62 protein-coding genes, 1 tRNA gene and 1 other RNA gene (1 of these 64 cut by a window edge) are annotated in these 54,373 nt (G+C 63.8%); 23 read left to right on the top strand and 41 right to left on the bottom strand.

Annotated features, from left to right (window positions below; all coding sequences use genetic code 11):
• The first annotated feature begins 1 nt into the window (after window position 1).
• The 5 genes from AC1DPF_RS10185 to AC1DPF_RS10205 all read left to right on the top strand — a co-directional run bounded on the left by AC1DPF_RS10185 (window position 2) and on the right by AC1DPF_RS10205 (window position 3,067).
• Entirely contained in the window at window positions 2-292 is a 291-nt protein-coding gene (locus AC1DPF_RS10185) for a MarR family transcriptional regulator (RefSeq protein WP_477961098.1), read from the top strand.
• Complete coding sequence (locus tag AC1DPF_RS10190; protein ID WP_477867365.1) at window positions 249-1,184, top strand: NlpC/P60 family protein; 936 nt, start codon at window positions 249-251, stop codon at window positions 1,182-1,184. The genes AC1DPF_RS10185 and AC1DPF_RS10190 overlap by 44 nt, the downstream gene beginning before the upstream one ends.
• Window positions 1,181-2,122, top strand: coding sequence for an N-acetyl-gamma-glutamyl-phosphate reductase (argC, locus tag AC1DPF_RS10195; protein WP_477961100.1), 942 nt, complete (start codon window positions 1,181-1,183; stop codon window positions 2,120-2,122). The genes AC1DPF_RS10190 and argC overlap by 4 nt, the downstream gene beginning before the upstream one ends.
• A gap of 66 nt (window positions 2,123-2,188) precedes the next feature.
• Window positions 2,189-2,605: a hypothetical protein gene (locus AC1DPF_RS10200; RefSeq protein ID WP_477867369.1), complete on the top strand. Its 417-nt coding sequence runs from the start codon at window positions 2,189-2,191 to the stop codon at window positions 2,603-2,605.
• A gap of 27 nt (window positions 2,606-2,632) precedes the next feature.
• The gene (locus AC1DPF_RS10205; protein ID WP_477867371.1) at window positions 2,633-3,067 is read left to right on the top strand and encodes a hypothetical protein; all 435 of its coding nucleotides are present in this window, start codon (window positions 2,633-2,635) and stop codon (window positions 3,065-3,067) included.
• 30 nt (window positions 3,068-3,097) lie between these two features.
• On the opposite strand, the gene mltG is transcribed toward AC1DPF_RS10205, so the two are convergent.
• From mltG to AC1DPF_RS10235, 6 genes are all read right to left on the bottom strand, one after another.
• On the bottom strand, window positions 3,098-4,069 hold the full coding sequence (gene mltG / locus AC1DPF_RS10210; protein WP_477867373.1) for an endolytic transglycosylase MltG: 972 nt from the start codon (window positions 4,067-4,069) through the stop codon (window positions 3,098-3,100).
• 20 nt (window positions 4,070-4,089) lie between these two features.
• Window positions 4,090-5,355, bottom strand: coding sequence for a beta-ketoacyl-ACP synthase II (fabF, locus tag AC1DPF_RS10215; RefSeq protein ID WP_477867375.1), 1,266 nt, complete (start codon window positions 5,353-5,355; stop codon window positions 4,090-4,092).
• A gap of 134 nt (window positions 5,356-5,489) precedes the next feature.
• Window positions 5,490-5,726: an acyl carrier protein gene (locus tag AC1DPF_RS10220; protein ID WP_477867377.1), complete on the bottom strand. Its 237-nt coding sequence runs from the start codon at window positions 5,724-5,726 to the stop codon at window positions 5,490-5,492.
• Window positions 5,727-5,854: 128 nt separating this feature from the next.
• Complete coding sequence (gene fabG, locus AC1DPF_RS10225) at window positions 5,855-6,592, bottom strand: 3-oxoacyl-[acyl-carrier-protein] reductase (RefSeq protein WP_477867379.1); 738 nt, start codon at window positions 6,590-6,592, stop codon at window positions 5,855-5,857.
• A gap of 54 nt (window positions 6,593-6,646) precedes the next feature.
• The gene (gene fabD, locus AC1DPF_RS10230) at window positions 6,647-7,582 is read right to left on the bottom strand and encodes an ACP S-malonyltransferase (protein ID WP_477867381.1); all 936 of its coding nucleotides are present in this window, start codon (window positions 7,580-7,582) and stop codon (window positions 6,647-6,649) included.
• Between the two features lie 74 nt (window positions 7,583-7,656).
• A complete protein-coding gene (locus tag AC1DPF_RS10235) occupies window positions 7,657-8,343 on the bottom strand; it encodes a hypothetical protein (protein ID WP_477867383.1) in 687 nt (228 codons plus the stop codon).
• Window positions 8,344-8,574: 231 nt separating this feature from the next.
• On the opposite strand from AC1DPF_RS10235, the gene rpsF reads away from it, so the two are divergent.
• The 3 genes from rpsF to rplI are packed head-to-tail and all read left to right on the top strand — an operon-like array spanning window position 8,575 to window position 9,860.
• The gene (rpsF, locus tag AC1DPF_RS10240) at window positions 8,575-9,006 is read left to right on the top strand and encodes a 30S ribosomal protein S6 (RefSeq protein WP_477867385.1); all 432 of its coding nucleotides are present in this window, start codon (window positions 8,575-8,577) and stop codon (window positions 9,004-9,006) included.
• 14 nt (window positions 9,007-9,020) lie between these two features.
• Window positions 9,021-9,245, top strand: a complete 225-nt coding sequence (gene rpsR / locus AC1DPF_RS10245; protein ID WP_037527061.1) for a 30S ribosomal protein S18 — start codon at window positions 9,021-9,023, stop codon at window positions 9,243-9,245.
• An 18-nt stretch (window positions 9,246-9,263) separates the two neighbouring features.
• Window positions 9,264-9,860: a 50S ribosomal protein L9 gene (rplI, locus tag AC1DPF_RS10250; RefSeq protein WP_477961102.1), complete on the top strand. Its 597-nt coding sequence runs from the start codon at window positions 9,264-9,266 to the stop codon at window positions 9,858-9,860.
• Between the two features lie 95 nt (window positions 9,861-9,955).
• Here rplI and AC1DPF_RS10255 read toward each other — a convergent pair whose 3' ends face one another.
• Complete coding sequence (locus AC1DPF_RS10255) at window positions 9,956-10,399, bottom strand: globin domain-containing protein (RefSeq protein ID WP_477961104.1); 444 nt, start codon at window positions 10,397-10,399, stop codon at window positions 9,956-9,958.
• A gap of 94 nt (window positions 10,400-10,493) precedes the next feature.
• Between AC1DPF_RS10255 and AC1DPF_RS10260 the strand changes: the two genes are divergently transcribed.
• On the top strand, window positions 10,494-10,928 hold the full coding sequence (locus AC1DPF_RS10260) for an RrF2 family transcriptional regulator (protein ID WP_477867391.1): 435 nt from the start codon (window positions 10,494-10,496) through the stop codon (window positions 10,926-10,928).
• Between the two features lie 29 nt (window positions 10,929-10,957).
• On the opposite strand, the gene thiD is transcribed toward AC1DPF_RS10260, so the two are convergent.
• From thiD to AC1DPF_RS10275, 3 genes are all read right to left on the bottom strand, one after another.
• A complete protein-coding gene (thiD, locus tag AC1DPF_RS10265) occupies window positions 10,958-11,767 on the bottom strand; it encodes a bifunctional hydroxymethylpyrimidine kinase/phosphomethylpyrimidine kinase (protein ID WP_477961106.1) in 810 nt (269 codons plus the stop codon).
• A gap of 4 nt (window positions 11,768-11,771) precedes the next feature.
• Window positions 11,772-13,109, bottom strand: coding sequence for a phosphoglucosamine mutase (gene glmM, locus AC1DPF_RS10270; protein WP_477961108.1), 1,338 nt, complete (start codon window positions 13,107-13,109; stop codon window positions 11,772-11,774).
• Window positions 13,110-13,267: 158 nt separating this feature from the next.
• The gene (locus AC1DPF_RS10275; protein WP_477961110.1) at window positions 13,268-15,049 is read right to left on the bottom strand and encodes a peptide MFS transporter; all 1,782 of its coding nucleotides are present in this window, start codon (window positions 15,047-15,049) and stop codon (window positions 13,268-13,270) included.
• Between the two features lie 128 nt (window positions 15,050-15,177).
• Here AC1DPF_RS10275 and AC1DPF_RS10280 point away from each other — a divergent pair, with 128 nt between their 5' ends.
• From AC1DPF_RS10280 to AC1DPF_RS10290, 3 genes are read left to right on the top strand one after another with little or no spacing between them, the layout of a single operon-like run.
• Window positions 15,178-15,759: a nitroreductase family protein gene (locus AC1DPF_RS10280; RefSeq protein WP_477961112.1), complete on the top strand. Its 582-nt coding sequence runs from the start codon at window positions 15,178-15,180 to the stop codon at window positions 15,757-15,759.
• Between the two features lie 42 nt (window positions 15,760-15,801).
• On the top strand, window positions 15,802-16,149 hold the full coding sequence (locus AC1DPF_RS10285) for a GntR family transcriptional regulator (protein WP_477961114.1): 348 nt from the start codon (window positions 15,802-15,804) through the stop codon (window positions 16,147-16,149).
• Between the two features lie 39 nt (window positions 16,150-16,188).
• Window positions 16,189-17,163, top strand: a complete 975-nt coding sequence (locus tag AC1DPF_RS10290; RefSeq protein WP_477961116.1) for an L-threonylcarbamoyladenylate synthase — start codon at window positions 16,189-16,191, stop codon at window positions 17,161-17,163.
• 6 nt (window positions 17,164-17,169) lie between these two features.
• Here AC1DPF_RS10290 and msrA read toward each other — a convergent pair whose 3' ends face one another.
• The 11 genes from msrA to AC1DPF_RS10345 form a co-directional block, all read right to left on the bottom strand.
• Entirely contained in the window at window positions 17,170-17,715 is a 546-nt protein-coding gene (msrA, locus tag AC1DPF_RS10295) for a peptide-methionine (S)-S-oxide reductase MsrA (RefSeq protein WP_477867405.1), read from the bottom strand.
• 127 nt (window positions 17,716-17,842) lie between these two features.
• Window positions 17,843-18,222, bottom strand: an RNA gene (gene rnpB / locus AC1DPF_RS10300) — RNase P RNA component class A.
• Between the two features lie 10 nt (window positions 18,223-18,232).
• The gene (locus AC1DPF_RS10305) at window positions 18,233-18,949 is read right to left on the bottom strand and encodes an N-acetylmuramoyl-L-alanine amidase (protein WP_477867407.1); all 717 of its coding nucleotides are present in this window, start codon (window positions 18,947-18,949) and stop codon (window positions 18,233-18,235) included.
• A gap of 39 nt (window positions 18,950-18,988) precedes the next feature.
• Complete coding sequence (locus AC1DPF_RS10310) at window positions 18,989-19,834, bottom strand: CheR family methyltransferase (RefSeq protein WP_477961118.1); 846 nt, start codon at window positions 19,832-19,834, stop codon at window positions 18,989-18,991.
• A complete protein-coding gene (cheB, locus tag AC1DPF_RS10315) occupies window positions 19,825-20,967 on the bottom strand; it encodes a chemotaxis-specific protein-glutamate methyltransferase CheB (protein WP_477961120.1) in 1,143 nt (380 codons plus the stop codon). Before cheB ends, AC1DPF_RS10310 begins: the two co-directional genes overlap by 10 nt.
• Before the next feature lie 3 nt (window positions 20,968-20,970).
• Window positions 20,971-21,339 carry a response regulator gene (locus AC1DPF_RS10320; RefSeq protein ID WP_477867413.1) on the bottom strand — a complete coding sequence of 123 codons (369 nt, stop codon included), beginning with the start codon at window positions 21,337-21,339 and terminating at the stop codon, window positions 20,971-20,973.
• Between the two features lie 74 nt (window positions 21,340-21,413).
• Window positions 21,414-21,851 carry a chemotaxis protein CheW gene (locus AC1DPF_RS10325; RefSeq protein ID WP_477867415.1) on the bottom strand — a complete coding sequence of 146 codons (438 nt, stop codon included), beginning with the start codon at window positions 21,849-21,851 and terminating at the stop codon, window positions 21,414-21,416.
• Complete coding sequence (locus AC1DPF_RS10330; protein WP_477867417.1) at window positions 21,848-24,208, bottom strand: chemotaxis protein CheA; 2,361 nt, start codon at window positions 24,206-24,208, stop codon at window positions 21,848-21,850. Before AC1DPF_RS10330 ends, AC1DPF_RS10325 begins: the two co-directional genes overlap by 4 nt.
• Before the next feature lie 95 nt (window positions 24,209-24,303).
• The gene (locus AC1DPF_RS10335) at window positions 24,304-26,715 is read right to left on the bottom strand and encodes a beta strand repeat-containing protein (protein WP_477961122.1); all 2,412 of its coding nucleotides are present in this window, start codon (window positions 26,713-26,715) and stop codon (window positions 24,304-24,306) included.
• Between the two features lie 206 nt (window positions 26,716-26,921).
• A complete protein-coding gene (locus AC1DPF_RS10340) occupies window positions 26,922-27,551 on the bottom strand; it encodes a histidine phosphotransferase family protein (protein ID WP_477961124.1) in 630 nt (209 codons plus the stop codon).
• 82 nt (window positions 27,552-27,633) lie between these two features.
• A complete protein-coding gene (locus AC1DPF_RS10345) occupies window positions 27,634-28,029 on the bottom strand; it encodes a M67 family metallopeptidase (protein WP_477961126.1) in 396 nt (131 codons plus the stop codon).
• A gap of 17 nt (window positions 28,030-28,046) precedes the next feature.
• Here AC1DPF_RS10345 and AC1DPF_RS10350 point away from each other — a divergent pair, with 17 nt between their 5' ends.
• Together AC1DPF_RS10350 and rpoH are read left to right on the top strand one after the other, a co-directional pair.
• Window positions 28,047-29,012: an RluA family pseudouridine synthase gene (locus tag AC1DPF_RS10350; protein ID WP_477867425.1), complete on the top strand. Its 966-nt coding sequence runs from the start codon at window positions 28,047-28,049 to the stop codon at window positions 29,010-29,012.
• A 108-nt stretch (window positions 29,013-29,120) separates the two neighbouring features.
• Entirely contained in the window at window positions 29,121-30,026 is a 906-nt protein-coding gene (gene rpoH, locus AC1DPF_RS10355) for an RNA polymerase sigma factor RpoH (RefSeq protein WP_340315296.1), read from the top strand.
• Between the two features lie 78 nt (window positions 30,027-30,104).
• On the opposite strand, the gene cysK is transcribed toward rpoH, so the two are convergent.
• The 7 genes from cysK to folK all read right to left on the bottom strand — a co-directional run bounded on the left by cysK (window position 30,105) and on the right by folK (window position 36,429).
• Entirely contained in the window at window positions 30,105-31,022 is a 918-nt protein-coding gene (gene cysK, locus AC1DPF_RS10360; RefSeq protein WP_477961128.1) for a cysteine synthase A, read from the bottom strand.
• Window positions 31,019-32,305 (bottom strand): MFS transporter, encoded by a 1,287-nt coding sequence (locus tag AC1DPF_RS10365; RefSeq protein WP_477867429.1) that lies wholly within the window; start codon window positions 32,303-32,305, stop codon window positions 31,019-31,021. The genes cysK and AC1DPF_RS10365 overlap by 4 nt, the downstream gene beginning before the upstream one ends.
• Before the next feature lie 90 nt (window positions 32,306-32,395).
• Window positions 32,396-34,675 (bottom strand): ATP-dependent helicase, encoded by a 2,280-nt coding sequence (locus tag AC1DPF_RS10370; protein ID WP_477961131.1) that lies wholly within the window; start codon window positions 34,673-34,675, stop codon window positions 32,396-32,398.
• 60 nt (window positions 34,676-34,735) lie between these two features.
• Complete coding sequence (locus AC1DPF_RS10375) at window positions 34,736-35,236, bottom strand: outer membrane protein (RefSeq protein WP_477867433.1); 501 nt, start codon at window positions 35,234-35,236, stop codon at window positions 34,736-34,738.
• Window positions 35,237-35,437: 201 nt separating this feature from the next.
• On the bottom strand, window positions 35,438-35,605 hold the full coding sequence (locus AC1DPF_RS10380; RefSeq protein WP_477867435.1) for a Flp family type IVb pilin: 168 nt from the start codon (window positions 35,603-35,605) through the stop codon (window positions 35,438-35,440).
• Window positions 35,606-35,821: 216 nt separating this feature from the next.
• A tRNA-Lys gene (locus AC1DPF_RS10385) sits at window positions 35,822-35,897 on the bottom strand.
• Between the two features lie 37 nt (window positions 35,898-35,934).
• Window positions 35,935-36,429: a 2-amino-4-hydroxy-6-hydroxymethyldihydropteridine diphosphokinase gene (folK, locus tag AC1DPF_RS10390; protein WP_477867437.1), complete on the bottom strand. Its 495-nt coding sequence runs from the start codon at window positions 36,427-36,429 to the stop codon at window positions 35,935-35,937.
• A gap of 371 nt (window positions 36,430-36,800) precedes the next feature.
• Here folK and AC1DPF_RS10395 point away from each other — a divergent pair, with 371 nt between their 5' ends.
• From AC1DPF_RS10395 to AC1DPF_RS10425, 7 genes are all read left to right on the top strand, one after another.
• The gene (locus AC1DPF_RS10395) at window positions 36,801-37,109 is read left to right on the top strand and encodes an FtsB family cell division protein (protein ID WP_477867439.1); all 309 of its coding nucleotides are present in this window, start codon (window positions 36,801-36,803) and stop codon (window positions 37,107-37,109) included.
• Between the two features lie 90 nt (window positions 37,110-37,199).
• The gene (pdhA, locus tag AC1DPF_RS10400; protein ID WP_477867441.1) at window positions 37,200-38,297 is read left to right on the top strand and encodes a pyruvate dehydrogenase (acetyl-transferring) E1 component subunit alpha; all 1,098 of its coding nucleotides are present in this window, start codon (window positions 37,200-37,202) and stop codon (window positions 38,295-38,297) included.
• 1 nt (window position 38,298) lies between these two features.
• Entirely contained in the window at window positions 38,299-39,738 is a 1,440-nt protein-coding gene (locus tag AC1DPF_RS10405) for a pyruvate dehydrogenase complex E1 component subunit beta (protein WP_477867443.1), read from the top strand.
• Between the two features lie 95 nt (window positions 39,739-39,833).
• On the top strand, window positions 39,834-40,271 hold the full coding sequence (locus AC1DPF_RS10410; RefSeq protein ID WP_477961133.1) for a response regulator: 438 nt from the start codon (window positions 39,834-39,836) through the stop codon (window positions 40,269-40,271).
• Window positions 40,264-40,947, top strand: coding sequence for a squalene/phytoene synthase family protein (locus tag AC1DPF_RS10415; protein ID WP_477961235.1), 684 nt, complete (start codon window positions 40,264-40,266; stop codon window positions 40,945-40,947). Before AC1DPF_RS10410 ends, AC1DPF_RS10415 begins: the two co-directional genes overlap by 8 nt.
• A 31-nt stretch (window positions 40,948-40,978) precedes the next feature.
• Complete coding sequence (locus AC1DPF_RS10420) at window positions 40,979-41,425, top strand: EF-hand domain-containing protein (RefSeq protein ID WP_477867447.1); 447 nt, start codon at window positions 40,979-40,981, stop codon at window positions 41,423-41,425.
• Between the two features lie 16 nt (window positions 41,426-41,441).
• Window positions 41,442-42,050, top strand: a complete 609-nt coding sequence (locus AC1DPF_RS10425) for a hypothetical protein (protein WP_477961135.1) — start codon at window positions 41,442-41,444, stop codon at window positions 42,048-42,050.
• 127 nt (window positions 42,051-42,177) lie between these two features.
• Here the strand turns inward: AC1DPF_RS10425 and AC1DPF_RS10430 are convergent, their stop codons facing one another.
• The 6 genes from AC1DPF_RS10430 to AC1DPF_RS10455 all read right to left on the bottom strand — a co-directional run bounded on the left by AC1DPF_RS10430 (window position 42,178) and on the right by AC1DPF_RS10455 (window position 45,675).
• Complete coding sequence (locus AC1DPF_RS10430; protein WP_477867451.1) at window positions 42,178-42,387, bottom strand: hypothetical protein; 210 nt, start codon at window positions 42,385-42,387, stop codon at window positions 42,178-42,180.
• 80 nt (window positions 42,388-42,467) lie between these two features.
• Window positions 42,468-42,662: a hypothetical protein gene (locus tag AC1DPF_RS10435; RefSeq protein WP_340315319.1), complete on the bottom strand. Its 195-nt coding sequence runs from the start codon at window positions 42,660-42,662 to the stop codon at window positions 42,468-42,470.
• A 20-nt stretch (window positions 42,663-42,682) separates the two neighbouring features.
• Window positions 42,683-42,940: a hypothetical protein gene (locus AC1DPF_RS10440; RefSeq protein WP_340315320.1), complete on the bottom strand. Its 258-nt coding sequence runs from the start codon at window positions 42,938-42,940 to the stop codon at window positions 42,683-42,685.
• 126 nt (window positions 42,941-43,066) lie between these two features.
• Complete coding sequence (locus AC1DPF_RS10445) at window positions 43,067-44,125, bottom strand: class I SAM-dependent methyltransferase (protein WP_477867453.1); 1,059 nt, start codon at window positions 44,123-44,125, stop codon at window positions 43,067-43,069.
• Window positions 44,126-44,185: 60 nt separating this feature from the next.
• Window positions 44,186-45,025 carry a prolipoprotein diacylglyceryl transferase gene (gene lgt, locus AC1DPF_RS10450; protein ID WP_477961237.1) on the bottom strand — a complete coding sequence of 280 codons (840 nt, stop codon included), beginning with the start codon at window positions 45,023-45,025 and terminating at the stop codon, window positions 44,186-44,188.
• Window positions 45,026-45,261: 236 nt separating this feature from the next.
• On the bottom strand, window positions 45,262-45,675 hold the full coding sequence (locus AC1DPF_RS10455; RefSeq protein ID WP_477961137.1) for an ATP-binding protein: 414 nt from the start codon (window positions 45,673-45,675) through the stop codon (window positions 45,262-45,264).
• A gap of 42 nt (window positions 45,676-45,717) precedes the next feature.
• Between AC1DPF_RS10455 and AC1DPF_RS10460 the strand changes: the two genes are divergently transcribed.
• Together AC1DPF_RS10460 and AC1DPF_RS10465 are read left to right on the top strand one after the other, a co-directional pair.
• Entirely contained in the window at window positions 45,718-46,152 is a 435-nt protein-coding gene (locus AC1DPF_RS10460) for a FecR family protein (protein WP_477867459.1), read from the top strand.
• On the top strand, window positions 46,149-46,739 hold the full coding sequence (locus AC1DPF_RS10465) for an OmpA family protein (RefSeq protein WP_477961139.1): 591 nt from the start codon (window positions 46,149-46,151) through the stop codon (window positions 46,737-46,739). Before AC1DPF_RS10460 ends, AC1DPF_RS10465 begins: the two co-directional genes overlap by 4 nt.
• On the opposite strand, the gene AC1DPF_RS10470 is transcribed toward AC1DPF_RS10465, so the two are convergent.
• The 7 genes from AC1DPF_RS10470 to AC1DPF_RS10500 form a co-directional block, all read right to left on the bottom strand.
• Window positions 46,736-48,796 (bottom strand): CHASE2 domain-containing protein, encoded by a 2,061-nt coding sequence (locus AC1DPF_RS10470; protein ID WP_477961141.1) that lies wholly within the window; start codon window positions 48,794-48,796, stop codon window positions 46,736-46,738. The genes AC1DPF_RS10465 and AC1DPF_RS10470 overlap by 4 nt on opposite strands.
• Entirely contained in the window at window positions 48,771-49,733 is a 963-nt protein-coding gene (locus AC1DPF_RS10475) for an MBL fold metallo-hydrolase (RefSeq protein ID WP_477961143.1), read from the bottom strand. The genes AC1DPF_RS10470 and AC1DPF_RS10475 overlap by 26 nt, the downstream gene beginning before the upstream one ends.
• A gap of 25 nt (window positions 49,734-49,758) precedes the next feature.
• On the bottom strand, window positions 49,759-50,061 hold the full coding sequence (locus AC1DPF_RS10480; protein ID WP_477961145.1) for an STAS domain-containing protein: 303 nt from the start codon (window positions 50,059-50,061) through the stop codon (window positions 49,759-49,761).
• A 97-nt stretch (window positions 50,062-50,158) separates the two neighbouring features.
• Window positions 50,159-50,857, bottom strand: a complete 699-nt coding sequence (locus AC1DPF_RS10485) for a glutamine amidotransferase (RefSeq protein WP_477961147.1) — start codon at window positions 50,855-50,857, stop codon at window positions 50,159-50,161.
• Between the two features lie 117 nt (window positions 50,858-50,974).
• Window positions 50,975-52,102 carry a hypothetical protein gene (locus AC1DPF_RS10490; protein ID WP_477961149.1) on the bottom strand — a complete coding sequence of 376 codons (1,128 nt, stop codon included), beginning with the start codon at window positions 52,100-52,102 and terminating at the stop codon, window positions 50,975-50,977.
• 20 nt (window positions 52,103-52,122) lie between these two features.
• On the bottom strand, window positions 52,123-52,977 hold the full coding sequence (locus AC1DPF_RS10495; RefSeq protein WP_477961151.1) for a hypothetical protein: 855 nt from the start codon (window positions 52,975-52,977) through the stop codon (window positions 52,123-52,125).
• Between the two features lie 176 nt (window positions 52,978-53,153).
• A protein-coding gene (locus AC1DPF_RS10500) for an NAD(P)H-dependent flavin oxidoreductase (RefSeq protein ID WP_477961153.1) crosses the window boundary here: on the bottom strand, window positions 53,154-54,373 show its 3' portion. The gene runs 184 nt beyond the window's last position; 1,220 of the gene's 1,404 nt are visible here — the last part of the coding sequence; its start codon lies off the right edge, out of view; it ends in the stop codon at window positions 53,154-53,156.

The following is a 54,373-nucleotide window of genomic DNA, read 5'->3' on the forward strand; positions in this document are numbered from 1 at the left end:
GGTGTCCTATGTCCGGTCGGGGCAGCCTGATCTTACCAATCGGCAGATGGCCCTGCTGCTGATCAGCTACATCACCCCGGGTCCTCACACCGTTCGCGGCTTGGCACAGCAACTCGGCGTTTCAAAGCCGGTCATCACGCGCGCCTTGAATACCTTGGGCTCGCTCGGCTATCTGCGCCGTGAGCGCGACGATAATGATCGCCGCAACATCTTCGTCGCCAAGACCGATAAAGGGGCCGCCTTCCTCGATGCGTTCGGAAAGTCCATCGATCTCGAGAAGATGCGCAACTGAACCGACCACCGGCGGCCGGCTCGCCTCGGCCGGCGCCTTTCATCTCGATGGACCGACGCGACGCCTGGACGGCCGGATCAACGCGTTTCGCCGCGATATCGCCGACGTAGCGCTGGCCGGCACCCTGTTCGCACCCCATTACGCCGCGCCTATGCCGCGCGTGGCGAGTGGCAGCGCCATGATCCGCACCGCGCCGGGTGACGATGCCGAGGCGGCTTCGCAGATTCTGCCGGGCGAGGAATTCGCCGTGCTGGACGTGGTCGCAGGCTGGGCCTGGGGCTATTCCAAGCACGACCATTATGTCGGCTATGTCGCAGCCGATTCATTGGCGCTACCCTTCGAGCCCGGCTTTCGCGTCTCGGTGCGCGAAGCGCTGCTGTTCTCCGGGCCGTCCATAAAGTCTCCGGTCATCGGAACGCTGCCGTTCGGCGCTCGGCTCGCCGGCGAGGCGGAGGGGGGCTTCGTCGCGCTCGCGACCGGCTTCGTTCACGACCGGCATGTCGCGCCGCTCGGCGAGCGGGCTGATGATGCCGTCACCGTGGCGGAGGTCTTCCTCGGCATGCCTTATCTATGGGGTGGCCGCGGTGCCGATGGCATAGACTGTTCGGGGCTGGTCCAGGTGGCGTTGGGGGCGACCGGCATAGCCGCACCGCGTGATACGGACATGCAGCGCGAGGCGTTGGGCGAGGCATTGGCCGAAACGGACCGACTCCGACGAGGCGACATCGTCAATTTCCCAGGCCATATCGGGCTGATGGTAGACGACTTCCGGTTGATCCATGCCAATGCCTATTGGATGAGCGTGGTGATCGAGCCGCTCGCCGATGTCGTGGCCCGTCTCGCCCCCAATCATGACCGGCCGATACTGAGCCGGCGGAGAATCATATCATGACGTCGAGGGTCTTCATCGACGGTGCCGCGGGCACCACCGGACTAGAGATCCGTGACCGGCTTGCCTGTCGCGACGATATCGAATTGCTGGCGATCGCCGAGGATCGGCGCAAGGACGCCTCTGCCCGTGCCGAGGCGCTCAATGYGGCCGACGCGGTGATCCTGTGCTTGCCGGACGATGCCGCGCGCGAAGCGGTCGCCCTGATCGAAAATCCCGGCACCCGGGTCATCGACGCGTCGACGGCGCATCGGACTGCGGGTTCATGGTCCTATGGCTTCGCCGAGCTGGAGCCGGATCAACGCGAGGTCCTGGCAAAGGCGACGCGGATCTCTAATCCGGGCTGCTACCCCACCGGTTTTCTGGCGCTGGTGCGACCGCTGGTGCGGGCCGGGCTGCTCCCTGCGGATACGCCCCTGTCGACGAACGCCGTCTCGGGCTATTCGGGCGGCGGCAAGTCAATGATCGCGATGTTCGAGGACGCGAACTCGCCGGAAGCGACCGAAACTGCTTTCCGGGCCTATGCCCTCGGGCTTGGCCACAAGCATGTACCCGAAATGCAGAAGCGTGCTGGTCTCGATCACCCGCCGATCTTCTTCCCCTCGGTGGCGCGGACCTATCGCGGCATGCTGGTAGAAATCCCCCTGCACCTGCACCTGCTGCCCCGCCGCCCGAGCGGCGATGCCCTTCGCGACGTGCTGAGCGAAGCTTATGCCGGCAGCGCGCTCCTCCGCGTGGCGCGCGACAATCCGCCCGCGCTGATGATCGAGCATGCGGCCGGCACCGATCGTCTCGACCTGTTCGTCTATGCAGATGAGAAAGCCGGCCAGGCGCGCCTGGTGGCGGCCCTCGACAATCTCGGCAAGGGCGCCGCCGGGGCCGCGGTCCAGAACCTCAACATCGCACTGGGCCTGAACGAGACGGAGGGACTGCGTCTCTAGACCGGCATTGTCATTCCCTCCAAAGCGGAGCATTCTCTGTCCGTTTTGCGACAGGGGGAGATCGCGATGGTTCCTGTCTGGTATTGGATCGTCTCGGCCCTCATCCTGATCTGGAACCTGATCGGCTGCGCCGCCTGCTACAGCCAGATGACGGCGGGTCCTGACAAGATCGCCAAGCTGCCCGAAGCCCAGCGCGAGGCTTGGCTCGCCATGCCGCTTGCGGCAAAGGTCGCCTATGCCGTCGCCGTTGGCGCCGGCATGCTCGGCGCCGTGGCACTGTTGCTGCGGATGCTGGCCGCGGGCCCCCTGTTCATCGCCTCGCTGGTTGGCGTGATCGTCCAGTTCGGCTGGTTCCTCGTAGTCTTCAAGGGCGGAGCGAAGCTGGGGATATCATCGGCGGCTTTTCCGGCCTTCATAGCGCTGGTCGCCATGGGTGAGATCGGGTTCGCATGTGCGGCCAAGACCCATGGCTGGCTCGGCTGAGGCAGATAAGCAATCGGGAGACAGAGGATGACCGATCGTGCAGCGGTACCGGCATGGTACTGGATATTAGCCGTGCTTCTGTGCCTGTGGGGCGCGATGGGCATCTATTCCTTCTATACGGAACTCACCACATCCTATGACCAGCTGGCTGCCTCGATGGGCAAGGTCGAGGCCGACGCCGTCGCAAACATGCCGCAATGGCTCTGGTGGGTCTTCGGCGCGGCGGTTTGGAGCGGCACCTTCGGATCGCTCGCGCTGCTCCTGCGCAGTGCCTGGGCGCGACCGTTATACCTGATCTCGCTGGTCTCCGTGATCATCCAGTTCGGGTACATCTTCCTGATGACGAGCTTCCCCAAGGCCGTCGGGGCAGACTCGGCGGTTCTCCCAGCTATCATCATCCTGGTTGCGGGGTTCGAACTGTGGTTCGCGACATCGGCGAAGAAGAAGCGCTGGATCGGCTGAGCACCGCTTCGCGCCGACGCACCCCCCCGGCTACATCTCTCCACGCGCGCGGCGCAAGGCGTAAAAGCGCTGCACATTGGCGTTATGCTCGGCCAGGGTGTTGGCGAAGACATGGCCACCCTTGCCGCTGGCCACAAAATAAAGCGCCTTGCTCTTCGCCGGATCAAGCACGGCCTCGATCGCCGCGAGGCTCGGATTGGCGATCGGCCCGGCGGGAAGGCCGGTAGACGCATAAGTATTATAGCCGTTCACCGCGTTCAGTTCGGAGCGCTTGATCCGCCGGCCAAGCGGCTTACCCTTGGTGATCGGGTAGATCACTGTCGGATCGGCCTGCAGCTTCATCCCCTCGCGGATGCGATTCGAATAGACGGCGGCGACCATCGGCCGTTCCGACGCGATCCCGGTCTCCTTCTCGACGATCGAGGCGAGAATCAGCGCCTGGCGCTTGTCGCGCGCAACGGTGGTCGGCTTGCGTGCCGTCCAGGCGTCGTCGAGCGCAGTCCGCATCGCCACCTGCATCCGCGCGAGCACGGCAGCGCGCGGCTCACCCTTCTCATAGCTGTAGCTGTCGGGCAGCACCGATCCCTCCGCCGGGACGTCGACCGTGCCGGTGAGTTCGGGCTCGGCCATCAACCGCTCATAGACCAGGATCGACGGCATCCCTTCCGGGATGGTCACCAGATGCTGGACAGGTTTGCCGTGCTGGAGAATGTCGAGGATCGTTCGCCCACTGGCCCGCGCGGGAATCTCGAACTCGCCGGCTCTGATCGGAGAGTCGGGACCGAAACGGCGGGCAAAGCGCAGGAAATTGGTCGTCGACCGGATCGCTCCGGCCTGTTCCAACGCACGCGCGGCGGAGGCGAGTGTGTCGCCTCTCGCCACCTGCACCGTCACCGGCTTATCGAGCGGACCGTCGCCCCACCAGTCGCGCGATATCCACAATGCGGCGCCGCCGGCGACCAGCGCGAGTACCAGGATAAGCGCAATCAGGCGGCGCAGCATCGATGGCTTCCTGCGCCGACTCAATCCTCGACTGCGCGCATGATCAGGCTGGCATTGGTGCCGCCAAAGCCGAAGCTGTTGTTGAGCACCGCCTTGACCTTGCGCTTCTTGGCGACAAGCGGGACGAGATCGAAATCCTCAAGCCCGTCGCTCGGATTCTCGAGGTTGAGCGTCGGCGGCACGATCTGATCCCGTATCGCCAGGATGCAAAAGATCGACTCAACCGCGCCGGCGCCGCCCAGCAGATGGCCGATCGCCGACTTGGTCGAGCTCATCGACACCGTCTGAAGCGCATCGCCAAACAGCCGCCGAACCGCGCCGGCCTCAAGTTCATCGCCCAGCGGCGTCGAGGTGCCGTGCGCGTTGATATAGTCGATGTCCGATGGCTGCAGGCCCGACTTCTTGAGCGCCATCGCCATCGAACGATAGGCGCCGGATCCCTCGGGATGTGGCGCGGTGACATGATAGGCGTCGCCGGATAGGCCATAGCCGATCACCTCGGCATAGATCTTCGCGCCGCGAGCCTTGGCATGCTCATATTCCTCGAGCACGACAACGCCGGCCCCCTCGCCCATGACGAAGCCGTCGCGGCCCTTGTCATAAGGGCGGGATGCCTTCTCGGGCGTCTCATTATAGGCGGTCGACAGCGCGCGCGCCTGGGCGAAGCCGGCGATGCCGAGCGGGCAGATCGCGCCCTCCGCGCCGCCGGCTACCATGATGTCGGCATCGTCCATGGAGATCATCCGCGCGGCGTCGCCGATCGCGTGCGCACCGGTCGAGCAGGCGGTGACGACCGCATGGTTCGGCCCACGCAGACCATATTTGATCGAGACCTGGCCCGAGATGAGGTTGATCAGGCGGCCATGGACGAAATGCGGCGAGACACGGCGCGGCCCCTTTTCGTGGAGAACGATCGATTCGCTCTCGATGCCCGGCAGGCCGCCGATGCCCGACCCGATCGACAGGCCGGCGCGGTAGCTTTCCTCCTCGGTCATATCGAGGAGGCCGGCATCCTCGAGCGCCTGGCCGGCGGCATCGATGCCATAGATGATGAAAGGATCGACCTGGCGCTGAACCTTGTGATCCACGCGCTTGCCCGGATCGAACCCATAAGGATGATCGGGAGCCTTCACCTCGCAGGCGATCGTACAGGCCTGATCGCTCGGATCGAAGCGCGTGATCCGGGCGGCACCCGACTTGCCGGCCAGGATGTTGGCCCATGCGGTCTCGACGTCCGCCCCAAGTGGCGTGACCAGTCCCAATCCGGTTATGACCACGCGGCGCATGGCATTCTCCTGCATCTTGTCTTGAACGGCAAAGCGGCCCCCCGTCCCATCGGAAAGTCCGGGGTCGGGGAGCCGCTGAAACTGCTCGGCTCTGTCACCTGCCCCGGTCGGTCAACGGCCGGTGGGCGGAACGATCAGCCCTTGTGGCTTTCGATATAGCTGATCGCATCCTTGACGGTACCGATCTTCTCGGCGGCATCGTCAGGGATTTCGACCCCGAACTCTTCCTCGAAGGCCATGACCAGCTCGACGATATCGAGGCTGTCTGCGCCAAGATCGTCGATGAAGCTGGCTTCCTCGGTGACCTTCTCGGCCTCGACGCCCAGATGCTCCACAACGATCTTCTTAACGCGCTCAGCGGTCTCGCTCATGTTCTAAACCTTCCTTAGGGTCTCTTGCGCCTGCCCTAACGAGGGCCGACATTGCTTGCAAGCATGGTTTGATGACGGATGTGCAGCGCTTGATCCGGATTTAACCGGAAAGGCGACACCCGCCGGTTTCAGATCATGGCCATCCCGCCGTTCACATGCAGGGTCTGGCCGGTGACATAGGACGCCTCCGGGCTCGCCAGATAGACGACCGCCGCGGCGATATCGCTACCCTCGCCCAGCTTGCCGGCCGGGATCTTGCCGAGCAGCGCGTCCTTCTGTGCGTCTGGTAACCCGTCCGTCATTGCCGAAGCGATGAAGCCGGGCGCGACGCAGTTCACCGTGATATTGCGGCTCGCAAGTTCCTGCGCCAGCGCCTTGGACATGCCCACCAGGCCGGCCTTGGAGGCGGCATAATTGGCCTGCCCGGGGTTGCCGGTGGTGCCGACGATCGAGGTGATCGTGATGACCCGTCCGAAGCGCGCCTTCATCATCGGCTTGGTCGCAGCGCGGATCAGCCGGAATGCGGCTTCGAGATTGACCGAGATCACCTGATCCCACTCCTCGTCCTTCATCCGCATGATCAGATTGTCGCGCGTGACGCCGGCATTGTTCACGAGAATGTCGATCTTGCCGAGCGCCTCTACGGCGCGCGGGATCAAAGCATCGACAGCAGCGGCCTCACCCAGGTTGCACGGCAGCACCACGACGTCGCCGCCGATCTCCGCCGCCACGGCCTGCAGCGCTTCCTCGCGGGTGCCGGACAGAGCGACCCTGGCGCCCTGCGCCGCCAATGCCTTGGCGATGGCCGAGCCGATGCCGCCCGAGGCGCCGGTGACCAATGCGGTCATGCCTGAAAGATCGAACATATTCTTCCTCCCCACCCACTCCGTCATCCCGGTGGATGCCGGGGTGACGTGAAACTACAGACTCGCCGCGAATGCCTCGATATCGGCCATCGTCACGACGCTCGTCGCCAGCGCCTTGTCGGTGATGTCCTTGACCATCGGGCCGACCACCTTGCCGCCGAACTCGACGAACTGCTCGACGCCGGCATCGGCCATCGCCGCAACGCTCTCGCGCCACCGCACCGTACCGGTCACCTGCTGGACGAGCAGTTTGACGATTTCCTGCGGCGCCGCGGCCGGGGCTGCGGTGACGTTGGCGTAGACCGGGACCAGCGGGCTCTGCACCGCGGTCGTCCCAAGCGCTTCCGCCATCGCTTCGGCGGCAGGCTGCATCAGCGAGCAGTGGAATGGCGCCGATACCGGCAGAAGCAGCGCGCGCTTGGCGCCGCGCGCCTTGGCAATCTCTATCGCTCGCTCGACGGCGCCCTTGTGCCCGGAGACGACGACCTGACGGTTGCTGTTATCATTGGCCGCCTCGCAGACCTCGCCTTGAGCCGCTTCCTCGGCGACCGTCTTCGCGCCTTCGAAGTCGAGTCCCAGAAACACCGCCATCGCCCCCACGCCAACTGGCACGGCCGCCTGCATCGATTGGCCGCGAAGCTTCAGCAGCCGCGCTGTCGTGGCCAGATCGATCGCCTCGGCTGCACACAGCGCGCTATATTCGCCCAGGCTGTGTCCGGCGACGAAGGCAGCCTTGTCGACCAGGCTGACGCCACCTTCCTTCTGCAGCACGCGCCAGGTCGCGATGGCGTTGGCCATGATGGCGGGCTGGGCATTCTCGGTGAGCATCAACTCGTCGGGCGGGCCCTCGACCATCAGCTTGAACAAATTCTGGCCGAGTGCATCGTCGACCTCCTGGAAGACCTCGCGCGCCACGGTGCTGGCGTCGGCGAGGACCTTGCCCATGCCTACGGCCTGGCTGCCCTGGCCGGGAAAGATGAATGCGCGCATCGAGGCTCCCTTCGTCTGGCGAGCGGCAGTAGGAAAGAGCCGCTGCCGAGGCAAGCCCAAAGGCCTGCGGCGCCTTACCGCTTCAGCCGGCCGAAAGGCAGCAACTGCTTTGCGAGCGCCTGCGTGGCGCCACGGTCACCCGCGCGGAGCGGCACCAGCAACGCTGCGGCGTTGCGCTGCATGATGGTGTCGATCGGTAACACGATTTTGGCGGCACTCGCGGTTTCGGCAAGGGCGCGGCCGCGCGGATCAGCAGGATCTATCGCCAGCCTCAGCAGCGCTGCCAGGCCTGGAAACAGCGCCCGGTTGCCGCCAAGCGCGACCGCACGATCCATCATCGCCAGACCTGTCGCTTTCTTCGCGCCGATCGCCATGCCCGCAACGAAGCCGCCCAGAGCGATCACCGAATCCAGATGCCAGGTCCCGATCGCCGCTGCGGCGTCCGCATCATTTGGGGACACAGCGGCAAAATGTTCGAACAACCGTCGCGCCGCCACCGCATCGCGGCGGCTGCGCGTCAGCTTGGCACGGTAGCCCAGTGCCATCGCCCGCACGAGAGCGGCTTCGTGATTGCTCCCATCGCGCGCCAGCAATGCAGCGGCGCCCCTGTCTGCCTCGTCGATCAGCGCGAGGGCGCTCGCCTTGTCGCGCGACTGGAAGGCGGCTTCGGTAAGGATCTGGCGCGGTGTCGCGGCGAGAAGCGGTACCGCCAGGGCGGGTATCGCGATGAGGGCGAATGCGGCTAATCCGCGTGGTGTCATCAAAGCAGCTTCATCGTCGGATCCTACACGCTGCCCCTTCCTCAACCATTCCCCCTCCTCCCGGTTCCGCACGACCTCCCGCACTTGCCTTCATGGCGATATTCCGCCATAGGCCGCCGCAGCCGGGGTAGAGACTCGTTCTCTGCCCCTGCGCATTTTGGAAGACAGCCGGAGGGGCGTTCGTGATTGGCACGACGTCAGCGATCGGCCAAATGTAAGGAAGACGCGAACATGGCTCTCTACGAGCATGTGTTTCTCGCGCGTCAGGATCTGGCTCAAGCTCAGGTCGACGCGCTGGCGGAAGCCGCCACCCGAATCGTCGAAGATGGCAAAGGCAAGGTCGTCAAGACCGAGACCTGGGGTCTTCGCAGCCTCGCCTATCGCATCGCGAAGAACCGCAAGGCGCATTATGTGATGCTCCAGATCGACGCCCCCGCGGGTGTGGTCGCCGAGCTCGAGCGCCAGACTGCGATCAACGAAGACGTGATCCGCTACATGACCATCCGTTTCGACGAGCTGGAAGCCGGCCCGTCGGCGATGATGCGCCGTGGCGAGCGCAACGAGCGCGACGGCCGCCGTGACGGCCGTGGTGATCGCGGCGACCGTGGTGATCGTGGCGATCGGGGCGACCGCCCCCGCCGCGATGATCGCGAAATGGCGTAAGGGAGAATAGACACATGGCACGCGCATTTTTCCGCCGCCGCAAGAGCTGCCCTTTCTCCGCGAAGGATGCTCCCAAGATCGATTTCAAGGATGTCCGTCTGCTGCAGGGCTTCGTGTCCGAGCGTGGCAAGATCGTTCCGAGCCGCATCACTGCGGTGTCCGCCAAGAAGCAGCGCGAACTCGCCAAGGCGATCAAGCGCGCCCGTCACATCGGGCTGCTTCCCTACATCGTCAAGTAAGAAGGGAGGACCGCCACCATGGACGTGATCCTGCTCGAACGCGTTGAAAAGCTGGGCCAGATCGGGGACGTCGTCTCCGTCAAGGCCGGGTTTGCACGCAATTATCTGCTGCCCCGCAAGAAGGCACTGCGCGCCAACGAAGCCAATAAGAAGGTCTTTGAGGCGAACCGCGCCCAGATCGAAACAGACAACGCCAACCGCCGCGTCACTGCGGAACAGGAAGCCGGCTCGCTCGAAGGCAAGTCGGTCGTCCTGATCCGCCAGGCATCGAACACCGGCCAGCTCTACGGCTCGGTTTCGACCCGCGACATCGCCGATGCACTCGCCGAAGACGGCATCAAGGTCGCCAAGTCGGCGATCGTGCTCAGCCGCCCGATCAAGGCGATCGGCGTTCACGAGGTGAAGGTCGTCCTTCACGCCGAGGTCAGCCGCAGCATCACCGTCAACGTTGCACGCTCGCCCGAAGAGGCCGAGCTGCAGTCGCAGGGCGTCGATGTCATGGCATCGATGTTCGAGCGCGACGAGGCCGGCTTCACCGAAGCTTATGATCCCAACGCCGAACCCGGCGAGATCAATGCGGATCTGCTCGAAGAGCAGCCCGCCGAAGAAGCCTGAGTCTTCGACCAGATAAGAAAAAGGCCGTCCAGAGCGATCCGGGCGGCCTTTTCTTATGCTGTCATCAGGTGCCGGTCGCGCTGATCGGCCTTAAGCTATGCAACCGCGGCGTAGAGTTCGCGCTCACGTGCGATCAGGATGTCGGCCAGAAACCAATAGGCCTCGCCCCAGGCGCTGAGCACCGTCTGGTCGACCGCATCGCCGAGAACATCCTTGATCGCTGGCAGCAGCGCGGCGGCAACCGCCGGATAATGCTCCGGCTTGACCCCGGTATCGACATGCCGCGCGCCCATCCGCTCCACCGCCGATGTGAGCGCACCGAGATTGTCGACATTCTTCGCATAGGCAAGGATCGCGGCGGCAAGCCGCTTTGGCTGCTCGCCCGACTCCTGCGCGGCCTGATCGAACAGGTCCTTGACCGCCGGATCGGTGAACAGGCGTTCGTACATGCGCGTCGTGATCGCCACGCCATGCTCCTGAAGCGCGGGCGCGGTAGCTTTGACGATGTCGATGGTCTGCTTCGATAGCGGCTTGCTCATGCGAATCCCCTTTAAGATGTATCTAACATACATCTACATAGGCTCCGAAGAAGATGCAAATTGAATATATCTTAGCGATCGCCTATCCTGCGGCATGCGCCTCTCCCGCCACACCGATTATGCGCTGCGCGTTCTGATCCACCTGGCGGTGCGGCCCGAACGCCGCGCATCCATTGCCGAAATCGCGCGCACCTACGCGATCTCCGAGAACCATTTGATGAAGGTGGTCCATCTCCTCGGCCGAGCCGGCTTCATCCGGACAACGCGCGGGCGCGGTGGTGGCATCACCCTGGCGCTGCCGGCAGAGCAAATCTCGATCGGCGCGGTTGTCCGCCATACGGAGCACGATCACGCTCTGGCGGACTGCCATACCTGTCTGATCGCACCCGCCTGCGGCCTCACGGGCGTGCTGGGCGAGGCTTTGGAGGCCTTTTTGGCGGTATTCGATCGATATACGCTGGCCGACATCTCGCGGCGGCGGCTGGATCTATCGGTCCTGCTCGGGCTGGAGCCTACCGAAGCGGCCTGACGCTTAGCGGGACGATGATGTCCCGTCCTCTACGCTCTCTCATCCGCGAGAAGAAAGCGGAAACCCATCGGGCCATGCCCTTTCCCGAGCGCGGGTGCGTCGAGCAGTGCTGCCCTGACGAACCCCCGCGCCCGGTCGATCGCCTCAGGTAGCGCCATGCCCTGCCCCAGCCCCGTAGCGATGGCGCTGGCCAGCGTGCAGCCCGTTCCATGATCATGGATTGTGTCGATACGCTGCGCCTCCCAGGACCGGGGCGAAACGCCACCGGAGAAGAGCATGTCGGTCAGGATGCCCTCCGACAGATTGGCTCCGGTAGCGAGAATCGCCCCGCTCCCATGCGCCATCAGGTGAGCGGCAGCCGCAGCGATCTCGGCCGCGCCGCGCAAGGCAAGGCCGCGCAGCGCAGCCAGTTCATCGATATTGGGCGTCGACACCGCCGCCCGGCCCAGCAGCCGGCAGAAAACGGCGATCGCCGCCTCGTCCGCCAGCCTGCTGCCGCTGGTCGCGATCATCACCGGATCGAACACCAGCGGAACTGCGGCCAGATCCGGCCGATCGAGCCGGTCGGCCACGGCTTCGGCGATCTCTGCCGAGCCGATCATGCCGATCTTGATCGCATCCACGCCGATGTCGCTCACCACCGCGTCGATCTGTGCGATCACCATCTCGACAGGCACGGCGTGAACCGCGGCGAYCCCCAGCGTGTTCTGCGCGGTCAGGGCGGTGATCGCCGTCATCGCATGACCGCCGAGCAGGGTGACCGTCTTGATATCCGCCTGGATGCCCGCGCCGCCGCCCGAGTCCGAGCCGGCGATGATCAGGATTCGCGCCATCGCCATAGTCTCAAGCGGCCTTGCGGACCGCCTCGCAAATCTGGTCGACCATGGTTTCGACGAGCTTGCGGTCCTCGCCTTCGGCCATCACCCGGATCAGCGGCTCCGTGCCCGATTTGYGGATGACGAGCCGGCCGGTGCCTTCGAGCTTCTCCTCCGCATCACTGATCGCGGCGATCACCTTGTCATCCTTCAGCGGCTCACCGCCAGTGAAACGGACATTCTTGAGAAGCTGGGGCAGCGGATCGAATAGGTGAAGCAGTTCATGGGCGGGCTTGCCGCTCTCAACCAGCCGCGCCAGCACCTGCAGCGCGGCGATCAGGCCATCGCCGGTAGTGGCGTGATCGGTCATGATGATGTGACCCGATTGCTCGCCGCCGACGTTGAAGCCCTCGGCACGCATCGTCTCGACCACATAGCGATCGCCGACCTGCGTACGGTGCAGGCTCAGCTTCTGAGATGCCAGGTAGCGTTCCAGGCCCAGGTTGGACATCACCGTGGCGACCAGCCCGCCGCCCTTCAGTTCGCCGCGATGGTTGGCGCCCGTGGCGATCAGCGCCATCAGCTGGTCGCCATCCACGACCTTGGCCTGATCGTCGACGATGATCAGCCGGTCGGCGTCGCCATCCAGGGCAATGCCGATGTCGGCGCGCGTCTCACGGACCTTGTCCTGCAGCGCTTTGGTGTCGGTCGAGCCGCACTTGTCGTTGATGTTGATGCCGTTGGGAGTCACCCCGATCGAGATTACATCGGCGCCCAGCTCCCACAACGCCGATGGAGCGACCTCATAGGCGGCACCATTGGCGCAATCGATGACGATGCGCAGGCCGTCGAGGCGAAGATGCTCCGGAAAGCTCGACTTGACCGCGTGGACATAACGCCCCCGTGCGTCCTCGACGCGGCGCGCACGGCCGATATCGGCGGAGGCCGCAAGCTTCGTCGATTTGTCCAGCCGCGCCTCGATCGCCGCTTCGTCGTCGTCCGACAGCTTGTAGCCGTCGGGCCCGAACAGCTTGATGCCGTTGTCGGCGAACATATTGTGGCTGGCCGAGATCATCACGCCGAGATCGGCGCGCATCGAGCGGGTCAGCATCGCGACCGCCGGGGTCGGAATCGGCCCCATCATCACCACGTCCATGCCGACGCTGGTGAAGCCCGCGACCAGCGCCGACTCCATCATATAGCCCGACAGCCGGGTATCCTTGCCGATGACCACGCGATGGCGATGCTCGCCGCGCAGGAAGTGTGCGCCCGCCGCCTGTCCCACCTTCATGGCGATCTCGGCCGTCATCGGGCTTTCGTTGGTGCGGCCCCGGATACCGTCGGTGCCGAAATATTTACGCGCCATATTAGGAGGGTCCCCGCCCGGATTTCCACCGTTAGATGCGCTCAAATACGCCGCGCCTCAAGCCCTTCACATCGGGCGATATCCACTCCGCCATTAAGGGGTGGGACTGACACGCCCACCGCTAGCAAGCCTTGAGCAGCGTCATGTCCAGCCTGCGCTTATTGGACACCATGCATCCACCTCCTGATGACCGGGGACAGGACGAACAGCACCACGCCTATGCCGATCGAGATGAGGCCAATCGTCTGGAACACGCCGGCATAGGTTTCGAGGCTGACCTTGAGGTTGGTGACCTGACCGCCGACCGTCTCGACGCTCGCGACCTGCGCGACCACGCCTGCGACATATTGGGCGCAGCTGATCGACAGGAACCACAATCCCATCATCAACCCGACTACGCGCGCAATCGACAGCTTTGTGATCATCGACAGGCCGACCGGCGAGATGCAGAGCTCCGCCATCGAGTGGATCAGGTAGAGCAAGGCCAGCCACCATACCGACACCTTGAAGTCCGCCCCGGCATAGCGCGTTCCCCACACCAGCGCGAGGAAGCCGAGGCCGACGCCGGCCAGCGCGATCGCGAACTTGATCGGGATTGACGGCTCCAGTCCACGGCGGCCCAGCGCATTCCACATGACCGAGGTCAGCGGCGCCAGCACGACGATGAAGAAGGCGTTGAAGAACTGGGTCTGCCCCGCCGACATCGTGAACAGCCCGAAGATCGAGAGATCGGTGTTGCGATCGGCGAACAGCGTCAGCGATGAACCAGCCTGCTCGAACAGCGTCCAGAACACGACGTTGAAGATGATCAGGACGATGGCGGCGACCATCATCTGGAACTCGATGCGATTGCCTGCCTTCCAGGCCCATATCGGAATGAAGATGACCGACGCGAGGAAAGTGAAGAACAGCACCTTGCCCATGATCGGCAGCGCCAGCAGATAGCCGACGATGCCGCTGCCGGCTTCGGCGCTCTGGCTGCTCATCAGGTTGGTGAAGAGAAACCAGCCGATCGGGATCGCTGCGATCGCGCCGATATAGATCAGCGGCGAGCGGTCCTTGGTCTGTCCCGGCGGCGGATCGCCATAGCCCGCCAGCTTGTCGCCAGCGAACTGGATCAGGCCCCAGCTGATCATCATGCCCATCGCGGCGAGGCCGAAGCCTGCCCACCAGCCTAGCGCGACGGCAAGGAATGGACAGAGGATCTGCGAGAAGAGCGATCCAAGGTTGATCCCCATATAGAAGATGGTGAAGCCGGCATCGCGCCTGCGATCGCCGACCGGATAGAGCGCGCCGACGATCGTCGAGATGTTCGGCTTGAAGAAGCCGTTGCCGATCGTGAGCAGCGCCAGTGCAACCAGCATCAGCCCGGTATGGACGGCGCTGCGGTCTGCATCGGACCTGAAGCCGCCCTTGGCGATCGTGCGCACCACCTGGCCATCAGGCGCCGCCAGGGTTACCGACCCGTCCTCCTGGCCCTTGATCGCCAGCTTCTGACCGTTGTCGACGATATATTGCTGCTTGGCCTCGTCGATGACCACCTCATAGCGGGTGCCATCGACAAGCGCATAGGGCTTGGCCGTGGGGCCGCCGAAGCACAGCGTAAAATAGGCGATCGACATCAGGATCGCGCCGAACTTCACCGATCGCTTCGAACCGAGATAGCGATCCGCGAGAATGCCGCCGATCAGCGGGGTCAGGTACACCAGCGCCGTGAAACCGCCGTAAAGCCCGTTGGTGGTCTGGTCGCTGAACAGGAAATGCTGGGTGAGATAGAGGGTGAGAAGTGCCCTCATCCCATAATAGCCGAAGCGCTCCATTGCCTCGGTCGAGAACAGCCTGGCAAGCTGCCTGGGGTGGCCGAACCAGTCGTCGCCGTCGGATCGGCTCAGATGGGGGGTTCCGGGCTCGGTGGTGGCATCGGCGTCGGGATTGACCATGAAGTGCTTTCTGTTCTGTGCGTTGGGCTCTTGGGGCGCGCCCGCGCCGCCGCTGCCTTCATGGATGTAAAGAGTAACAACGATTCCGGCCCTGTGAAGCTGAATGTTGATGCGGTAGGGAGGCCGACATGTTCAACGATCTCAGCTCGACCGCTACCCTGCTTGCCACCCGCCGTTCGGCCAAGCCGCGCGACATGGTGGCGCCCGGCCCCAACAGCGCGCAATTGCGCCAGATCCTGGAGGTCGCCATGCGCGTGCCGGACCATGGCAAGCTGAACCCCTGGCGGTTCGTGATCATCGAAAGCGATCGCCGCCGCGCCTTCGCGGATCTGCTGCAGGACGCCTATCGCGCCGAGAAGCCGGATGCCGGCCGGATCGAACTGGAGGCGATGGATCAATTCGCGCACCAGGCGCCGGTGCTCGTCGCCGTGCTGTCCACCCCCGCTGCGAACAGCAAGATCCCGCGCTGGGAACAGGAACTTTCGGCCGGGGCAGCCTGCATGAATCTGCTGATGGCTACCCATGCCGCGGGTTTCGTCGGCTGCTGGCTGACGGGATGGGCGGCCTATGACGCGCAGGTTCTAGAATCGCTGGGCGGCGCACCGCAGGACCGCATCGCCGGTTTCCTCTTCCTCGGCTCGCCATCGCGTCCGCTCGAGGAGCGGCCCCGGCCGACGTATGAAGCTGTCGTTTCGACATGGAAAGGCTGATTGCCGTTGACGCGCCCTGCTGTGTTAGGACAGTGTGACGCCATGAGCAGCCAGGATCGCCCCGTATATCTTCGCCTTCGCGATATCATCGCCGAGTCGATCCTTGATGGCACGTTCGGTGATGGTGACGCACTGCCGTCGGTGCGCGTTTTTGCTGCGCAGCATGGCGCCAACCCGCTGACCGCTGCAAAAGCCTATCAGGGATTTCAGGACGAAGGCTTCGTCGCGGTAAAGCGCGGCGTGGGCATGTTCGTGGCCGAGGGGGCGACCGCGCGCCTGCGCCACGAGGCGCGGGAGACCTTCCTGCGCGACGAGTGGCCGCGCGTCGTGCGGAGCATGCGGCGCCTCAAGATAGACCCGGCCGACCTGCTCGAACGCGTCGACAGCTGATCCTTGCCCTTCCCGGCTACGCGCTATAGCGGCGCGGAGATGATCTCGACCCGTATCATCTCCGCAGACGAAGCCGGCATCGCCGAGGCCGCCGCGCTGATCAGGCGTGGCGTACCGGTCGCCGTGCCGACCGAGACGGTCTATGGGCTGGCTGGAGACGCAACATCGGGCGAGGCCGTGGCGGCGATTTATGCCGCCAAGGGACGGCCCAGCTTCAATCCGCTGATCGTCCATGTGGCAGATCTTGCGATGGCCGAAGGTCTGGCGCTTTTCTCGCCACTCGCCCGTCGCCTTGCGGAGGCCTTCTGGCCAGGGCCCCTGACGATGGTCCTGCCCACCGGAGCCAGTGCCAGGATCGCGCGCCTGGTCACTGCCGGCCTGGAGACGATCGCCGTCCGTGCACCCGCGCACCCCGTCATGCGCGCCCTGATCGCCAGCGTCGGCCATCCTCTTGCGGCGCCGTCCGCCAACGCCAGCGGTTCGATCAGTGCGACCCGCGCCGAACATGCCGCACGATCGCTCGATGGGAAGATCGAACTTGTGCTCGATGGCGGCGCCACCGAAGTTGGAATCGAGTCGACCATCGTCGCGGTCGCGGACGGCGGACTACGATTGCTGCGCCCGGGCAGCGTGACCGTGGAGATGCTGGAACTGGTCGCGGGGATGGCCGTCGACACCGGTGACAACGGCGAGATCGAGGCGCCGGGACAGATGCTCAGCCATTATGCGCCAGCGAAGAGGGTGCGGCTCGATGCCGACATTGCGGGCGCGGACGAGTTCCATATCGGTTTCGGCCCGGTCGCCGGACGAAGCAGCTTGTCGGATCGCGGCGATCTCGCCGAGGCCGCGACCCGACTATTTGATATGCTTCACGAGGCGGATCGATCGGACGCTGCAGCAATCGCTGTCGCACCGATACCCCGCGCCGGCCTCGGCCTCGCGATCAACGACCGGCTGGAGAGAGCCGCAGCGCCCCGCCCGCCCAGCGATGAATCTGAAACAAGTCCGGGATGACGAGCGTCAAGCCGGCGCGTTCGTCTTGAGGCGCGCAGCATAGCTCTTGCGGAATTTCGCGAGCTTGGGCGCCACCACCATCACGCAATAGCCGTTGTTCCCTCCCTCGCGAGCAAAATATTCCTGATGATAATCTTCGGCGACATACCAGGGCGCGTCGGGCTCGATGGTGGTGACGATCCGCTGCGGCCAATCGGCCTGGGCCCGTTCGATCGCAGCCTCGGCTTCGGCCTCCTGCTCCGTCGAATGCGGAAAGATCGCCGATCGATATTGTGTGCCGACGTCATTGCCCTGCCGATTGAGCTGGGTGGGGTCGTGGACGTGAAAGAAGATATCGAGGATTTCGCCATAGCTGATCACCTCGGGATCGAACGCAACCCGGATTGCCTCGGCATGGCCGGTACGTCCGCCGCACACCTGCTGATAGGTAGGATTAGCGACTTGCCCGCCAATATAGCCGCTCTCGACCGAACTCACTCCGATCACATCGTCGAATACCGCTTCGATGCACCAGAAGCAGCCACCGGCCAGCGTAGCGATTTCCTGAGCCATATTTTCTCCAGCTTGGCCCCAGCGAAGTCGGGTCCAGGCGCTCGATGGCGCAACTGGATACCGGCCTGCGCCGGCAGCACGACCTCTAAGAACATAGGTCGTCATTTCCGCGATGCAATGGAAGGTCAAAGCCAGAGGGCCGATAAGCCGGGTTCTGTCCACCAGCTCGCGCTGGATGGGCGATCATTCCTCTAGGACCGGGCTCGCACCCGGCCTCCAGCAATCAACCCGGACGACCGGGCGGAGTAGCCCATATGCCGTCCCTATTCGATCTTGCTCCCGGTGGGGTTTACCATGCCGTTCCCGTTGCCGGGTCCGCGGTGCGCTCTTGCCGCACCCTTTCGACCTTGCCCGGAACTCCGAAGAGTCCGCCGGGCGGTCTGCTTTCTGTGGCACTGTCCCTGGGGTCGCCCCCGCCGGGCGTTACCCGGCACCGTTACTCCTTGGAGCCCGGACTTTCCTCCCCGCGCCGCATAAACGGTGCGCAGCGATCGCCTGGCCCTCTGGTGGGACGCTGTTAGGGCGTTTTGCCGCTGGGCTCAAGCAGCGCGTCGCCCTCGCGGTGGAGCAGCAACCTCAGCAGGATACCGCGCGTCTCGCCATCCGCGATGCCGTCGATAGTCTCGGGGCGGAACCGGCGCTGGAAGGCGGTGACCGCCGCAGGGCCGTCGCTGACGTCATAGCCGAAGCGTTCGAGCGCGAGCAGGAAGCCACCTGGAGTCCAATGCGGATCCTGCAGCCCGTGCCGCGGCCGCTTGATGGCCAACCCGAGCTTGCCGAGCAGTTCCCAGTCGAACAGTTCGCCGGGGTCCTGCTTGCGCTGGGGCGCGACGTCCGAATGACCGACGACATTGGCCGGCGCTATGCCATGGCGCTTTGTGACGTCGGCGATCAGCGGCACCAGTGCATCCATCTGCGCCCTGGGGAACGGCCGATAGCCAAGCTCGTGCCCGGGGTTGACGATCTCAATACCGATGCTGGCTGAATTAACGTCGGTGATCCCGCGCCAGAATGATCTGCCCGCATGCCAGGCGCGGCGTTCCTCCGGCACCAACCGAACGATCTGACCGTCCTCGGCCACAAGATAATGGCTGGAAACCTTGGCATCGGCATCGGTCAGCCGCGCGATCGCGGACGCCGCGTCCTCCATGCCGGTATAATGCAGCACGAGCATCGAGACCGGCAATGCGCGCTCGTCATAATTCGGCGACGGGCAATCGATCATCTCGCTCATGACCGTGCCTTACCCCCGCATTGGAGGGCTAGCAACGCGTCAGGCGGCGTTTGCGACGGCGGCGTAGCCGGCGGGGCGATAAACCGCCTGCAACACCGGGTCGCTTATGAACCGGTTGGAGCTGCCAAGCGTGGTTTCTCCCGCGCCGAGCAGAAGCACGCCGTCACCCGCGATGGCGAGTGCCAGACCTTCGAGCATCTGGTGGCGACGCTCGGGTGAAAAGTAGAGCAGCGCATTTCGGCACAGGATGAGGTCGAAGCGCCCACCGGCAGGCGGTGGCCCGAGCAGATTATGCCGCGTGAAGGTGACCAGCGATGCCAGCTGGGGCTTGGCGCGCCAGCCCTCATCCAGCACCGGATCGAACCAATTCACCAGATGACGGATCGGCAGCCCGCGCTGCACCTCGAATTGCGTGTAGAGGCCCGCCCGCGCGCGGCCAACTGCCGAACGGGAGATGTCGCTCCCCAGTATCTCGATCTTCCACCCATTCCAACGCTCGCCCTGTTCAGCGAAGAGCATCGCCAGCGAATATGCCTCCTGCCCGGTCGAGCAGGCCGCCGACCAGATGCGCAACCGCTTGTCACGCTGCCGCGTTGCAGTCAGCCGGGACAGGACCTCCTCGCCGATCAGCTTGAACACAGCGGTATCGCGGAAAAAGCTCGTCTCGTTGTTGAGAAGCGCGTCGATGATGTCGAGCGACAGTTCGGGATCGGCAGAGCGCTCCAGTGCGGAAGCCAGATGATCGAAGCTTTCGATCCCGCGCGCGCGGCAAAGGGGGGAAAGGGTTGTTTCAATTCGCCAGAAGCGATCCTGTGACAACAATTGCCCGGTCGCCTTCTCGAACAGGCGAGCTATGACGAGGCCGGCGCGGGAGCTTACTTCCACGCCGGGCCTGCCACCCGGTTACAGACATGGCGCGCGAGACCCTCCGGCGCCATCACCATCGAGGCAAGCCCTGCCTGCGCGACCGAGCCCGGCATACCCCAGACCACCGACGTAGCCGCATCCTGGGCCAGAATTTCCGCGCCGCAGCGCACCATCGCCTCTGCGCCGATCGTGCCGTCCCGTCCCATGCCGGTGAGGACGACGCCGACTCCTTCGGTGCCATAGACCTCGGCCACCGCCTCGAACATCGGATCGACCGACGGCATGCAGCGGCTGGGCGCCGTGGTGGCATCGATGCGGATCACGATGCGGCTACCCTTGCGAGCCAGGCGGATATGCCCCTCCCCCGGCGCGATGAACATCTCACCGGGCCTTAACGCCATCCCGTCGGCAGCCACAGATGCAGGCCGCCCGGCGATATCGCGAAGCTGCGCCGCAAAATAGGGCATGAAGGGTGGCGGCAGGTGCTGGGYGATCAGAATCGGCGCATCGAAGCTCGGCGACAGCTGCCGAAGAAAAGCCGACAGCGCGTGTAGCCCGCCCGTGGACGCGCCGATGGCGAGGCAGGATATCTTTCCGCTCCTGGTCGGTCGCAACGATATCATCGGCACCGGCGCGATAGCCCGCGGCGCTGCGTCGCGTGCCTTGCTTTCCAGCTTTTCGGGGAGATGGCGGGCGTGGCCGATCCGCAACAGCGCCTCGATGAACTTGTGCGAGAACTCGCCGGCGAAGTTCCCCGCCGTCGGCTTGAGCAGAGTATCCGCGGCGCCCAGGGTCAGCGCCCGCACGGTCGCCGAAGCGCCTGCCTCGGCTGCGGACGATACGATCAGCACCCGCGCGCCATGACTGGCGGCAAGGATCTCGGGAAGGGCAGTAAGGCCGTCCTTGCCCGGCATCTCGACATCGAGGACGACGATGTCGATCTGGTGACCTGCGAGAAAGACGATGCCCTGGTCAGCGGTGGGCGCAGCGCCTGCTATCTCGAACTCGGGACGGGCCTCGAGCAGCCGCGCCAGCACGGTGCGGGCGACGAGCGAGTCGTCGACCAACAGCACACGAATGGGCCTGACCGCCGATCGGCTGCCATCCGCACTCCTATATCTGACGCGGCCATTGAGGCCCGCCTGCGCCATGACTCAGGCGACGCCGACGAGCTGCAGCTTGCTTTCCAGCGTCTCGCGATCGAAAGGCTTCATCATATATTCGTCTGCCCCCGCATCGATCGCGGCGCGAATATGTGCGACGTCGTTCTCGGTCGTGCAGAACACCACCTTGGGGCGATTGGAGATCGCCGCATCGCCCAGCGACCTCAGGAACTCCATGCCGCTCATCACCGGCATGTTCCAGTCGAGCAGGATGACATCTGGCAGGTTGCCGGCGTTGCAGCGGTCGAGGGCCTCGCGCCCGTCGCCAGCTTCCTCGACGTTGAAATGCAAGGCTTCCAATATGTGACGGGCGACCTTGCGGATCACCTTGGAATCATCAACCACCAGGCAGGTCTTCATCACGATCTTCCGTCTTGGCTATGCAGTGCGAGCACTATAGCGAGGAACTTGTAAGCGCGGCGTTAATGCCGGTTTCACGCCGCAAGATGGACTGGGCCGGCAACCATCGCGGGAACGTCGATCAACAACAAAGGCTGGCCCTGATATTCGAGCACGCCCCGGGAAAACTGCACCCAACCTGGCGAAAGCAGCGCCCGCGGCTCGGCCGGCGCACCTTCGATTGCCACGACGTCATCGACATTGTCGACGAGCAGTCCGTACAGATGCCCGTCCACGGTAACGATTACCGCCTGCTTCTCTCCGGCCGTGCTGCGATTGCCGCCGAGCGCGGCGATGGTGTCGATCACGGTCAACACGCGGCTGCGCAAGGCGAACAGGCCGAACACGTGCGGCGGCGCGCAGGGAACCGGGGCGATATCCTCGACCTCGACCACCGATTCCACGAAGGAAGCCGGAAGCGCGGCGCGCTGGCCGGCGACTTCGACGATGAGATAGAGATCGTTCATCATCATGCGTTTCGCTTGCTCCAATGCCGCCGCAGCTCGGCGGTGAGACCGGGCCGGTCGTATCGCCACAGGCTGTCGGGCGACGCACCGCGTTCCTCGGCCGTCGGGCGTAAGCGCAGGATGCTGCAGGTGCCGGTGCTGTCGAGCGCTGCGCCGTCGGGCACGATAACGAGATCTGCCGCTGCGGCTCCCTCGTCGTCGGAATAGACGACGCTGTAACCCGCCCCTTCGACCAGCGGCGCCAGCACCTGCCGCGTCCACGGGTCGTCGTCAGCGAGCAGGCAGACCGGACGGTGGGCAGGCTTCGCATCACCACCCGCGCCTTGCGCGAACAGCCAGAAAGCGTCGATGAACTCGATCGGCCGTTCTTCGACCAGCATGACGCCGGAAACCGGGCCCGGGACGGTGTTGCGCTGCAAATCGATCGCGACCGGCACGATGTCGATTACGCTGTCGATCGCATAAGCGAGCTCCTCGTTGCCGTCATGCATCCTGAGCACGCGGACCTTCGACTCGGAAATCGCCGCGCCGCAGGAAACGAGCGGCACCAACCGGCCGTCGATGTTGAGCCGGGCACGGCCCGCAGTCTTGCTGATCGAAGACGCGAAGCAATCCTCGATGCGCTCGACCAGTCCGAGGGGCACGCCGCGTTCGATGCCGTCGAGATCCCGGAACAGCAGCACCGGCACAGCGCCTTCTTCGTGCTGCACCTCTTCGACGTGCTCGGTGACGGCTTCGGCGCTGCCCTTGTCCTCCCGTCGGATGCCGGCCTTTTCGGCAACCCCCGCTACGTCGAGGAGCAGCATCGGCCGGCTGTTGTCAGGCAAGGTGGTGCCGCCATAGATACCGCACGCCATGACGACGGGCGCTGCCGGCTTTACCACCAGCTCCTCATGATCATGGACCGCCTCGACGGCGAGCGCATAGCGCGCCCCGCCGGACAGCTTGAGCACGACGAGATTGGTCTGCCGCGCCTTGTCGGTGAAGCCGAGCACATCGCCCAGCGATACGACCGGTAAACGCGTGCCGCGGATGAACACGATATCGGCACCGCCAAGCTGACTCATCTTCACTGCGTCGCCGCCGATCCGGACGATCTCGTCGATGGCCGAGCGTGGAATGGCGAAATGCTGGCCGCCGCTGCTGATGGTGAGCGCCGGGATGATGGTAAGCGTGAGCGGCACTCGCAGGGTAAGGCGCAGGCCGTTTCCGGGCCGGCTGTCGATATCGACGAGACCGCCGATTCGCTCGACGTTGGCGCGCACGACATCCATGCCGACACCGCGGCCCGAGATCGCCGTGACCTGCTGCGCCGTGGACAAGCCTGGTTCGAAGATCAGTTCGAGCTTGCGATCCCAGTTGAGCGTTGCAGCGCGCTCCTGGCTGATGATCCCGACCGCGATCGCCTTCTGGACGAGACGGTCGGCATCGATGCCGCGGCCGTCATCGATGACTTCGATGAGAATCTGGTTGCCGACCTGCCGGGCGCTGACATGGAGCCGACCTGCCATCGGTTTGCCTGCCAGTATACGGGCTTCAGGCGGTTCGATGCCGTGATCGATCGCGTTGCGCACTATGTGGGTCAGCGGATCGCGGATCATCTCGATCATTTCCCGATCGAGTTCGACATCACCGCCATCTATCTCGAGATGAACATGCTTGTTCAACTCGGTGGAGATATCGCGCACCATCCGCGGCAACGCCGTGAAGAGGTGCTCGACCCGCGCCATTCGGGTTCGGGTGATGGCATCGCGCATCTCCGCGATGCACAGCGACAACCGTTCGAAAGCGACTTCGGTAGTCGATTCGGTGCCATCGTCGCGAAGCCGCCGGGCGAGTTCGTTGCGAGCGAGCACCATGTCCGAAACGCCGGCCATCATGCGGTCGAGCAGGTCGACCGGAAGCCGGATCGTGCGCGAAACGGTGCGCGGCGTCAATGCGGCGTTCGCTGTCGTCATCTCGGCGGGCATCGCCGTCTCCGGCTCAGGATCGACCGCACCGGGCTGAAGCGCGGCGACAAGCAGGTGATCGTCGCCTTCGGCGACCACATGGCCGGTCTCGATAGCGTCGGCAAGTTCGGCGATCCGGTCGATCACCGCAAGCACGGCGCTGACGAGCTTGGGATCGGGACGGCGCCGGTCCGCACGAACGTCAGCCAGCACATCCTCTGCGGCATGACTGAGCTTTTCGAGCCGCGGCAGATCGAGAAAGCCGCAACTTCCCTTTACCGTGTGGACGAAGCGAAAGATCGCGTCGAGCCGCGAGCGGTCGTCGGGCGCGGCTTCCCACGCAACGATTTCACCGCCCAGCGCTTCGAGCGTCTCGCGGGTTTCCGCGACGAAATCGCCGAGCAGATCGTCCATCTCACCCTTCCTGAACCAGTATCGGGAAGAGTGATGGCATTGTTTTGGTTAAAAGCGGGTTTACGACGCTGAACCCTACGCTGCCGGGCGAGTATTCAGCTTCCGAAATCGCTGCCGTCGATCATCGACGCATCGGCAACGCCAGCGAGCTTGATGATCGAGTTGATCGTCGCCCCGCCCGCATCGTTGTAGAATAGGTAGCTATCGGTTCCAACGCTGAGTACGGCGACATCTCGCGCCGCGTCGTGAGCGTTAAGAAGGGCCTGAGCATAGCCGAACGCGGCAGCCATCGAGCCGAGTATCAGCCCCTGCCCGGCATGGAGGACATGACCGGTCCCCCTACCAATCCCGCCCACTAGCGAGAAGCTGTCGCTGCCATCCTGATAATCCGTGATGATGTCGGATACATAACCAGGCGTGGCATAGGCGGCATCGCCGCGCGCGAACACGAAGCGGTCGGCACCGGCGTTGCCGGTGAGGGTGTCGCGTCCGCCGCCGCCAATCAATCGGTCGTCGCCCGCCCCACCCATCAATATATTGGCGCCGGCATTGCCGGTCAGCGAAGCATCGCCAGAACCGCTATAACGGAGATTTTCGACGTTGGGCACAGTGGCCAGGCTGAAGCTTGTCATGGCCGTCTGGATAGTATCGCTGCCGCCCGAGATGTCCTCCACCACCAGATCGCCAGGGCCGTTGACGATGTACAGGTCGTTCCCGGCTCCGCCGCTAAGCTGGTCGGCTCCCTCGCCGCCGTCCAGCGTGTCATCGCTGGCGCCACCAGCCAGCGTGTCATCGCCGCCGCCACCAGCCAGCGTGTTCGGACCGGCTGCGCCGACCAGCTGGTTATTCGCCGCGTTGCCGGTCAGGTTGGCTGCACCCGTGCCCGTGAAGACGATATTCTCGACGTTGGACAGATCCGCCACGCTGTAGCTCGGCAATATGGTGCGAACCGTATCGATGCCCGCCGAAGCCGCCTCGACCACGACATCGCCGCTTGCGTCAACGAGGTAAACATCGTCGCCGCCGCCGCCAACCAGGCGATCGAAACCCCCGCTGCCATCCAGCGTGTCAGCGCCCGCTCCACCGGTCAGGACATTGCTCGCGGCATTTCCTATCAGATTGACGCCACCCGTGCCGGTGAAGACGACATTCTCGACATTGGCGATGTCGGCGAGGCTGAAGCTATTCAGGGCTGTGCGGATCGTATCGGTTCCAGCGGCAGCTTGTTCAACGATAACATCGCCGGAGCCGTCGATGATATAAACATCGTCGCCGCCCTCTCCGCTCAATCGATCGTTTCCCGCACCGCCGTCCAATGTGTCGGCTCCGTTTCCGCCCGTCAGCATGTTATCCAGCACATTGCCGATGAGGCTCGCCGCCCCGCTGCCCGTATAGGCAAGGGCCTCGATATTGGTGAGCTTGGCGAGACTGAAGCTGGATCGAGTGGTCTGGACCATATCGGTGCCACCGCCAGCATCTTCGACCACCTGCCCGCCTGCTGTGTTGAGCACATAGAGGTCGTCTCCGCCGCCGCCGATCATCCGGTCCCCGCCTGCACCGCCGATCAGCGTATCGTTACCGCCACCGCCGACCATGATCTCGTTCCCGGCTCCCCCCTCCAGAACGTCGTTGCCGCGATTGCCGGTGAGGATCTGCGTACCGGCGTGGCTGGCCGACGCCTTCAGCGTGTAATCGACGGCGCGTTCGCCCACCAGGTAGACAAGGTCGTCCGCCGACCAGCTGGTGAGAGCCAGGCTCGGCAACTGGTAGGTTCCGCTTTTTCCGGCATTGACGATCAATCGGTCGAATCCGGCACCGCCGGCCAATGTGGTGACGTCGGAAAGCTGCTCCAGGTTGACCGTCAGCAGGAACTCGGTCTGCGCGGCGGAACGGAACGCAAGCTTCTCGACCGACAGAAGTACGCTTCCGCTCAGGTTGACGAAATATTTCGGACCGTTTTCGGTTTCGGTCACAACGGAGTTGGAGATACGGAGGGTGTCAGCGCCCGAGCCACCTTCAAAACGCTCGACCCCTGTCGAATCGCCAATCTGAACGAGAAGGTCATCACCATCGCCGCCGCGGAGCGTGTCGGTGCCTGCCCCACCGTCGAGCGTGTCGCCGCCGGTACCCCCGGTCAGAATGTTGTCTCCTGCGTTGCCTATGCCGCTGGCGCCAACCGAGCCGGTAAAGGCAAGCCGTTCGATATTCTCCAGACCGGCGAGGCTGTACGACGTCAGCGAAGTCCGGATCGTATCGGTCCCAGCCGAGGCAAGCTCCACCACGACATCTTCGATGGTATCGACGACATAGATATCGTTGCCGCGCCCGCCGACGAGCCGATCGTTGCCGCTGCCGCCATCGAGCAGGTCATTGCCGTCGCCGCCGCTGATCGTGTCATTGCCGCCATTGCCGGCGAGGGTGTCGTCGCCGCCGAACCCGGTCAGCGAGTCCGCGTTGTTTCCGCCGGCAAGTGAATTATCGCCACCGGTGCCCGAAAGCGTCGACATTCATTTCCCCTGGAATTTGTCAGCCGTTTTTTCCGGCTCATAGAGTTCGTCGGATACGCCCCCAAACGAATCCGAAGATCGCCGTCGTAGATTTGTTCCGCCCCCGTCAAGGCGTTAAAACGCAAAAGGGTGCCGCGCTGTGCTGAATCGGTGCAAAAGCCGCGAATCCGGCTGAGGCAAATGTAGGAGTAAAGGCTTGCCCGCGCTTAAGCGTTGGGCAGGTTGGCACCGATCATCAGCACTCCGTCCTCGGGTTGCGAAACCTGCACCGTGCCGCCCTGATCGCTCACCAGGAGATGGACGAGCCATGACGCCGCAGCACGAGGACTCAGCATATCGGGGTCGACTTCACCCAGCAGCGCATTGCGCAGTTCGGGATCCAGCACGAGGCGCGGGCCCTCCGCGCGGATAACGATCTCGCCACCCTCAGCGGCGACATCGAGTTGGCCGCCGCGGACCAGCGCATCGCCGGCAATCAGGGCCAGGTTGAGCAGCACCTTTATCGCGCCCTTCGGCAGCGCATTCGCCTCTACCATCCAGCCGAGCTTCACCTTGCCATTGCCATGCAAGCCCTCGACGGCAGCGCGTGCTTCGCGCGTATCCACCAGTTCCCCGAAGCCGCCTGCTGCGCCGAAGGCAAGCCGGAAGAATTTGAGCTTGTTGGCGGAGGCGGTCGCGCTTTCAGCCAGCAATTCCATGCAGCGCGCCCGCATCTCCGGGTCGGTCTCGTCGGCCAGGAGTTCAAGGCCGTTGTTCAGCGCGCCGACCGGGGACAACAGATCGTGGCACAGACGCGAGCATAGCAGGCTCGCAAACTCGGCCGAGCGGTTGACCATGGGGCTATTTCCTCAGTGCGCGAAACGGGTCGCGTCTTTTGGCAAGGGCGGCGCGGTTTCGCAATCGACGATTATGGAGCAGCTAGCCGTCAGGTGCGGCAATCGCGACGGGATCGAAGCGTCCGCCGTGGGAGGCGCGCCAGCAGCGCAGATCGGTGCCGGCGATGATGATCCAGTAGCTTCCAGGCTCGGCGGCGGCGGAATCGCGTGCCGACGGTGTGGCGGCGCCGTGCGGATGCGAATGATAATGGCCGATCAGCGTCGCGCCTCCGGCCCGAGCGGCGCGATGCGCCGATATCAGGGCAGCCGGATCTATCTCGAAGCTGTCGCGTGGATCCCCTGCGACATTGGTGCAAGGCAGGACCGCCTCCACGACATCGTCGCGCCCCAGGAGCAGGCCGCAAATCTCCGCCTCCGGGCTGGCCGCCGCAGCTTTGAGCATTTCCGCTATAAACGGGCTTGATATCGTCAGGCGCATCGCCACATCGCTACAGGATGGCCGGGGGGAAATCGATATTGCAGGCAATCGTGCCTCACAATGCCACAGGCTGGCGGCTCGACCGCGCATTGGCCGCGGCCCTGCCGACCCTGTCTCGCGAACGGCTCAAGGCGCTGGTCTCATCGGGTCAGGTGGCAGCTGCCGATGGGCTGCTCGCCCGCGACCCTGCGATGAAAGTCGCCGAGGGTGCGACGTTCGCCGTGACGGTTCCGGATCCCGCGCCCGCGCATAACGAAGCGCAGGATATTCCGCTCGTCATCGCCTATGAGGACGAGCATCTGATCGTGATCGACAAGCCGGCCGGACTGGTCGTTCATCCTGCCGCCGGTAATTACGACAAGACGCTTGTCAATGCATTGCTCCATCATTGCCGGGGAAGCCTGTCCGGAATCGGTGGTGTCGAACGGCCCGGCATCGTCCACCGGATCGACAAGGACACGTCGGGGCTGATGGTCGCGGCAAAGACCGACCCCGCTCATGTCGGCCTCGCGGCGCAATTCGCCAAGCATAGCATCGATCGCAGATATAAGGCGATCGTCGCGGGAATCCCCCGGCCCGGCGAAGGCACCATTGACGCACCGCTGGCGAGATCGTCTGCCAACCGCAAGAAGATTGCCGTCGTCGAGGACGGGCGCGGCAAGCGCGCGGTGACACACTTCAAGACCGTGGAAAGGCTGAAGGCTTCCGCACTGGTCGAATGCCGACTCGAGACCGGGCGCACCCACCAGGTCCGCGTCCATATGGCGTCAATCGGCCATCCATTGCTCGGCGACCCGGTCTATGGCCGATCCCGGCCGGAACACCGGGAGCTCCTCAACCGTTTGAATTTCAAGCGGCAGGCGCTCCACGCTGCGCGTCTGGGGTTCATTCATCCGGTAACAAGCGCGGCTTTATGTTTCGATAGCGAAATTCCGCGGGATATGCTCGATTTGTTCAGCGAACTGAAAAAGAACATGATATAGATGTTACAGATCGGTACGAGGATGATTCGAGCCTGGATCGCTAGCCGTACCGCATTGGCAATTATGCGGATGGTCCCGTTGGGCATCTAGATGGGGAGTAATATGATCATGGCAAGCGGAAAGAACGTGCCCGCCACGATCCCCGCACTTGGCGGGGAGCAGAGCCTCAACCGCTACCTGGCCGAGATCCGGAAGTTTCCGCTGCTGAAGCCGGAAGAGGAATATATGCTCGCCAAGCGCTTTCAGGAGCATGGCGATCCCGAAGCGGCGACGCAGCTCGTGACCTCGCATCTGCGCCTGGTGGCGAAGATTGCGATGGGTTATCGCGGCTATGGCCTGCCGGCGAGCGAACTGATCTCCGAGGGCAATATCGGCCTGATGCAGGGCGTGAAGAAATTCGAGCCCGATCGCGGCTTTCGCCTGGCCACCTATGCGATGTGGTGGATCAAGGCGTCGATCCAGGAGTATATCCTGCGGTCGTGGAGCCTGGTGAAGATGGGCACGACCGCCGCGCAGAAGAAGCTGTTCTTCAACCTGCGGCGGATGAAATCCAAGCTCGACGCTTTCGAGGACGGGGATCTCAAGCCCGAGGATCTTCGCAAGATCGCGACCGATCTCGGCGTGTCCGAGGAAGAGGTCACGAACATGAACCGGCGCATGTCGATGGGCGGCGACGCGTCGCTGAACATGTCGATGCGCGAAGACGGCGAAGGCGAATGGCAGGATGCGCTGGTCGACCAGGGCCCGTTGCAGGACGAACGGATCGCCGACGCGGAAGAGAAGAGCGTGCGCCACAACATGCTCAACGAGGCGCTTGCCGCGCTGAACGACCGCGAGAAGCACATCTTGGTCGAGCGCCGGCTGGTGGATGAGCCCAAGACACTCGAGGAGCTCAGCCAGGTCTATGGCGTCAGCCGGGAGCGGGTTCGCCAGATCGAGGTCCGTGCCTTTGACAAGCTGCAGAAAGCGATGATGCGCATCGCCGGCGAGAAGCGCTTGCTGCCCGCAATGTAACAAGAAGGCGCTCCGAAAACGGGGCGCCTTTTCTTTTCGCGTCATGCTGAAACATATTGAGCATGACGCGCGCTTCGATCATTCCGGCAGGAAATCCGGCACCGACAGATAGCGCTCACCCGTGTCGTAGTTGAAGCCCAGCACGCGCGAACCCGGTGCTTCTTTCAACTTCTGGGCGATCGCCGCCAGCGTCGCGCCAGAGCTGATGCCGACCAGCATCCCCTCTTCACGCGCCGACCGGCGCGCATATTCCTTGGCGTCAGYCGGATCGACCTGGATCACACCATCGAGCAGCTGGGTGTGCAGATTTGCGGGCACAAAGCCGGCGCCAATCCCCTGGATCGGGTGTGGCCCGGGTTGGCCGCCCGAAATCACCGGAGACAGGGTGGGCTCCACCGCGAACACCTTCAGCCCCGGCCAGCGTGGCTTGAGCACCTGCGCGCAGCCGGTGATATGGCCGCCGGTGCCGACACCCGTTATCAGGATGTCGATCGGCGCGTCCTTGAAGTCCGCGAATATCTCCTCTGCAGTCATGCGGACATGCACATCGATATTGGCGGGATTCTCGAACTGCTGGGGGATCCACGCTCCCGGCGTCTGCGCCTGCAGCTCAAGCGCACGCTCGATCGCTCCCTTCATGCCCTTCTCGCGAGGCGTGAGATCGAAGCTCGCGCCATAGGCCAGCATCAGCCGGCGCCGCTCGACCGACATGCTATCGGGCATTACCAGCACGAGCTTGTAACCCTTGACCGCCGCAACGAGAGCCAAGCCGATGCCGGTGTTGCCGCTGGTCGGTTCGATGATCGTGCCGCCCGGCTTGAGCTTGCCGGCCTTTTCGGCGTCCTCGATCATGGCGAGTGCGATACGGTCCTTGATCGAGCCGCCCGGATTGCTGCGCTCGGACTTGATCCACACCTCGGCGTCACCGAACAGGCGGTTTACACGAACATGCGGCGTGTTGCCGATCGTCTCCAGTATCGATGCAAAACTGGTCATGCTGCTTTCTCCTGAACTCGCACATCCTCGAACGACGCAGGCGGATCGAGCGTCCGCGCGCGCAGTATCTCCGGGAATAGTTTTGCCCACAAGGCTGCTATGGCTATGGTGCCGACGCCGCCGGCCACCACCGCTGCAACCGGGCCGATAACTGAGGCTAGAAAACCCGATTCCACCTCACCGAGTTCGTTCGAACCCGAGATGAACAATACGGACACCGCACCGACCCGTCCACGCATCGCGTCCGGCGTGTAGAGCTGGACCAGCGACTGGCGGACATATACCGACACCATGTCCGCAGCGCCCAGCAATGCCAGGCATAGCAGTGCAAATGCCTCTGGATCGGGCACCCGATAGGATAGCCCGAAGCCGATGGTGCCGATGCCGAAGATGGCGACCGCCACGAGAAGCTTGACCCCGACATTGTGGCGCAGCGGTCGGCGGCTCAGCCAGATCGCGACGATTGCCGCCCCGGCCGCAGGCGCGGCACGCAGATGGCCTAGCCCGGATGAGCCGATGTGCAATATGTCGCGTGCATAGATCGGCAGCATCGCGGTCGCGCCGCCTAGCAGGACGGCGACCAGGTCGAGCGATATCGCGCCGAGCACCAGGCGATTGCGCCGCAGATAACTGAATCCCTCGATCATCTGCCCCCATGGATTCTGTCGGCCGTCGAGCGACGTGCGGGGCACCGGCCCGATCAGCATCAGCATTATCGATGACACGGCAAGCAGCAGCGTGCCTGCCGCATAGGCGAGCGGCGGATATATCGCATAGAGATAGCCGCCCAGCGGCGGGCCTGCGATTGCGCCGACCTGCCAAGCTATCGAGCTAGTCGCAATCGCCGCCGGCAAAAGCTGCTTCGGAACGAGATTGGGGGACAGGGCCTGCAGCGCCGGGCCTGCAAAAGCACGCCCGACGCCGAGCAGCGCCGCCACGGCGAACAGCGCCGGCAAGGTCACCGCATCGTACCAGGTCACCAGGCCGAGCGCGGCTCCGCAAAGCAGCTCCAGCACCGTCGTCGAACGGGCGATCCATCGACGATCGATGCGGTCGGCGGTCCAGCCGCTGACCAGGGTCAGCAGCATGAGCGGCAGAAACTGCGCGAGGCCGACCAGCCCCAGCTGCACCGCCGCCTCGCGCGGCCCCATGGTGCGGCGAGCGACGTCATAGACTTGCCAGCCGATGACCACGCCCATCGCGTTGAGCGCCATCGTCGAGCACAAACGCGCCCCCCAATAATGCCTGTAGGCCGAAATTGATAAGGGACCGCGCAACGTCATGCCGCTCCTCTAGGCGCTTGCTGATCGACCGGGCAACCACCCAAGAGGCAGATCACAACGATTTCTACTTTTACAGTAGATAATTCCATCTCAGGGCAGACTGACAAAGCTGTCGAGTACCCGCTTTCGGCCGGCATGCTCGAAATCGATCTCGAGCTTGTTGCCCTCGATCTCGACGACGGAGCCATAGCCGAACTTGCTATGGAAGACACGCTGACCGACCGATATGTCCTTGCGCGAGGGCTGCGCGAAGCTAACGGCGGAGGCGCGGGCCTCGACGACCCGCGCACCCGCCGATGGTTGTCCGAGGCCGCCTGCCGCCGTCGCGCGTTGCCATCCGGGTCCGCGGCCGGCAGCTCGGCTCACATGGGCGAAGGGGTCGGCATGTTCCGACCATTGCGCACGCCACAGCGACTCTCCGCCGGACATTGTCGTCTCTGCCTCGACATGCCCGCCCGGCAGCTCGGCAACAAAACGCGAAGGGATCGAGGAAGTCCATTGGCCATAGATACGCCGATTGGCCGCGTGCAGGATCGTGCAGCGCCGCCGCGCCCGCGTTATCGCCACATAGCCGAGCCGTCGTTCCTCCTCGAGACTGGCATTGCCGCCCTCGTCGAGCGACCGCTGCGAAGGAAAAACACCCTCTTCCCAGCCGGGCAGGAACACCATGCCGAACTCCAGGCCCTTCGCCGCATGGATCGTCATGATCGTGACCTTTGCCGTCTCCGCATCGGCATCGTTATCCATCACCAGGCTGACATGTTCGAGAAAATCGGAGAGATTCTCATACTCTTCCATCGCCCGCGCCAGCTCGTTGAGATTTTCCAGCCGGCCATCGGCCTCGGTCGATTTCTCGTTCTGGAGCATGGCGATGTAACCCGATTCCTCGAGCAGCTGCCGGGTCACGTCCGCATGCGGAAGCTGCCCCAACAGGTCCCGCCAGCGGGCGATGTCGCCGACCAGGTTGCCGAGCGAGCGCCGCGCCTGGGGGGTCAGCTCATCGGTGCCGAGAATGCGCGCGGCGGCAAGCGTGAGCGGAATCGCCTCGCGCCGGGCCAACTGGTGAAGCTTGGCGACCGCCTTGTCGCCGAGACCGCGCTTGGGAGTATTGATGATCCGCTCGAACGCCAGGTCATCGGCCGGCTGGCTGATCACCCGCATATAGGCAAGCGCATCGCGAATTTCAGCGCGCTCGTAGAAACGAAATCCCCCGACGATGCGATAGGGCATCCCGATTGCGATGAAGCGGTCCTCGAACTCGCGCGTCTGGAACTGCGCGCGCACGAGGATCGCGACGTCGTCGAGCTTGCCGCCGCCACGTTGATGGCCTTCGATCTCGTCGCCGACCCGGCGCGCCTCCTCGGGTCCATCCCAGATCCCGACGATACGAACCTTCTCGCCCTCGCCCTCCTCGGTCCACAGCGTCTTGCCCAGCCGCCCGCCATTATGGGCGATCAGTCCGCTGGCCGCTGCCAGAATATGTGGCGTGGAGCGGTAATTCTGTTCGAGCTTGATCACCGTCGCGCCCGGAAAATCGCGGTCGAAACGCAGAATGTTGGCGACCTCCGCACCGCGCCAGGAATAGATCGACTGGTCGTCGTCACCGACGCAGCAGATATTCTTGCGCTCCTGCGCGATCAGCCGGAGCCAAAGATATTGGGCGCTGTTGGTGTCCTGATACTCGTCGACCATGACATAGCGGAAGCGCTGCTGGTAATCGGCGAGAACGTCGCGGTGGGTCTTCAGGATCGTCAGCATGTGCAGCAGCAGATCGCCGAAATCGCAGGCGTTCACGGCGCGCAGCCGGTCCTGATATTGTTGGTACAGTTCACCGCCGCGACCATTGCCGAACAGCTCGCTTTCTCCGGCATCCAGATCGGCGGGAGTCAATCCCCGGTTCTTCCAGCGGTCGATCAGGCCGGCGAGCTGTCGCGCGGGCCACCGCTTCTCGTCGAGATCGGCGGCGGCCAGCAACTGCTTGAGCAGCCGCAGTTGATCGTCGGTGTCCAGGATCGTGAAGCTGGGGGTCAGGCCGACCAGCTCGGCATGGCGGCGCAACATTCGTGCGGCTACAGCGTGGAAGGTGCCCAGCCAGGGCATGCCCTCGACCTGTTGGCCAAGCAGCCGCCCGACCCGCTCGCGCATTTCGCGCGCAGCCTTGTTGGTAAAGGTAACGGCGAGGATCTCGGACGGCCAGGCCCGGCGTGTCGCCACCAGATGGGCCAGCCGCGCGGTCAGTGCCGCCGTCTTGCCCGTTCCCGCGCCGGCGAGCACCAGCACCGGACCTTCGGTGGTGAGCACCGCCTCGCGTTGAGGGGGGTTCAGCCCGCGCAGATAGCCGGGTTCATTGGCGGGAACATCCTGAGTCACCCGCGAACAGTTAGGGAACGGCCCGCGCCGGAGCAAGGCCCCGGCGCGAGGGATCGTCGATTAGAACTTGTAGCCGAGGCCTGCCATGCCCTGATAGCGGGTGAAGCCGAGCTCATAATTTGAGTATAGAAACTCGGTTTTGATGTACGCCTTGCCGACGTCATAGCGCCAGCCGATCCCGGCCCGCGCGCCATCGAGATCGATGCTGCCGCCGAAGCCCTTGAGCCTGGCATTGGCATAGCCACCGAGCACATAGATGCTAAGATTGTCGGTGACGCCGACGCCCAGCTTGCCTACCGCGCTAAGATCGCGGCCGGACTTGATCCCATAAAAGTCGCTTTTCGACGAGCTATCGTCGACATTGCCTTCGATCGCCGCATAGACCTTGCCGCCAAGCGTGACTTCATAGCCGAGCCCGGCACCATAGGCGATGCCGCCATAGGTGTTGCCGGCATAAGTGACTCCGTCATAGCCGCTATGCAGCTCGATGTAGACATTGTCTGCCATCGCTGGCGCCGCGAATAGCGCAGCGGCAGCCGCCGCAGTCAGAAAACGAAGCATTGAACCCCCTTCACAGAATCGAGCCGATCCCGATCGGTCCCTATCGTTACGGGCCGATAATGAAGGTCGTCTTGCGACTCAAGCCAGCGCGTTCCTATGGCGGCGGCAGATGAATCCATGATGGATCATTTGCCGCCGCCATGTTGGCCCTCGCCAGAAGATACGCACTGGCGAGGACAGCGGAAACGGTCGAAGCCCGGCTCAGGTGGCTTTCATGTTGGTGCTGACGTTGCTGAACGTCGTCGACAGCTGGTTGCCCAGCGCGCTCATCGCGGTGATCGCGGCAACGGCGATGAGCGCGGCAATCAGGCCATATTCGATCGCCGTTGCGCCGCGACTGTCGCGACAAAGGTTGATGAACTTCTGCATTGGACCATCCTTCCCGTGAATATCCAAGCTTCATCTAATCCGCTGCGCCTTAAGGCCGCGTAAGAAGCAAGGGTTAATGCTGCAGGAACCGTTGCCAGCGCCGAACTATTCGAGGCACCTAATTGAGAGATCAGCCTTAGACATAGGCTGAGATCATCCGAACCCGTCCGCACGCTTTCGGCGGGGAATAGTAGCATGGCAGCACATGGGCATGCCTGGTGGGTCCGCCGGGATTCGAACCCGGGACCTCTCGATTAAAAGTCGCTTGCTCTACCAACTGAGCTACGGACCCACCGACGCCGCCTCCCTATTGGTCGCGGCTGCCAGGGTCAACCCGCGCGACGGATAAGCCGCGCTCGCGCCTGTCTCACTGTTCTCGCTCCCGACCCCACGCGCCATTGCGGCGCGACGCGCTCGAGCGGCTGCAGCACGAAGTCACGCGTTTCGAGCGAACGATGGGGAATGATGAGGCGGCGCCCGCCATAGCGCGGCCATCGGCCCTCCGACCACAGCACGATGTCCAGATCGAGCACACGAGCCCCCCAGCGCCGGCCGCGCCGCCGGCCGAACGCAGCTTCGATCGCCTTGAGCAAGGCCAGCAAGGCAGGTGGTTCGAGCAGTGTTTCGACGATGATCGCGGCATTGGCGAAGCCGCGTCCCGCCGGGCCGAGCGCGGGCGTGGCGATCACGGGCGACTCGGCTATCAACGCCAGCCCCGCCGATTCCAGCACAGCCGTCGCGGCGCGCACCACGTCAGCCGGCGCGCCATGGCGGCCGTGGCGCCGGTTGGATCCGAGCGCAATCGCATAACGATAGGGCCGCATCCCGTGCGCCTATCGCGCGGGGCACGAAAAAACCACCCCCTGTGGGAAACCAGCACCGTGTCACTGCAGCTGCAACGCGCCCGCCGGCCCGGTCAATCGATATCGGCAGCGATTTCTGCCTGGAGCAGTTCGGCGTAAGATCGCGGCGCGTTATCGTTACTTGGGGAGCTATGATCGCAATGATCCGGGCACGAGCCACTGTTCCGGATCCGAAAGATTGCCGCCGATATTCCGCGGAGCCGGCTTCGCGGAGGCTGCGCGCCCCCGATCCTGGCTACGGGACGGCTTAATTTCATAAAAAATATCTACTTTTCAGCACCCAGCGCCGTTTAAGGCTTGATCGCCGGAGTCATCAGTGATTCTGTGGTCACATGAATCGCGCCCCTCTTCTGCAGATGGCTCGCAGTGCCGTACTACCGGCGGTGGCGATTCTCATCATCGGCTATTTCGCCAGTGCAGCGCTGATCGGTCCCAACGGATTACTTGCGCTCGGCGGCTACAAGAGCCAGCTCCAGTTGCGCATCAGCGAACTGCAACACGCCCAGGCGATGCGCGATCGGCTGCGCCATCACGCAAACTTGCTTGACCCCGCCAGGGTCGATCCCGATTTCGGCGACGAGCTTGTCCGCCGCTCGACCGGGCAAGTCCGCCCGGACGAAGTCATCATCCCGCGCGACTAAATCGGCACTCTCTGCTGCTACGCGTTGAAATCGGCGCCCAGCGCCGCCTATAAGCGGTCAACATCCTCCCCAGGACAAGGAGCAATTTGCTTGGCGAAACCAGCACAGCCGCGCACAACCACCAAGGCTGCGCCGCGCAAATCTATCGCGCCCAAGGCGCGCGCAGTCACCGCACCAGCAGCGCCGAACAGGGAGCGCCCCGCCGAACCGGAACGGTATGAGGCCACCAAGGCCGAAATGCTCGAATTCTATCGGCAGATGATGCTGATCCGGCGTTTCGAGGAAAAGGCGGGCCAGCTCTACGGCCTCGGTCTGATCGGCGGCTTCTGCCATCTCTATATTGGCCAGGAGGCTGTTGCGGTCGGGCTCCAGTCGGCATTGGAAGTCGGCAAGGACTCGGTGATCACCGGCTATCGCGACCACGGCCATATGCTCGCTTATGGCATCGACCCGAAGCTGATCATGGCCGAACTGACCGGCCGCGCCGCCGGCATCAGCCGCGGAAAGGGTGGCTCGATGCACATGTTCTCGGTCGAGCATCGTTTCTATGGCGGCCATGGCATCGTCGGTGCGCAGGTCAGCCTCGGCACCGGCCTTGCCTTCAAGCACAAATATTCCGGCGATGGTGGCGTCGCGATGGCTTATTTTGGGGATGGCGCATCGAACCAGGGCCAGGTCTATGAAAGCTTCAACATGGCCGAGCTGTGGAAGCTGCCGATCATCTTCGTGATCGAAAACAACCAATATGCGATGGGTACCAGCGTCAACCGGTCGTCGGCAGAGGACCAGTTGTACCGTCGCGGCGAAAGCTTCCGGATTCCGGGCATCCAGGTCGACGGCATGGACGTGCTCGCTGTGCGCGGCGCCGCCGAGGAAGCCGTCAGATGGGTGCGCGGCGGCAAGGGGCCGATCCTGCTCGAACTGAAGACCTATCGCTATCGCGGCCATTCGATGTCGGATCCCGCCAAATATCGATCGCGCGACGAAGTCCAGGCCGTTCGCGACAAGTCCGATCCGATCGATCAGCTCAAGAAGGAGCTGGAGGCCGTGGGCGTCAGCGAGGACGAGCTGAAGAAGCTGGAAAAGGAGATCCGCGCCATCGTGACCGAAGCCGCCGACTTCGCCGAACAATCGCCCGAGCCAGAGGCTGGCGAGCTTTATACCGACGTGCTGGTGGGACAATATTGAGATGGCTGTCGATCTGAAAATGCCCGCACTTTCCCCTACGATGGAGGAGGGCACGCTTACGAAGTGGCTCGTCAAGGAAGGCGATGTCGTGAAATCGGGCGACATCCTCGCCGAGATCGAGACCGACAAGGCCACGATGGAGTTCGAGGCGGTCGACGAGGGCACAATGGCGCAGATCGTCGTGCCGGAAGGCAGCGAGGGCGTGAAGGTGGGTACGGTGATCGCCCGGATCGCCGAAGAGGGCGAGGACGCCGCGACCGCCAGGAAGGCGCCATCCCCCAAGAACGAACGCGACGGCGAGGCAGCCGGTGCGCAGCCCAAGGAACAGCCGAAGGACGGGGGCCAGCCGCAGGTGGCCGAATCCGCCACCCCGCACCAGATGGAAACCGGCGCCCGCGATCTTGTTGCCGCCGTCGCCGATACGCGCGACGATCCCGAGGTTCCGGCTGGCACCGAACTGGTCAAGATCACGCTGCGGGAGGCGCTGCGCGACGCGATGGCCGAAGAGATGCGCCGGGACGGCGACGTCTTCGTCATGGGCGAGGAAGTTGCGCAATATCAGGGCGCCTACAAGGTCACCCAGGGTCTGCTCGACGAGTTTGGCGACAGGCGCGTTATCGACACGCCGATTACCGAATATGGCTTTGCCGGCATCGGCACCGGTGCCGCGATGGGCGGGCTGAAACCAATCATCGAGTTCATGACGTTCAACTTCGCGATGCAGGCGATTGATCACATCATCAATTCGGCAGCGAAGACCAACTATATGTCGGGAGGGCAGATGCGCTGCCCGGTGGTGTTCCGTGGCCCCAATGGCGCCGCGGCCCGCGTCGGCGCGCAGCACAGCCAGAATTACGCGCCCTGGTATGCGAGCGTGCCGGGCCTGATCGTCATCGCACCCTATTCGGCAGCCGATGCCAAGGGTCTCCTGAAGGCAGCAATACGCTGCCCGGATCCGGTCGTTTTCCTCGAAAACGAGCTGCTCTATGGCCAGAGCTTCGAGATACCGAAGCTGGACGATTATGTGCTGCCGATCGGCAAGGCGCGGATCTGCCGCCCTGGCAAGGATGTGACGATCGTCAGTTATTCGATTGGGGTCGGCGTGTCGCTCGAAGCCGCCAAGCAGCTCGAAGCCGAAGGGATCGATGCCGAGGTGATAGACCTGCGCACTCTCCGCCCGCTCGACAAGGCAACCGTGCTGGCAAGCCTGAAGAAGACAAACCGGATGGTAATCGTCGAGGAAGGCTGGCCGGTCTGTTCGATCGCGTCGGAGATCATTGCGATCGCGATGGAGGAAGCGTTCGATGACCTCGATGCGCCGGTCCGCCGTGTGACCAACGAGGATGTGCCGATGCCTTATGCGGCAAATCTCGAAAAGGCGGCCTTGCTCAAGGTTTCCGATGTCGTCGCCGCAGCCAAGTCGGTGACATATCGGGATTAACCACGGTAAAGTGTGCCGCTACGGAATATTGCGGAGAGGATAGATGTCAAAATATGTTAGGGTTGGCCCGAGTCGAGGAGACTCGGGAGAGAACCATGCCGGGCAGATTGACATCTTCCACCCCGCATCATCCATCCTGGAAGTCAGGCGACGTCCTGTCGGGTCGTCTTCTCTACGTTGAGGACAACCTTCAGATCGCCGAACTGACCTGCATGATGCTCGAGGAAATTGGCCTTGAAATCACCCAGGCCTCGTCCGCCGAGGAGGCGCTGCATGTCAGCGGCGAAGGCGAGCAGCCTTTCGACATCGTCCTGACCGATGTGGTGATGCCCGGGCTCAGCGGCGTTCAGTTGGCGCGCCGGCTGAACCGACGCTGGCCCGAACTCCCGGTGGTGCTGGTCAGCGGGTTCAGCGAAGAACTCGCCGCGGGCTACGGCGCGCAATTCGAATTGCTGCGGAAGCCCTTCACGCGCACCGCTCTGATCGATTGCCTGCAGCGCCATCTGGACGGCGTCGTCTATCAGACTGCCTGATCGTCCCGTTCTCGCGGACCCTGAACGGCAGCTGGCCCTGAGCTATGCGCCACGGGCCAGTCGCGCCGCGCTGACGCTGCTGTGGCAGCTTGACGAGAAGATGGCGGCGATCGTCGCCTCTGCCCGCGAACCTATGATCGGCGCGCTGCGGCTGGTCTGGTGGCGCGATGCGCTGGCCGGACTCGATGACGCGAATTCGGTCGTGCCTGCGGAGCCACTGCTCGGCGCGATCGCGGCGACACTGCTCCCGACCGGGGTGACTGGCGCAAGGTTGAGCGCGATCGAGGAAGGCTGGTCGGCCCTGCTTGATGCGCCAGAACCCGGAGAGACCGAGCTCGAAGCGCATGCCACGGGGCGCGGCGGTCCCTTGTTCGCGCTATCCGCCGCGCTGCTGGGGGCGGCTCCCGAGGATGTCGCGCGGGCCGGCGAAGGATGGGCGCTTGCGGATCTGGGTCATCGTCTGCGCGATACGGAAGCACGCCGGTTCGCGAGGATGCGCGCGGCCGAGCGGCTCGACGGGGTGGATATCGCCCGCTGGCCGGCGATGCTCAAGCCGCTCGGCCTCCTGGTCGTGCTGGCGCGCCAAGATGCCGCCCTGCCGGCCGAACGGCTCCGGCGGCAGGGCGCACCAAATCGGTTGTTTCGGGCCCTCGCCTACCGGATGACGGGGCGCTAGGCTGTCCCCCTTCATTGGGGGGAGAAACCGGATGTGGCGATATCTGGCAGGCGCGGTGGGCGCGCTGCTGCTCGGCGGTGGCGGGCTGATCATGTGGCAGACGCTCGGTGCGAGCCCGCCCTTGGCGCCACCGCCTGCCAGGGCGGTGACAATAGCGGCGCCGGCGGCACCGATCGAACCGCCCGCGGCAACCGAGAAGACCCGCGAAGAGAAGCGCTTCCAGCGCTATGACAAGGACCGCGATCTCAAGATCACGCGCGAGGAATATCTCGCATCGAGGCGCAAGGCCTATGCCAAGCTCGACACCAATGGCGACGGCAAGCTCGGCTTCGAGGAATGGGCAATCGTCACCGCCACCAAGTTCTCCGGTGCCGACAGCGACAAGTCGGCCACGCTGACCCCTGCCGAGTTCGCCACCACCCGCGTCATCCGCAAGCCGAGCCGGCCTGCCCCCTGCATCCCCGACAGCGAGGGTTAGGATGATCACGCGATCGATGGCTACCTTCATCCCCATATTAGCGATGCTGGTCGCCCCACGCGTCATCCTCGCCGAGGGCCCGATAATGATCGAGCGCCAGGACGCCTATGTTCATCGTGGCAGCGGTTTCATCTTCCCGGCAGCGGCGGGGGATTATCAGCGCACCGGCCTGATCGAATATGACGTCGCGGCGACCGACGTCAGCGCCGGCTACCAGACCATGACGCCAGGGCGGGAAACGGTGATGACGATTTATGTCTATCCCGCACCCGAAGTGCCCGCTGAGACGCGTGCGGCGGAGATCGATGCGGTGCAGGACAAATTATGTGCGGACCATTTCGAGGACATAAAGGCCGGTATAGTCCAGTCACATCCCGGAGCGGTCCTGATCGAAGAAGGTAGGACGACCTCACCGGCTCCCGGCAGTTTTGCCCATGCCGGCCGCCGTGCCGTGTTCGGCTTCAGCAGCGCTTTTCGGGGCAAGGAACAACCGCTCAGGTCGGAGGCGGATCTTTTCTGCTATGTCGGTGGCAAGTGGCTGATTGCCTATCGCACGACCGCGCCTACTGCCGTGCGCTATGAGGCGGAACTCGCCGCCCTGATGCAAAGGCTGCGTTGGCCGTGACGCGAATTCAGCCAAGGACGCACTACTCGCGGCTCCACGCGGCGGCAGCAGGCTCAGCGTCGGCTGAGCGGTCGGCCTAGTGATGCGCCCATCGCCGGGTCGCGGTGGGCGCTTCCCGATCGCCGGCCTATTTGGTCGCGTATTGGCCGGCTTCGGCGTTGAACTGCTCGCGCGCGAAAGCGCGGGCTGCCGCCATGGTCTTGAAGGTTTCGTCCTGCATCGTCGCCGTGACGAGCGGATAGTTATACATGTTGTAGCGCGTCACGCGCACGGTAAGGCGGAACAATCCGTTCTCGTCCTTGGTGATGAGGAACGGCTTGACGGGTATGCGGGACATAGATTTTCTCCAATCGATGGCGCGACACGCGGTCGGCAGACCGCTGCCGCGACGCCACGCATGTACGGGCTCAGGCGCGCCTAGCGTGTCGCGCCGCTCGCCTTCGCGGCTTCATTGACGGTCGCACGGGCGATCGTATCGGCAGCGCTTGCTGCCATGGCTTCCCAGCTTTCCGCCGAGCGCTCGTGCATCGCGCGGCGGTTGGGCAGGTTGGTATTCGCGGCGGCAAGGCGCTGCGCTGCCGCATTGGCACGATACAGGTCGATGTTCGTCATGATCTCCCCTTCGGGACGGTTTAGAGCGGCGCGAGCCTGGTGGTCGGAAGAAGTTCGTTCTTGCGCGCCTTGATCTGGATGAGCGCAGAAAGATTGGCCGAGATCACCGAAACAGACCCGACCGGATCGGCCTTGGCATTCTCGACGCCGAAATTCTGGAAGTCTGCGATGCTGACGGCGAATTTGCGCTCGTTGTCATCGACGAGCGCGCTAAATGCGATATTGCGTTTTTCGACCGTCGCGCTAGCGGCGTCGATTACGATTACGGCTTCGGTCATTCATATGGTCCTGTCGCAGGCACCGGGGGCATATCCTGCGGAACCTACCGCGATCTCGCCAAAGGCTTATTGGCACCTCCCCTAGCGCCTAACGCCAGAATCTCAAGCCCAGAGTCGTTCCCGACGCTAAACTGTCATGTCGAACCCTGCCGATTTGGGCCATTTGGAGCTGACAACCGCCATTGCCCGAAACAATGTACCCATCTCATCCTCGTCCGTCAGGCGACGATAAGCCGCGGCGATTTCCTCGACCCGATCCGGATGGTGCCGCCCAAGCGCCGCGGCGCGCGCGGCGATACCGAGCGTTCCCAGGAAATAGCTTTGCGAGACCGGCCCCTCGATCCGCGCGCCGGCGAGCTTGGCAGCGCGGCCCAGTGCGGTGAAATCGACATGGGCGGTGAGGTCGTTGGCGCCGGGGTTGCTGAAGACATCGGCATAGGCATGGGCGTTGAGCGCCTGCAGCGTATCGCCGGCATCGTAATTCTCATGGCCATAGTCGATCGCCAGCATCGCCCCGCCCTGGCGCACGATCCGGCCGGCGAGAATCCGTGCGATGGCGAGACCGGCCGGTGACGTCTCGTAGATGCTGCCGGCCACCGCGTCGTGGAGATGCTCGGGTACCAAATCGTCGGTCGGCTGGTCGCCTGGAACCGATTTGAATCCGTCGATGTCATATCCGACCATCCGCTCCCGCCAGCCCGTGTAGGTCTTGACGAACTGGCGATAGGGGAGCGCATCGAAAAACTCGTTCGCAATGATGATCAGCGGCGCGTCCGTCGGCAGCGTCTCGATCCCGTCATGCCAGGTGGCGTCGGGCAGGCGTTCCTTCTGGAGCTTGCGCAGCACCGGGCTGGTCTCGACGAAATGGACCTGCGGCTGCCAGCCCTGCGCCGCCATCGCCCTCATGGCGTCGGCCGCAAGGGTTCCGCGCCCCGGCCCAAGCTCGACATAATGCACGACGGGCTGGCGCGACCGGCTCCAGAGATCGGCAAACCACAGTCCGATGAGCTCACCGAACATCTGGCTGATCTCGGGGGATGTGATGAAATCGCCCCTCACCCCGAACGGATCGTGCGAAGCATAGTAGCACCCGTTCGCCGCCTCCATATAGTCGGCGACGGGGATCGGACCCTGTTCTTCGATCCTGCGGATCAGCGCTGCGGCCAGCTCCGTGGGTGTCTGCATATCTCTCGATCAACGACGTGACATTGCACCGGAGCCTAACCCTTCTTGGTTAGCAATGCATTACCCGGCTGAGACCGCCGCCCGACGCGGCCCCGTCGCGACCAGATAGAGGCCACCGATCACCATCGGCAGGGTCAGCGTCTGGCCCATCGTCAGCCCCCAGCTCAGCGTGCCGAGCTGAACGTCGGGCTCACGAAAATATTCGACGATGAAGCGGCTGAGCCCATAGCCCAGCAGGAATATACCGACGAGCCTGCCTGGCTGGTTGCGTGCATTGGTCCGCCAGAAGAAGAAGGCCAGCACCAGACCCAGCAGCAACCCTTCGAGGCCCGCCTCGTAGAGCTGACTGGGATGCCGCGCCAGGCCGTCGGGCGCGTTGGGGAAGATCACGCCCCAGGGAACATTGGTGGGACGGCCCCACAGTTCGCCGTTGACGAAGTTGGCCAGCCGGCCGAAGAAAAGCCCAAAAGGCGCGCAGCAGGCGATATAATCATGGATGCGCAGCCAGCTCAGACCGTTCTTGCGCGCCATGTAGATTATACCGGCCGACACGCCCAGCGCGCCTCCGTGGAACGACATCCCGCCCTGCCACAGCTTCAGGATGTCCAGCGGGTTGCGCAGTATATCGGGCTGGTAGAATAGCACATAGGCCAGCCTTCCGCCGACCAGGATCCCGACCGTCGCATAGAATACGAAGTCGTCGGCATGGCGCTTCGCCATCGGCGCGTTAGGCTGCGCGATCAGCTTGGTCAGATAATACCAGCCCAGCAGGATGCCCGCGATATAGGCCAGCGAATACCAGTGAATCTGGAGGAAGCCGAGATCGAGGGCGATCGGATCGAGATGCAGATCGTTGAAATGGATCGCTTGGGCCGCAATGGCCAGGACAGGCTGGAGCAAGGGCATTCCCCGGGACAGGACTGCGCCTGCCATAGCGGGACGAGGGGGCGAGCGGAAGGGCTACCCCGATCTGGTCCTCTTCGGGCTCACTCATAGTGCAGCGCGTGAATTGGGTTGGCGCGCGGCGCGGAATGCATGTGCCCGATCATGGTGATCGCGATCAGCAGCGCCGGCAGGATCACGACCAGACGGCGCGACGCCGGCGCCTTTATAGAAATGGTGCTTTGAAGGTAAATTCAGAGCCTCATCTTCAGGATCAGCCGGTTCCGTCCGCCCTGCGATCCATAGTCGACGATATCCGCCCACGCCCGCACCAGGTCTATGCCCGCCCCACCGCCGCGTTCGGGAATCGCCTCCTCGGATCGCGCATCCCGCAGGTCGAATGCCATGCCAGTGTCGCTCAAGGCGATGGAAATCACGCCGTCCTGATGCGTGAGCACAAGCTCGATCACACCCTGCTCGCCGACGCCGCCATGCTCGACCAGGTTGAACACCAGCTCTTCGACGATAATCGCGAGCCGCGCCGCCGGCTCCTCTTGAAGCCCGCAATCCTTACTGAACGCCTGCGCGCCGGAGACGGTCCGGTGAACGGCATCGACGCCATTGCAACAGATTGTTACCGACAGCGATTTCGAGTCACCCGCGCCCATCTTTGCGCTATGTCACGTCTCCAGGGCTATGGGGATGCGAGAATGATGCGCAGCGTGATTTTGGCGTTGCTGGGCGTGGCCGTCGCCACCCAGCCGGCATGGGGGGAGATCGCCCGCGTCAAGCGCAGCGTCGGCACCGCTCTGGTCGAGCGCGGCAAGGCGAAGCTCGCACCCGGGCCGGGCTTCCAGCTGCTCGCCGGCGATACGCTCGTCACCGGCAAGGACGGGCAGATGAGCCTCACCTTCATCGACGACACCCGCTTCTCGGTCGGCCCGAACAGCAGGATCTCGATCGACCAGTTCGACTATAACCGCACCACCCAGGCCGGCACCTTCGTCACCAAGGTCAATCGCGGCTCGCTGGCAGTCGTGTCGGGCCAGATCGCCCATAGCAGGCAGGACGCGATGAAGGTGCGGACACCGACCTCGCTGCTGGGTGTCCGCGGCACGCGCTTCATCGTGGAGGTGCCGAAATGACGCGGCCCGCCCTTTCGCCGCTGCTGTTCGCGAGCCTGCTCGCAGGCTGCGCGACTCCGTCGCTCACCCTGCTTCCCGGCGAGGAAGGCCGCCCCGGCGCGGTCGCGGTGATCGAGGAAAATGGCAAGCCGGCCGAGACGGTCGTCAGCGAGCTCAACAGCAGGACCAGCCTGTCGGGCAAGCCGCGCACCCGCGCGATCGACCCGTCCCGGCTGACCGCCCGCCAGCGCTCTCTGCTGTCCGATCTGCCGCCGCCACCAGTGCGCCTGACCCTTTACTTCAAGGAGGGGACGACCCAGATCACCCCGGATTCGCAGCCGGGTCTGGACTTCCTCAAGACTGAAATAGCAGAACGCCCGGGCGCCGAAGTGCAGGTCACCGGCTATACCGACACCGTCGGTAGCGACGAAGACAATGACGTGCTGTCGCAACGCCGCGCCGAGGAAGTTCTCAGTGCGCTGGCGGAACAAGGTATCGCCAAGGCCATGATGAGCGCCGTCGGCCGTGGCGAACGCGAACTGCGCGAGCCGACCGCAGACGGCGTGGCCAACCCTGCCAACCGCCGTGTGGTGGTCATCGTCCGCTAGCGATCGCGGGGTTGGGGGCCCAAGTAGCGCACCGCCATCACCGTCAGATCATCCGTCGGATCGGTGCCGTCCTCGAATCTACGCACCGCCGTGCATATCGACTCGCATATGGCGGTAGCACTGCCCTGCCCCTCGATCGCCGCCAGCAGCCGGCTATGGCCGAACAGGTCGTCGTCTGCATTCAGCGCCTCGCTCGCCCCGTCGGAGATCAGCACCAGAGTCTCTCCCGGCAGCAGTTTCATCGGCTCGTCCGGATAGGGGAATTCGACGATGCAGAAGGGTGGCCCGCCGTCGAGCTTGTGGTCTGCCACGCGGCCATCGACAGCGACATGCAAAGGGTTTTCATGGCCGGCGCTCATCAGCACCAGTTCGCCGGTGGCGAGATCGATGATACCGATCAGCATCGTCACGTTCATCGACTCGCTGTTGTCGCGCATCAGCTCCTCGTTGAGGATGAAGGCGGCTTCGGCGAGGCTCGGGACGCCGCGCAGCACCACGCTCTTCGCCAGCGCCTTGGACAAGGCCATGAACAGTGCCGCGGGCACTCCCTTGCCGGTGACGTCGCCGACCAGGAAAGCGACACGATCGGCATCGAGCCGGATGACGTCGTAGAGATCGCCGCCGATCGACTTTGCCGGTTCGAGCAATGCGTCGACATCCAGACGAGGATCGAAACTGGCGAGGTCGGAGCGAGGCGGCACCATGCCGAGCTGGATGCTCCGGGCCGCCTGCAACTCGCCTTCGATCGCCGCCGTGGCGATCCGCTCGACCGTGAGCGTATCGCGCAACCGCTCGCGCTCGCGGCGGGCTTCCACGAACAGGGCACCCGCCACCGCCGCCGCGGAGGCGCCGCCGAGCAGCAACGGCCGCAACGGATCGAACAGCAGTGACGCCAGGGTAAAGGCCAGCCAGCCTGACGCCGGAATCGTAGCCGCAAGCACCGCCGGAATCAGGAGCAGCCTCCGGCGGCGGCGCGCAACCAGCAGGATCGACAGCGCGAGCAGCAGGCCGGCAGCCCACTCCGCCGGTGGCATCCAGCGCGGCCGCTCCAGCCACCCACCCCGCAGGATCGCATCGATCGCCTGCGCCTGCACCAGCGGCCCATAGGCTTCGGCGGCCAGCGGCGTGGACACGATGTCCACGGTTCCTTCGGCCGCGAGGCCGACCACGACGATCTCTCCCGCAAAGGCATCGGCCGGAAAATCCTGCCGCAGCACATCCGCAGCCGAACTTATTCGACCCGTCGGGACGTTGCCGAAATGGAGCAGCATCCTGCCTTGGGCATCGACCGGTACATTCTGCTTGCCAAGCGTCAGCGACGCTGGCCCGGCCGTGACCACGTCCTCGCCGAGCCCGATCCGGGCCAGCTCGAGCGAGAGGCTGGGCATCGGCCGACCACCAAGGCGCATCAGCATCGGCAGTTGCCGCACCACGCCGTCGCTGTCGGGCTGGCCGTTCAGCAGGCCATGGCCGAGCGCAGCCTGCTCCAGTTCGGGAATATTTGCGATCGCCCGTGGCGCCTCGGCCAGCGCGGGCGGCAGCTTGCCGGTAATGGAGGCGTCGACGATCAACTGCGCAGGATCGCTCCCGCCGGACTGCACGCCGGCGCGTGCCAGCGCGACCGGCGCACGTCCGATCACCTGCCCCCAAAGCCGGTCCATCGGCGGCAACGCGTGGACTTCCGCCGCGGCGGATGGGCTTAGCTCCGGATAGAGCGCCGCGAAGATATCGGGACGGGCGCGATCGGGCTCGGGGAACAGCATGTCGAAGCCGATCGCCTTGGGACGGCGGGCCGCGATCTCCTCGGTAAGCCGCGCCATATGATAGCGCGGCCAAGGCCAGGGACCGACAGCGGCGATACTGTCGGCGTCGATCAGCACGACATGAACCTTGGTGCCGCTCAGGTCGCGCGGCGCGAGGCGTTGCCAAAGGTCGAACAGCGGCCGGCGCATCGCCTCACCGCCCCAGGCGCTGACGACCGCCGCCAGCACCAGCCCAGCCATGCCCGCCAGCCAGATCCGGCGGCCGGAGCTAGAGCTCCAGTTCGAGGCCGTCATAGGCGCACAGCACTTCGAGCGGCTGCTCGCGCCGGGTTAGCTCCTCGTAGCGGATGCTCTCCCGATGCATCCGCTGGATGTCGTCATCGCTGTAGATCGGCTCATGGTGGAACAGCGCCAGCCGCTTGGCGCCTGCCTCGTGGCACAGGTCGATCGCGACGATGTTCGAACTATGGCCCCAATCCTCCTTCATCGAGACCGCATCGGCGAGCGAGTACATCGTGTCGCAGATGACAAGGTCGGCGGTGCGGAAGAAGTGGGCGACATCCGCCTCGCCCTCCATGCTCTCGATCTTGTGCTCGCTGTCCGTCGAGAAGATCGCGCTTTTGCCGTCATCGTCGGTGAAGCGATAGCCGTAGCTCTTGTGCGAGTGATGCTGCTCCATCACCTCCACCTCGACACCGCCGATCCTGTACGTCTCGCCCGCCCTGAGCGTCACGAACTCAATCTTCGCGCGCAGCCAGTCGAAGGCGACCGGGAAGCTGATCTCCTCCTGCTGCCGGCGCAGCGCCTGCTCAGCATCCTCATGGCCAGAATGGACGATGATCCGCGCATTGGGATCGAACGCCGGCCCGAAGAAGGGGAAGCCGCAGATATGATCCCAATGGAGATGCGACATGAAGAAATTATAGACGCGCTCATGCCCGGCGGCGCAGCGGCCGAAGGCGCTGATGCCGAACTCGCGCACGCCAGATCCCATGTCGCAGACGATGAACGAGCCGTCGCCGGCCTCAATCTCGATGCAGGTGGTGGCGCCGCCATAGGTTGCGCCCGTGGCGAAATCGAGTTCCGTGTCGACGAAGACGCCGGCATCGCTCTCATCGACGAACGTCCGCCCCCCGGCGGCGACCAGCGCGCGCGCGATCTTGGTCCTGATCGCGCTGGCAGGCTGCGCGACGGCGATCGACCCCCGCGTTCCCCAGAACTTCACGCGCATCGACGTCTCTCCCCGCAGCCGACCATCACGCCGACACGGCGGCGGCGACCGTATCGGTCACGCCGAACAGTTTGTCGTAGCGGCTGATCGCAAGAATTTCGCGGACGATGTCGTTCGGCGCGGCGAGCAGGATCTTGACCCCGGCGCCATCGGCCTTCCGCTTGGCCAAGGTCAGCGCGCGCAGGCCGCGCGACGACATGTAGCTGATACCACTGCAGTCGATCACCAGTCTGGCTGAAGCCGCCGCCGCACGCTCAACCGCTGCTTCGAGGTCGGCGCCGAAACTTGCGGCGGTGCTTTCGTCGACCTTGCCAGCGGGCGCCGCCACGACTGATCCGGCGCGGACCTCTTCCGACCAATCCATAAGCAGCGCTCCCCTCTCGGATCATGCTAGCCACTATTTGCGCCGCAGGGAAGTTAGCCGATCAAGGCTCGATCCGGTCAAGCCAGTCCGCGATCATCTTCCGCCCCGCCGCAACAGCAGCGCGGCCAAAACGATCATGCTGCGCACGCAGTTCGGCCACGGTGAGCCCTGCTTCGGCAATATAGGACTCACCTTCCAGCCACGCCTCGAAGCGAGGATCCTCGCCCATCTCGGGATGGCACTGGAGTGCGAGCAGATTGTTACCGCGACGAAAAGCCTGATGCGGATATCTGTCCGTGGACGCGAGCAGCTCGACGCCTGGCGGGAGATCGAAAGTATCGCCATGCCAGTGCAGCACCGGCACATCCTCGATATGGCGGAGCGACGAGCCGAGCCCCGCCGGGCTGATCTTCACCGGTGCGAAGCCGACTTCCTTTACCGGACCGGGATAGACCCTCGATCCCATGGCGGCCGCGATCATCTGGCTACCCAGGCAGACGCCCAGCGTCGGCCTGTCGAGCATGATTCGCCGCGCCAGCCGCGCGATCTCGCAGGCGATCCAGGGATGCTGCGCTGTCTCATAGACGCCCATGGGGCCGCCCATCATCACGACAAGATCGGGCTCGTCGAAATCGATATGGGGGAAAGCGGGGTCGGTGACATCGACCCGGTCGATAACGAACCCAGCCTCCTCGACGGGCGCGCGGAAGCCGGCAATGCCTTCATAGGGGGTGTGGCGGATGACGAGTGCGGTCTTCATGGCAGCGAGGTTAGCGCGGCGGAACAGGATTCCAACGGCAAGGCTTCTTGGCCGGCCGAAAGGATAACTCTATCGTCTGAGTAGATATAGCGGATCGAGGCGTCAGGGCTGTTCCGGTTAATCGGAACGCGCTTTGAATGCCCACCCGCTGGCGCTCAACGCGACGGACGACACCGATCTATCCGACCCCATGAAAAGTTCGACGCATCCATAGGGTCGGCCTGCAATATTATCTGTATCAATGCTGCTTATCGGCCCTTCTCTGTCGGACAATGGCGTTGTCGCCCAGCAGGCCCAGAAATCGACAAAACCGGCCTCCTTCCATCTGGGCTCGTAAAGCCGAATGGAGGGCGGGGCGGCGCTCTGCGCCGTCTGCGACATGACGGTACCGGGATTATTAAACCAAAGATCCAACAAATCTTCAGCCTTAGAAGCGAGATATTCATTGTTATCTTGAGACAGTCTTCCATCGGGCCTGAGCTTGATCTTGGAATAACCGTAGAGATCCAGCAATGTGCGCCGGTCGCCCTTATGAGCCGCAAGGAACAGTCGATGGACATAGTCCACCGCGTTGGCGGTGAGCGCTGAATCTTGTCGCACCGGCGCGATATCGCCGAATTGCCGCCACGCCCTCCTGCCTGTCATACGGACAAGTACCGCCGGCTCCTCGGCCACGATCGCAACGGGCCGCAGGACTGCGCCACCGTGATTGTGGCACCAGCCTGTGCCCATGCGGATTTCGAAATCGCTGCTAGCGGGGTCTCCTCTTGACCAATCTAAACCGCAATCGTGCAGCCGTCCGATCAGGGTTACTCGATGCGGAGCCGTGCGGCCCCAGTTCCATGTGCCGCTTTCAGGTCGATGCCCGTCTTCATCGTCGGGATCCGGAAATGGCCGAAGTCCGATACGGCCCAACTTTGACTGCTTGGGCCTATGATCTTCCCACGCTTCAGTGTCCCGGTAGATGTCACCCAGACTGCCGTACAAGGCTCTGCCATCGGAGATTCCGTTGATCTGGACACAAGCCTGCTCGAGCTTTCCGATTCGTAGCGAGGCCTCAGCAACCGTTATAGGCCGTGCGTTATTGGCATTGCACTCTTTGTCCGAGCCTTGGCTCTCGGCATGGGACGCGGTGGGCAGCGAACAGAAAAGCAGGATCAGGACGGCAAGAACAAACGTGGCGCGGCCACTACGAAATGTGAGATGAGGGGTGCGCATCACGGGTTGCGGTTCCACAATCGCCACCGGCGATACTCCGACCCATCTCATGGGATCTTCCTTTGAAAAAGCGACTGCTGACGATTCAAATTTTCCTGAATTGCATGCGCCTCATCACCATCATCTAAGATTGTCCCGGAAGGATACATGAACTGGAGCCTGCCGTTATCCAGCTGGCGCCAACCTATGCGCCCCTCCGATACTGTAGCCATCGGCACCGGCTCTGGTTCGCGAAGCGATCCTATATCTCCATAAAGCTCGCGCGAAGGCTCCCATTTGTCGATCATCCCGTCACTGGCGCCATCTATGTGCCCATGACCAAATGCCACCGTTCCCGGCAACCTGACAAACCGAAGCGTATCCGCATCTCCGACCGATTTCGCTTTCGCACCGAGAGCCGGCACGGAATAATATATCTCACCCTTTGAGTTGGTTAGTGGAAGATTTCTTTCGGCGGCCGGCCTGTTGTCCGGTTTTCCGCTAAAATCCAATGGCAAGCGAATTATGCGCGTAGCCCTCTCCGGCCCTCCATCCGTAACGGCAACCTGCCCTATATCTGCTTTCAGCGCGGTAATCATGTCGGCATTAGGTATAGCTGTTTTGCCGTTCGAAAGCGCAGGATCATAGCTATTCGCGCTGATCACGTCATAGTCGATCCCGCCGATCGTCTTGCGGGTGGTCGCCACACGCCCCTTGGTATCATCCCCCGCCGATCTGCGGGCGCCCGTGGCAACAATCTCTTCCGTCGGTGGCGCCGACCGCCCGTCAAGCCTGCGGTCGAGTTCATCCCAATCATGGATGCCCGCTAGGGCGCGCTTCTGATCAGCGCCTCCATCGTTCACTTGCCCTAGATCCAGATAGATGACGTTACCCTGCTCATCGACCCTGAAAGGTCGAGGCATTTTGCCATCGGCGCCGGCAACGACACGATGCCTGCATATCGATCAAAGGCCATTTGATTCTCCATGTCGCCAGTGGGAACACAGAGTGAACAAATGCCGTCCTACATTGCAAGCGGCATTTTCCGCGGCTTGCAATGATCTAATCCAAACGGCCTGATTTTCTGGACCGACGCCTCTCAATCCCCCGTCAAAATCCGGTCGACCAGCTGCTTCACCGTCGGCACGAACCCGTTCGAATAAAAGGGGTCCTGCTTGAATTTATAGGCGGCGTGGCCAGCGAACATCAGGTTCTCGTCGATCGGGCCGCCGTGAGCGATATCCTGCAGGGTCTTCTGGATACAGAAGCTGCGCGGATCGGCGAGCCGACCGGTCGAGTTGCCCTCGGTATCGGCCCAGGCGGAGAAGCCGCACTGGCTGAGGCAGCCCATGCAATCGGCCTGATCCTTGCGGATCATCTTCATTTCCTCGGGAGTGACGAACACCAGGGTATTATCCGGCGTCTTGAGCGCGCTGGTATAGCCGAGGCCATACCATTCGCGAGCCCGTCCGAGATCGCCCAGCGTTACCCAGAAGCTCTTGCCCTTGACGCCGACATCGAGCTGGAACTGATGATCGCCGGCCGCTTCCATCGAAAAGGCGATCTGTCGCTCGGAGCGCGCTTCCAGATTGCGCAGGAAGGGGTTGCGCACGGCCGACGAGTAGAAGCCAGTCGGCGAGAAGCGATGCAGCAGCACATCGCCCGGCTGAATCCTGGTCAGGTGATCCTTCCACCCCTGCGGGATCGGGCTTTCCTGGGTAAGCAGGGGACGCGTGCCGAACTGAAACGCGATCTGGCCGAGCTCAGGATTGTCGATCCACTCGTTCCAGTCGCGCAGATACCAGACGCCGCCGGCCATGATGATCGGCACATCGTCGGAAATGCCACCGCTGCGCATCGTCTCGCGCAGTGCCTTGACGCGCGGATAGGGATCCTGCGGCACCTTGGGGTCTTCGGCGTTGGACAGGCCGTTGTGGCCGCCCGCCAGCCAGGGATCCTCATATACGACGCCGGCCAACCATTCGGCAGCCTTGGAATAGGCACGCTTCCACAGCGCGCTGAAGGCCCGGCCCGACGATACGATCGGCAGATAATTGACGCCATAGGACGCCGCGATCTCGCTGAGCTTGTACGGCATGCCTGCGCCGCAGGTGACGCCGGCCACCATGCCGCGGGTTCTTTCCAACACGCCGTGCAGGATGCGCTGGGCGCCGCCCATTTCCCACAACACGTTGATGTTGATCGCGCCTTTGCCGCCGGCAATCTCGAAGGCACGACGGACCTGCTCTACCGCGCCGTCGATGGCATAGGCGATCAATTCCTCGTGGCGCTCGCGCCGGGTCAGCGCCTTGTAGACCT

The organism is Rhizorhabdus sp. P4_G6 (assembly GCF_056401045.1).

What these genes read in the sequence shown, in the direction of transcription:
- AC1DPF_RS10190 (WP_477867365.1), top strand. Translation starts at nt 249, where the DNA reads ATGCGTTCGGAAAGTCCATCGATCTCGAGAAGATGCGCAACTGAACCG.
- AC1DPF_RS10200 (WP_477867369.1), top strand. Translation starts at nt 2,189, where the DNA reads ATGGTTCCTGTCTGGTATTGGATCGTCTCGGCCCTCATCCTGATCTGG.
- AC1DPF_RS10205 (WP_477867371.1), top strand. Translation starts at nt 2,633, where the DNA reads ATGACCGATCGTGCAGCGGTACCGGCATGGTACTGGATATTAGCCGTG.
- mltG (WP_477867373.1), bottom strand. Translation starts at nt 4,069, where the DNA reads ATGCTGCGCCGCCTGATTGCGCTTATCCTGGTACTCGCGCTGGTCGCC.
- fabF (WP_477867375.1), bottom strand. Translation starts at nt 5,355, where the DNA reads ATGCGCCGCGTGGTCATAACCGGATTGGGACTGGTCACGCCACTTGGG.
- AC1DPF_RS10220 (WP_477867377.1), bottom strand. Translation starts at nt 5,726, where the DNA reads ATGAGCGAGACCGCTGAGCGCGTTAAGAAGATCGTTGTGGAGCATCTG.
- fabG (WP_477867379.1), bottom strand. Translation starts at nt 6,592, where the DNA reads ATGTTCGATCTTTCAGGCATGACCGCATTGGTCACCGGCGCCTCGGGC.
- fabD (WP_477867381.1), bottom strand. Translation starts at nt 7,582, where the DNA reads ATGCGCGCATTCATCTTTCCCGGCCAGGGCAGCCAGGCCGTAGGCATG.
- AC1DPF_RS10235 (WP_477867383.1), bottom strand. Translation starts at nt 8,343, where the DNA reads ATGACACCACGCGGATTAGCCGCATTCGCCCTCATCGCGATACCCGCC.
- rpsF (WP_477867385.1), top strand. Translation starts at nt 8,575, where the DNA reads ATGGCTCTCTACGAGCATGTGTTTCTCGCGCGTCAGGATCTGGCTCAA.
- rpsR (WP_037527061.1), top strand. Translation starts at nt 9,021, where the DNA reads ATGGCACGCGCATTTTTCCGCCGCCGCAAGAGCTGCCCTTTCTCCGCG.
- rplI (WP_477961102.1), top strand. Translation starts at nt 9,264, where the DNA reads ATGGACGTGATCCTGCTCGAACGCGTTGAAAAGCTGGGCCAGATCGGG.
- AC1DPF_RS10255 (WP_477961104.1), bottom strand. Translation starts at nt 10,399, where the DNA reads ATGAGCAAGCCGCTATCGAAGCAGACCATCGACATCGTCAAAGCTACC.
- AC1DPF_RS10260 (WP_477867391.1), top strand. Translation starts at nt 10,494, where the DNA reads ATGCGCCTCTCCCGCCACACCGATTATGCGCTGCGCGTTCTGATCCAC.
- AC1DPF_RS10275 (WP_477961110.1), bottom strand. Translation starts at nt 15,049, where the DNA reads ATGGTCAATCCCGACGCCGATGCCACCACCGAGCCCGGAACCCCCCAT.
- AC1DPF_RS10280 (WP_477961112.1), top strand. Translation starts at nt 15,178, where the DNA reads ATGTTCAACGATCTCAGCTCGACCGCTACCCTGCTTGCCACCCGCCGT.
- AC1DPF_RS10285 (WP_477961114.1), top strand. Translation starts at nt 15,802, where the DNA reads ATGAGCAGCCAGGATCGCCCCGTATATCTTCGCCTTCGCGATATCATC.
- AC1DPF_RS10290 (WP_477961116.1), top strand. Translation starts at nt 16,189, where the DNA reads ATGATCTCGACCCGTATCATCTCCGCAGACGAAGCCGGCATCGCCGAG.
- msrA (WP_477867405.1), bottom strand. Translation starts at nt 17,715, where the DNA reads ATGGCTCAGGAAATCGCTACGCTGGCCGGTGGCTGCTTCTGGTGCATC.
- AC1DPF_RS10305 (WP_477867407.1), bottom strand. Translation starts at nt 18,949, where the DNA reads ATGAGCGAGATGATCGATTGCCCGTCGCCGAATTATGACGAGCGCGCA.
- AC1DPF_RS10320 (WP_477867413.1), bottom strand. Translation starts at nt 21,339, where the DNA reads ATGAAGACCTGCCTGGTGGTTGATGATTCCAAGGTGATCCGCAAGGTC.
- AC1DPF_RS10325 (WP_477867415.1), bottom strand. Translation starts at nt 21,851, where the DNA reads ATGATGATGAACGATCTCTATCTCATCGTCGAAGTCGCCGGCCAGCGC.
- AC1DPF_RS10330 (WP_477867417.1), bottom strand. Translation starts at nt 24,208, where the DNA reads ATGGACGATCTGCTCGGCGATTTCGTCGCGGAAACCCGCGAGACGCTC.
- AC1DPF_RS10335 (WP_477961122.1), bottom strand. Translation starts at nt 26,715, where the DNA reads ATGTCGACGCTTTCGGGCACCGGTGGCGATAATTCACTTGCCGGCGGA.
- AC1DPF_RS10340 (WP_477961124.1), bottom strand. Translation starts at nt 27,551, where the DNA reads ATGGTCAACCGCTCGGCCGAGTTTGCGAGCCTGCTATGCTCGCGTCTG.
- AC1DPF_RS10345 (WP_477961126.1), bottom strand. Translation starts at nt 28,029, where the DNA reads ATGCGCCTGACGATATCAAGCCCGTTTATAGCGGAAATGCTCAAAGCT.
- AC1DPF_RS10350 (WP_477867425.1), top strand. Translation starts at nt 28,047, where the DNA reads ATGGCCGGGGGGAAATCGATATTGCAGGCAATCGTGCCTCACAATGCC.
- rpoH (WP_340315296.1), top strand. Translation starts at nt 29,121, where the DNA reads ATGGCAAGCGGAAAGAACGTGCCCGCCACGATCCCCGCACTTGGCGGG.
- AC1DPF_RS10365 (WP_477867429.1), bottom strand. Translation starts at nt 32,305, where the DNA reads ATGACGTTGCGCGGTCCCTTATCAATTTCGGCCTACAGGCATTATTGG.
- AC1DPF_RS10375 (WP_477867433.1), bottom strand. Translation starts at nt 35,236, where the DNA reads ATGCTTCGTTTTCTGACTGCGGCGGCTGCCGCTGCGCTATTCGCGGCG.
- AC1DPF_RS10380 (WP_477867435.1), bottom strand. Translation starts at nt 35,605, where the DNA reads ATGCAGAAGTTCATCAACCTTTGTCGCGACAGTCGCGGCGCAACGGCG.
- folK (WP_477867437.1), bottom strand. Translation starts at nt 36,429, where the DNA reads ATGCGGCCCTATCGTTATGCGATTGCGCTCGGATCCAACCGGCGCCAC.
- AC1DPF_RS10395 (WP_477867439.1), top strand. Translation starts at nt 36,801, where the DNA reads ATGAATCGCGCCCCTCTTCTGCAGATGGCTCGCAGTGCCGTACTACCG.
- AC1DPF_RS10405 (WP_477867443.1), top strand. Translation starts at nt 38,299, where the DNA reads ATGGCTGTCGATCTGAAAATGCCCGCACTTTCCCCTACGATGGAGGAG.
- AC1DPF_RS10410 (WP_477961133.1), top strand. Translation starts at nt 39,834, where the DNA reads ATGCCGGGCAGATTGACATCTTCCACCCCGCATCATCCATCCTGGAAG.
- AC1DPF_RS10420 (WP_477867447.1), top strand. Translation starts at nt 40,979, where the DNA reads ATGTGGCGATATCTGGCAGGCGCGGTGGGCGCGCTGCTGCTCGGCGGT.
- AC1DPF_RS10425 (WP_477961135.1), top strand. Translation starts at nt 41,442, where the DNA reads ATGGCTACCTTCATCCCCATATTAGCGATGCTGGTCGCCCCACGCGTC.
- AC1DPF_RS10430 (WP_477867451.1), bottom strand. Translation starts at nt 42,387, where the DNA reads ATGTCCCGCATACCCGTCAAGCCGTTCCTCATCACCAAGGACGAGAAC.
- AC1DPF_RS10435 (WP_340315319.1), bottom strand. Translation starts at nt 42,662, where the DNA reads ATGACGAACATCGACCTGTATCGTGCCAATGCGGCAGCGCAGCGCCTT.
- AC1DPF_RS10440 (WP_340315320.1), bottom strand. Translation starts at nt 42,940, where the DNA reads ATGACCGAAGCCGTAATCGTAATCGACGCCGCTAGCGCGACGGTCGAA.
- AC1DPF_RS10445 (WP_477867453.1), bottom strand. Translation starts at nt 44,125, where the DNA reads ATGCAGACACCCACGGAGCTGGCCGCAGCGCTGATCCGCAGGATCGAA.
- AC1DPF_RS10455 (WP_477961137.1), bottom strand. Translation starts at nt 45,675, where the DNA reads ATGGGCGCGGGTGACTCGAAATCGCTGTCGGTAACAATCTGTTGCAAT.
- AC1DPF_RS10460 (WP_477867459.1), top strand. Translation starts at nt 45,718, where the DNA reads ATGATGCGCAGCGTGATTTTGGCGTTGCTGGGCGTGGCCGTCGCCACC.
- AC1DPF_RS10465 (WP_477961139.1), top strand. Translation starts at nt 46,149, where the DNA reads ATGACGCGGCCCGCCCTTTCGCCGCTGCTGTTCGCGAGCCTGCTCGCA.
- AC1DPF_RS10470 (WP_477961141.1), bottom strand. Translation starts at nt 48,796, where the DNA reads ATGACGGCCTCGAACTGGAGCTCTAGCTCCGGCCGCCGGATCTGGCTG.
- AC1DPF_RS10475 (WP_477961143.1), bottom strand. Translation starts at nt 49,733, where the DNA reads ATGCGCGTGAAGTTCTGGGGAACGCGGGGGTCGATCGCCGTCGCGCAG.
- AC1DPF_RS10485 (WP_477961147.1), bottom strand. Translation starts at nt 50,857, where the DNA reads ATGAAGACCGCACTCGTCATCCGCCACACCCCCTATGAAGGCATTGCC.
- AC1DPF_RS10495 (WP_477961151.1), bottom strand. Translation starts at nt 52,977, where the DNA reads ATGCCTCGACCTTTCAGGGTCGATGAGCAGGGTAACGTCATCTATCTG.